Raw genomic sequence first — 57671 nt, forward strand, 5'->3', positions numbered from 1 at the left:
AAAACTTCTTTTATGCTCATCTCATCTAAATTCATCGTCTTCTCATTGCGATGTTCTGTCGATAAATTTTCTAACATATTCCCACCTACTTTGAAATTTAATTTCATACTTTCATTATAACTTTAAGAAATTTAAAATCAATATCACTTTATTATTTTATGAAATTTAATTTCTTTTCATGACGAATTTATGTCCGTCCGTATGCAAAAAAGATGGGTTTCCCCATCTTTTCATTTCAGCTTCCGTAATCGCAAAGCTTCTTCTCTTGTATCCATAAATTGATCTAGCACTTTATTACCAATGCGATTAAAGGTAATCACATATAGAGCATCTATCATGTTCAATTGCGTCATTCTTGAAGCAATACTTGCAATGCGATGATCTTGTTCTACATCTGGCATACAAAGACGAATATCCGCCTCTTTATATAACGGTGATGATTGATCAAGCTTTGTAATCGCAATAACTGTTGCACCCTGTCTCTTCGCATATTGCGCCATTTCAAGTACATCTTTCGTACGACCAGATGTTGAAATCGCCACAAATATATCGCCTTCTTTTAAATTCGTCACAAGCGGCAACATCATATGAAAATCAGATAGCATCATTGCAGTAAATCCGAGTCTTGTAAATTTATAAGCCCCGTCCATTGCTGGAGTTGCTGATCCACCTACTCCGTAAAATATAATTTTATCCGCATTTACAATACGATCCGCTGCTTTCTCAAGCTCCTTCTTATCAATAGCCGTCACGCTCGCCTCAATTGCAGCTTTATTCACATACGTAACTTTATTAAACAAGTCGTACGGGCCATCTTCCGTATTCATCACTGAAAAATCATTAATATTATAATCAGCAATCGTTAATTCACGAACGAGCGCGATTTTAAATGCTTTAAAGCTCCCAATCCCAATCGACTTACAAAAACGAACAACACTCGCTTCACTTGCACCTGCATTCGTTGACACTTCTTTCGTCGTTAAGTTCGGAACAATCTCTGCATTCTCCATTATGTACATGGCAACCTTTTTTTCAGCTGGTGAAAATTGATCCATATTACTTTCAATTTTAAATAGTAATGTTGAAGCTTTCACTATTTAACCTCCACTTCTTACGGTTGCGTTCACTTATTTTCTCTTGCTTCAAGAAGGTAAAAACCATCATCGCCAGGAGGATGAAACACATTTACAATGCGATTCCCTTTTTGATAAACAGTTCTTTCCCCTTCTGTCCACTTCTTTTCCCAACCGTTCATCCAAATCGCAACATCAGGTAAAAAAGCAGTATATTTCAGCTTCTGATCGTACTCACCATCTGCTTCTTCCGAGAAAATAGAAACCGGAAAATCTTTCACTTTTGATTCTTTCCATGCAGTAAATGGTATGCACAATAAAAGAAGTATAATTACACCTATAATCTTTTCCTTCGTAATCCTCAAACACATCCCTCTCCTTGTCATATCACATACATAGATTTTACCATAATTACAAACCTTTCATGCCACATGACTATTGCTTGTTCCAATAAAAAAGAGCTTACCTACATCAGGTAAGCTCTTCCTCTCTATACAAAATACTTCTTCAAAAGCGGCGGGGTAATAATCGTTGTCAATATAACAACAATAACAATCGCTGTGAAATTTTCTTTCGCTAATAAATTCGCCGTAAGTCCATTCGCTGCGATGATAAGTGCTACTTCACCACGCGATACCATTCCCGCACCGATACTAATAGAAGATTGAAGATTGAATCCTGTTAGTCTTGCTCCTAAACCGGATCCAATTAACTTTGTGAAAATCGCAATAAGCGTCATGATGATAATGAACCAAAGTTGGCTTCCGATACCTTGAAATGTAATTTCCATTCCGATACTTACGAAGAACACCGGTACAAATATTGCATACGCAATCGGTTCAATTTTATGTTCTACTTCGTGCTTATACTCTGTTTGAGAAATGGCAATTCCGGCTGCAAATGCTCCAATAATGCCTGCAATTCCCATCATTTCACTGTAATAAGAAAAAGAGAAGCAAATAATAAGAGCCGCGCTAATTAACGCTTCTGTTACACGAAGCGGCACGAGCATTTTCATAATCCAGGGAACAACTTTCCATGCAATAAAAACAATGCTAACAAAGAAGATAATTTTCTTTACGATAACAAGTGTTATATTCACATCTTGCGTTCCTAAAAAGCTCATAACAAACGCTAATAAAATAACGACGATGACGTCATCAAATACGGCAGCACCTAAAATCGTTGTACTTTCTCTCGTATTCATTTTCCCTAAATCTCTTAGCGTTTGCACTGTAATACTAACTGACGTTGCGCAAAGTAATAATCCTAAAAAAATGGCATGAGATTGTATTAATCCAAACAGCAATCCTGTTACATAACCACCGATGAAAGGAAAAATAATTCCACCAGCTGCTACTGCAAATGACGATTTCAAATTCCGATTTAACTCTTCTAAATCTGTTTCAAGTCCAGCCATAAACATAAGTAGTAAAACACCAATCTCACTCAATTCATCGATTAATTCAGAACTATTTATAATACCAAGTACAGCTGGACCGATAATAATACCGATAATTAATTTACCAAGTACAGAAGGCTGGCCAAGCCTCACGCTAATATCACCAGCTAATTTCGTACAAAGTAAAATGACGACAAGTTCAAAATAAAATAACATAACATCTTCTCCTACTTTAACTTTGATCAGTGGGTTTTCTCCATCCAAAGTAAATTTATAACCCTCGTCCATTCCTGCAAGTAGTTTCTCCTATTCATCTGCATTTTATTTGTCATATTTTTATTTGACAAAATATTCTGAATTATATTAAGATTAATCCAGCAATTTTAAAAAACTATGCACCATAACTGTACCTCCATTTACTTACATACTCTTTTCTAGTGGGCTCATACTACATTCACAGTTATGGAAATGAAAAAACGGGGGGAGAGTCCAAAGTGAAGTCATTATTACGAAAAAAAGCGCTTAGTACTGAATCACCACGGCAGTTAGAGAGAACATTAACCGCACTTGATTTAACGTTTTTAGGAATTGGCGCCGTAATTGGGACAGGTATATTTGTATTAACAGGTATTGTTGCAGCGAAACATTCTGGTCCTGGTATTATGCTATCATTTCTTATTGCTGCATTTACTTGTGCTTGTGTAGCCTTTTGTTATGCTGAATTTGCTTCTTCTATTCCTGTCTCAGGAAGTGTGTATACTTACGCATACATGACAGTCGGTGAAGTCGTCGCCTTCATCGTCGGATGGTGTTTAATGCTCGAATATTTACTTGCAGTCGCAGCAGTAGCTGTCGGTTGGTCTGGTTATTTACAATCTTTACTACAAGGATTTAACGTCCATCTGCCCGCCATAGTCGCCTCAGCACCTGGCGTAGGAAAAGGTGGTCTCATCGATTTACCAGCTGTTTGTATTTTACTCATCATTACGGGGCTTTTAAGTTTTGGTATACGCGAAAGCGCACGCATTAATAATATTATGGTTCTTATCAAGCTAGCTGTTATTATCGCCTTTATCGTAGCAGGTGCAAAATATGTAAAGCCTGAAAATTGGACGCCGTTCATTCCATTCGGATACGACGGTATTATTACTGGAGCTGCCACTGTATTCTTCGCCTTCTTAGGCTTTGATGCAATCGCAACTGCTGCGGAAGAAACGAAAAAACCACAGCGCGATTTACCAATTGGCATTATCGGTTCCCTTCTTATTTGTACTGTTTTATATATGATTGTATCTTTCGTTTTAACAGGTATGGTTCCTTATACACAATTAGATGTTTCTGATCCAGTTGCATTTGCCTTACATTTCGTTGGCGAGGATACAATTGCAGGACTACTCGCTGTTGGAGCGATGACTGGAATGACGACCGTTCTCTTAGTCGTTATGTATGGACAAGTTCGCGTTTCGTATGCGATGAGCCGTGACGGTTTACTTCCAAAAGCGTTAGCACGTGTAAATAAAAGAGTGAAAATCCCTTTATTAAATACGTGGATTACTGGTGTTGTTGCCGCTTTATTAGCAGGACTTTTAGACCTGCATGTATTAGCGAACTTAGTAAACATCGGGACATTAACAGCCTTTACATTCGTTTGCTGCGCAGTACTTATTTTACGAAAAACACACCCTGACTTAAAACGCGGATTCCGCACACCTTTCGTACCTGTACTACCAGTTGTCGCAATTCTTTGTTGCTTATATTTAATGATCAATTTGTCTAAAACAACATGGATTAGCTTTGCCGTTTGGCTTATAGTCGGCTTATGCTTCTATTTCTTCTACTCTAGAAAGCATAGTCACTTAGCTACCGAAAAAACGAATGATGAAAAGAAAAAAGCATAACAAAATAGCTCGCCGTTTTAGCGGCGAGCTATCTTTCTATACTATTATATTTTTTCGTTAACGATTGTAAAATGAAAAATATGCCGATGCAAGCTGTAAACGATGCCCAATTTCCTATTGGTGTTGCGTATTTAAAAACGCCAATACCTACAAGCAATAGAAAAATAATCACCTGATATATAAGCTTCCACTTTTGCATATATTCCCTCCTTTACTTCGTTCCCTTCTTTTTCTTCTTCCATGCATTTAAACTATCAAAAAAGAAGTTAATAAATAACGTGCCTAAACCTGCTAATAAAAACGTCATTAAAAATAGAACCCATATACTTTTTTCTTTTAAGAAATAATATCCTACAAGGAGCACAACCGCGATCCATACATATTCAAGAATTCTTTTTAGCTTTTTCTCTTCCAAATTATTCGCTCCTTTTTTCTATGCTATTTTTAGTATAACAAAAAAGAAGCCTATCATGATAAGCTTCTTTTCTTCTCTCTTATTTGTTTATGCTTTTTTCAACAAGTGAAATCGTATACTCTAATGTACGATTCATCGTTTCTACCTGTGCATCTTTTACTTTTACATCTTTCACTACAGCTTCGGCCACTGTAATTTTTTGACTCAGTGCTTTCACTGAACCGTCCGTTACATTTGCATCTTGCGCTTTTTTCACTACTGCTTTTGCAGATTCAATATTGATTTGTAATTTTTCTTTCGGTGTTTTCGGTTGTTCTACTACTTTAGATTGTACAAATGTTACATTAGCTGTTTTTAATTCGTTATACGTTTGAACGATTTGCTCTCCCGTACTCCCTACATTTTCAAATGCTTGCTTTGCATTATTATAGCTTTTCTCTAATTCTTGAAATGCTTCCTTTGAATATTGACCTGGCTTATCACCAAATTCATACGTACCAGCTAACACTTCTTTCACTTTTCCAAGCTCTTCATATAACGCGTTCACTTGCTCTAACTTTGTGCGGTTAGAAAACTCATTGTACGCCGCTAATACTTCTGAAGAACTTAACGCTTTACTATATAATCTCGCAAGCGCAATTTGTCCGTTCAACGGAATACCACCATTTCCTTTGCTATCAGGGTCAGCTCCAAATGCAAATGGTACGTTCGGATGAGACACTTTCCCTGTAGCTGGTTGGCTATTTACTTTTTTACCATCGACATAAATAGCTACTTCGCTTCCGTTATACGTTCCTGTTAAGTGATATGTTTTGTTTGCTTCTAATTGAACGCCAACGCGTTTATAACTGCCGCCAATGTGAGCCCATAATTCAACATATCCACTTCCTGTAGATTCAAAACCAATTCCGCCACTCTCTGTATTTTGCAAAATACCTTGTCCGCGAATTTCATTCATTGAAAATACAGTTTCTAGCGTGAACGTATTTGCTACTTTCTCTTTTTGTGCTGCTGAAAATGGAAGGTATCCAAATGTGTTTGCTTTTCCGTTTAATTTCATAACATTCTTTTTCAATGCTTTATCATATTCAATAGTCACATTGCCCTTCACATCACCTTTTGTAGCAAATGGTGAATTGTCTTTAAATGTACCATCTGCAAAGTTCACATCGAAAACATCAGCCTTTGGCACTTTTACATTCGGATCAATATTATCTTTTTTCGTAGTAACTTCTGCCGTTAACGGCTGCGCACTTTCATTACCGAACGAATCGATTGCAACTACTTCAAGCATATATGTTTTTCCACCATCTAACCCTGCAAGCGTAAACGTAAGATCTTTCGGCACTGGATCACGATAAAACTCTGAGAATGCTAACAATTTATTCTTTATTTCTCCCGTTTGCTTATCTCTAGCTTGTACACGATAAGAATGTACAAGAAGGTTGTCCAATGCTTGTGGAAATGTTACTGTTGCCGCATTTTCTGTTACATTTGATACCGCAAGCTTTGCATCCTTAGCAAAGTATGGCTTTTCTTTATCACGATCTTCTATATGTGTAAATGTGTCTTTCTTTGCTGGTAATTTAATTTTCCAAGGCTCGCCTGTCCAAGAATTTGTATGGAAATCACGGCGATTGATCGTTACTTCTTTATCGTCTACTTCTACTAATAAGCCTTGGCTTAATGTGCTAGCTCCTGGCGGGATATTCCCTTGTACTTTACCACCTTCAACTTCCATGTAACTTATAGAAGATGTACCAACTGATGTAAAGTCTTTTTGATGAATCGATCTTGGATCATCTAACGGATAATGTGAATGACCTGAAAACGTAATAGCCTGCGGATATTCTTTTAATACCGTATTAATTTTTGCGCTATCTTTTGTTCCCCATTCATGACTACCGTAAACTGTCTCTTTAATGTGTTGGTGTAAAAATACGAAAATTGGTTTTTCTGGATCATCTTTTTGTGCCTTTGCCATTTCTTCTTTTAACCAATTAATTTGCTTGTCCGAATAATATCCATGAGTTGTCCCGTCCTCTGGAGACATAACAAGGAAGTGATACCCTTTTACCACTTTATGATAATAAATTGATTCCATTCCTGTCTTTTCTAAGAAACGCTTCTGTGCGCCCTCTACAGATAAACCGTTCCAATAATCATGATTTCCTAGAGAATTCATTCGCACTGCATCTTTATTTGCATTTTCATTATACACTTGCATGAAACGATCATATTGTTGCAGTGATCCTGAATCAGTAAAATCTCCCACAATTACAAACGCATCTTGTTTAGGTGCAAGTGTATTCAGTTGCTCGATTGCTCGTTTCCAGCGAAACGTATCATCTGTTCCACTATTCTTAATATGTACATCACTTACAACCGGAAAAACGATCTTCTTCTCACTCGGTGCCTTTTCTTGCTTCTTCTCTTCCGCTTTAATTGATGTACCCCACGGAAATGATACAAATGCTAATACAAAAACCATTAATAATCCAATAAGACCTTTTACTTTTCGCAAAACCATTCTGTCCACGTGAATCCTCCTCATAATAATCGATTCATTACAAGGGATATTTTATCTAAAGCTTATTAATGTCGTTTAAATAACAAATGAATTTTATTAGATTTTTGTAAATATACAGTTAATTAAAGGTTAAGTTCAACTTTCTTCTTACTATTGTATACAACCACTTTTTGTCTAAAAGAGTCTGAGCATTCTTTTCCCATGTCTATTCACATATAATCTTTTCTATAACATGAATAATAATTTAAGGTTTCAGCCTATTAGACAATCTTAATTTTTAACAATTTCTTCTTTTTTTAACACATCGGCCATGCTTCCACATTTAATAGTAGTAAAAGACTACTTAAAAAGGAGGGGGGTGTATTGAAGAATAAAAAAAACATTGGCTGTTTTGCTCCTTTGTCTATCATTTGCCCAGATCCTTGTCCACCTCCCCCTCCTCCAGATCCAGATTGCGAGCGAGTAACAAATGAATTTGCAGGAAATTTCCTTATAACGAATAACAACATTCCCTCCGCCAAAGATGAATCACAATCGATGATACTGTGGCAAAGTGATGGAATGCTGCCTATATCAGGCACTGTCTCGGTTTACAATAGTACTAGCAGCACAGAAGCAATTACCATTGAAATCGTTGGAGCAGTAACCAATATTTTCACTGTGTTTCCTGGTAATACAATATCGTACACAGGAAAAGACTTACAGTCAGTTAATATTGCTAATATCCAACATAACCCTTCACTATATTTAGAAGGCAAGTACTGTTGCCAATTTACATGTTGTTTATAAAATACCAATCTTATTACTTCCTCAATTAAAAAAGCATACCATTTGCGGTATGCTTTTTTATGAAATCGGATAACGTACTGTAATACAAAACTCACCTTGATTAACAGTTGTTCCTGTTGTAGTAATTCGAACAGTCGTAAAATATCGTACAGTGAAAGTACCACTACTTTGTGGTTGTACGGTAATTGTATCAATTACTGTAGCACCTACTAAAAAATCAACTGTAATTGGAGCCGCACCTACATCATATTTCACGTAACCTGAACCATATACTTCTTGCGTAATATTATTTGTATATACAATTTGAGTACCAGCACCTGTAATAGACCAGTCTGTACATACTTGATCTTGTACAAGCGTTTTATTAGAACAACAAGACAAACTGGAACTTCTTATTCCCATTTTGATCCTCTCCTATTCTGCTATGAAAGTGGATAACGTGTTGTAATACAAAATTCTCCCTGATACGTTCCAGCAGGTGTTGCAGGTAACACAACTTGTATAATGTCAAAACGCCGATACGTAAACCCGATACTCGTTCCTGGGTTTAATGTTTGTGTATCTATTACAGTACCAGCAGAATCAAGCGCCTCTACAGTAATTGGTCCTGGTCCAACATCATATTTAACAAAACCAGTCCCCACTACGTTTTGGTTAATATTATTTGTATAGAGAACATTATCAATTGCTGTTGCAACTACAGTAGCAGACCACGGACTACACACTTTATCTTGTACATAATTTTTATCTGGACAACAAGTTAATGCTGCCCCTGAGCACTCACAAGACATAGTTGTTTCCCCTCTCTCTTTTATATTCCCTATATGTGTATGTCCTTCAGAGTCTTTTGCCTGTACTATTCATTTATTTTCAAAAAATATTCAAATGACTAAATAGATTCCGTTCTGTTCCTTTTCTTCATAAATTTATAGATTAAAATACCACCGACAACGATAACGACGACTAGTAATATCGGTAGCATATATTGCCCCACAACATCCGCCGCTTTTTCCCAATGCGGACCTAATTTCATTCCAAAATAGACATATAAAGTTGTTAACGGGAACATTGCTACAAATGTATATATACTAAATTTCCATATGTTCATTTTCGCCATACCACATGGAACAGAAATAAGCGTTCGAACGCCAGGTACAAAGCGTCCAACAAATGCTACAACTGGTCCATATTTCTCAAAGAAATCATCTGCTTTTTGGATTTGTTCTTCTTTAATAAAGAAGTATTTCCCGTACTTTATTAATAGAGGACGACCACCGTAATAACCGAGTGCGTATAACGTTAACGGTCCTGTCGTTCCACCAAGCGTTCCAGCTAATACAGCTAGCCAAAAATTCATATCACCCTCGTACACCCAATATCCAACCATAGGCAAAACAACTTCTGCGGGAATAAATTCAAACGTTAAAGCCAATACAACTCCAAAATAAGAAAACTGCTTTAAAAACTCAATTATATCTAAAATAATTTGCTCCATATTTTAACTCCTATCCTACATTTACGTTATGCTTTTCTTGTAATTGAACTGGCGCCATTTTTACAATTCGGTTCAAAATAAATAACACAATCCCAATATCATCTAAAATACCGATGAACGGTAAGAAGTCTGGAATTAAATCGAGAGGCATCGCTACATAACCAACTAAAAAAGCAATGGATAAGATTTTCTTCTTTATTGAAACCTCTTTTGAAGTAAAAAAGTCAAATAGGAATGGAACAAATCGGCGAACATGAAATACAACTCTTAATCTACTAATAAGTTTTTTCATTTTTATTTCTCCTCTCTTTGTATACAAAAAGGCCCCTACCAAATATGGTAAGGGTCCTAAAAAAGACAATAAGGGGCCTTTACCATTGCTGGTAAAGGTCTCACTAACAACGAAACGTTGCCAATAAAGCCGAGGGTTTCTCCCTGTAATGACGACTTTACTGTAATAAGTTACTCCCCTTTATATACACAATTTTATACAATCACATTAAAATATTTTAGAGGGCTTGTCAATATATTTTATATTCCAATCCCTTCTGTAAAAAACAAAAAACGTATAGGAAATTTCTTACTATCTCATAATATACATAATCATTTTTGAATGAAAGGAGAGATTTCATTTGCATACCGTATGGAAAGGTGCACTTTCACTTGGACTATTAAATATAGGAATTAAACTATATAGCGCCGTAGAAGAAAACGATATAAAATTTTTAAGTCTCCATAAAGAATGCTTAACACCTATTAAATATAAAAAATTCGCTCCCGATTGTGCGGATGAAGAAGTCGATGATAAAGATATTGTAAAAGCCTATGAATACGCCCCCCATAAATACATTATTATGGATGAAAAAGAATTAGCTGCGTTGCAAAAAGCTCACGAACCACGATCTATTCGTATTATATCTTTTGTTCAAAATAACGAAATTGATTCTATTCTCTATGACCGCTCTTATTTTATAGGCCCTACCCCGGGACATGAAAAATCGTATTTATTATTAAAAGAAGCCCTTGAGCGTACAAATAAACTTGGTCTTATCCATATTTCCATTAGAAAAAAACAACATTTAGCTATTATCCGTAACTTTGAAGATGGACTTATGTTGCAAACTATTCACTACCCTAATGAAATTCGCGATATAACAAATACACCTAACTTACCAAGTAATGAAAATTATCCTATCCAAAAACAAGAACTCACCGCAGCAATCAACTTAATTCACCACCTTACAAATCCTTTTGAACAAGAAATGTATACAGATGAGTATAAAGAAGCCCTTACCGAATTAATCGAAGAGAAAATTGAACAACAGGAAAAAACGGAAACAATCTCTCCTGCTCCAAACATCATCAATATTATGGAGACATTACAAGCAAGTATTGAACAAGCAAAAATAAAAAGAGACAATAAAACAGAAAAAGAGGCCAAATAAAATTGACCTCTTTTTCTTTAAAGCGGATTACATTTCGGCATTTCGAGTCCAGATGATTGAGCTAATTTTAATAAATAATAACATTCTTCCCTTGCCATATGATCTGCCATTCTCGCTGATAATACACTTAATACTTCATTTGATAACTCGAGTTCTTCCACTTCATGTAAAAAATGTGAAAATAATTTTAGTTCAAGTGAAACATCTTTTGTAAACTTCTTTAATGCAGGAAAATGATGAAGCTCTGTTCGTAAATATCCAGTCATCTCAACCGCCTTTAAGTAAAATTGTTCAAAATGCTTCGTAAATTCTTCGCTTTTCTCTTTTAATCTTTTTTCAACAAGATCTAACCCACCAGAAATAGAGCCTGCATGACCAGCTGCATCTGTTAACCAAACGAGATGATAATGAAGTTCATGAAAAACAGGTGGAATTTCCCCCTTCTTCAAAAACTCTAAAACCGTTATATACTCTTCCACTTCGTTTACCATATGATTAATAAAAGTCGGCGTAAAATGAATTGTAATTTTCCCTTCCAACTGTTTCTGTATAATATTTAATTTAAACGTCCGGATCTCCTTAGCTGCTTGTTCTGCCTCTTTGGAAAATGTCACGAGATTCACATTACGAACTTTATTTAACAGATTCGTAAATGTTTCAACAAAATAAGTAGCTTTCTTTATATCTTCTTTTTCCTTTGGAGCTAACGCATCAAGTAAAAACTGCGCATGATCAGTAAGTACCTTTAGCCAAAATTGATGCTCAAACAACGCACTTTCTTCATAACTTCTCTCCACCAAATCCCCTCCGTCTATTCATCCTTCTCTACCACTTGAAGTTTATATCCATCTGGGTCTTGTACTACAATACTCCTCGCGCATTCATTTTCTGTATATAAAATTTCATAAAACGCTAGCTTCTTTTTCAATTTCTCTATGTCAGAAATCGTAAATGTTAAATCCTTACATGAATCTGTAACACTTTTTTCCTGCCCACCTAACATGCGATTCATAACAAAACTAATTCTCGTTGAATCGGCATCATACCAAACCCCCGTTACATCTAATTGTGGTCTTTCTAAACTAGGTTTAATTCCTAAAATCCCTTCGTAAAAATATAACGTTTCCTTTAAGTTTTTCACTTTCAATACAATGAATTGTTTCACAGTCTCCACATTCATTCCCCCCGTACCTATTACTTTTTTATATGTGTCATAAATGCTCATTATGTCTGAATACAATACGTAGTAATGAACATGTAAGGAGGTTTATTCGTGAATAAATATATGAGATCATTCGTGCCCTATCATAGTCCTCAAGATCCTTGCCCTCCTATCGGAAAAAAATTTTACTCTACTCCTCCTAATTTATTTTTAGGCTTTCAACCGCCAAACTTACCACAATTTACGCCAAAAGAAGCGCTACAAAAAGGGACTTTATGGCCTGTTTTTTATGACTATTATGAAAATTCTTATAAAAAAGGGCGGTGACTACTGACGTGACTCAATCGCTACCAGAAGAATATTATAAGCTGTTACTGGAGCTTCAAGAACTAGACTTTGTACTAGTCGAACTCACTCTTTATTTAGATACACATCCAGATGACACTGCCGCGATTAATCAATTTAATGACTTTTCCTATAAACGAAGAGTATTAAAACAAAAGATGGAAGAAAAATACGGGCCACTCCAACAGTTTGGAAACAGCTATTCTAATGCCCCTTGGGAATGGAGCAAAGGTCCTTGGCCATGGCAAATATAAAGGAGAGAAACTATGTGGATTTATGAAAAAAAATTACAATACCCTGTTAAAGTAGGAACTTGCAATCCAGCACTTGCAAAATTATTAATTGAACAATACGGCGGTGCAGATGGAGAATTAGCTGCTGCACTCCGTTACTTAAATCAACGTTATACAATTCCTGACAAAGTCATTGGCCTACTTACTGATATTGGTACAGAAGAATTTGCTCATCTTGAAATGATTGCTACAATGGTTTATAAGCTGACGAAAGATGCGACTCCTGAACAAATGAAAGCTGCTGGTCTTGACCCTCATTACGCTGATCATGATAGTGCACTCCACTACCATAACGCTGCCGGTGTTCCATTTACTGCAACCTATATACAGGCTAAAGGTGATCCAATTGCCGACCTATACGAGGATATTGCGGCTGAAGAAAAAGCACGCGCAACATATCAATGGCTTATTAACTTATCAGATGATCCAGATATAAATGACAGCCTACGCTTCTTACGTGAACGAGAAATCGTCCATTCACAACGTTTCCGAGAAGCGGTTGAAATTTTAAAAGAAGAACGTGATAAAAAAATATTTTTTTAAAACACGTATCCTAGTGATATGTGTTTTTTTACGCTATAAGTTAAATCCTTCCTATTAAACATATAAATAGTATATTTATTCGATTTAATGCATTATTTTTTAATTTTTTCAAAATTCCCTATTGCTTTCTAGTCATCAGACCTTTAAAATAATAACAGTTACTCGACAAATTATTTGAATTTTCGACAAAAACACTCATTAGGAGGATTTTCTTTATATGCGTACAACTTTAAAACCAGCGCAAATACTTTCGATTAGTTTACTACTATTCGCAGTTTTCTTCGGTGCTGGTAATATGATTTTCCCGCCCCTTCTCGGTCTTTCTTCCGGAGAAAATATGTGGATTTCCATTACAGGATTTATTATTACAGACGTCGGTTTATCTTTACTAGCTATCGTCGCTGTTGCCCTTGCCGGTGGTAGTTTTAACACTTTAGCAAGCCGTGTTCACCCAAAATTCGCAGCAATATTTGCTATCATTATTTATCTTTCAATCGGCCCACTATTTGTTATTCCACGAACTGGATCTGTATCTTACGAAATTGGGATTGCACCACTTTTCCCAGACCAATGGTACTCTATGTTAATCTTTAGTGCGATTTTCTTTACAGTCGTCTACTTCTTATCATTAAATCCATCAAAATTAGTAGATCATATCGGAAAAATATTAACACCAATTTTACTTGGAATTATTGCGATTATGGCAACAAAAGCAATTCTTTCACCAGGAACGTTTGCAGAACCTGTTGGTGACTATAAAGAAATTCCGTTTTTCAAAGGATTTCTTGAAGGATTTTTAACGTTAGATGCAATCGGTGCACTCGTACTATCAACAATTGTTGTAAATGCAATTCGCCAAAACGGTATACAAGAGAAGAAATCAATTGCGAAATATACAATTATTTGCGGAAGCATTGCCGCTCTATTTTTAACAATTGTGTACTTCTTACTTGGTTATATCGGTGCTTCAAACGGCAACTTAGGACAATTCGAGAACGGTGGTCAACTATTAGCGACTGTTATGTACCACTTCTTTGGGACAAGCGGTAATGTTTTATTAAGCATCGCCATTATCTTCGCTTGTTTAACGACAGCAATTGGTGTTGTAAGTGCATTTGCAAACTATTTCGCAACAGTACTAACAAATGTTTCTTACAAAAAGCTCGTACTATACGTTTGTATTTTTAGCTTCGTGATTTCAAACTTAGGATTAAGTTTACTAATTAAAATTACTTTGCCTGTATTAATTATTCTATATCCAATTACGATTATTTTAATTTTCGTATCATTTATTGATAAATATACGAAACGTAAACCTTCTGTCTACATCGGGGCAATGATTGCAGCATTCCTTATTAGTTGTATTCATGCACTTGATAATGTGGAAATGATACCAAGTTTTATCGCGAATATTGTACACACCATTCCTTTTTATAATTTAGGAATTGGCTGGATTATCCCAGCAATCATCGGTGGTATAATCGGATACTTTATTCCGCAAACAGAAGCTGAAGGCGAAGTTTCTACAAAATAAAGAAAAGCAGCAAGCAGGAAATACATGCTTGCTACTTTTTATTTTCACATCGTATGCTTAAAAGTAAATAACTCTTCTTTTGACTGCACAGCAGATTGTTCCTCTTTTACAACGTCCTTCTTCATCTCTCCTCCTAACCTTACTTTCATCATCGCCTCTTCGATACTTTTTACAATCATATTTCCTGAAAAAATAGTAAGTCCAAAAAATGTAATCGGAACGAGAGGGATCCACGGATTCACTGTCAATGATCTAAAATAGACTCCAATTAACCCTGACCATTCATGTGTATAAGATTCTATTTCTTCTATCGGTCCTAAAAACTTAACCGTTCCGCCAAAGAATATTTCTAGTAACCCTAAGTGCATTAAAATAGTAAGAGTCTGCGTAAACTGCTGAAAAAATACAAGTATAAACGTCATATAAAGATGCGGGAAAAGATGCTTTATAACAATATGTCTTCTCGATCCACCTAATATGCGCGCGGCATCAACAAATTCTTCCGTTCGCAATTTTCGAACTTCCTTCGCAACATACAGTGCAATAACTGGCATTACAAGCATTACAAGTAAGACAACTTGAAACGAAGCCCTTTCAAAAAAGGTTGTTGTTTCCTCCCCACTTCCAAATGTACTTGCAAATTGAAGAAAAAAATACGCAATCATAACTGTCGGAATAACTGTAAAACTATCAAAGAACGCCTCAATTTTTGAAAACCCTCTTTTTATGTACGTTCCGAGCACGACACCGAAAAATACACCTATTACCATTCTAAGTGCCGCAATTAAAATAGATATACCAACCGTCCATTTCGCGCCCTCAATGACTAAATGTAACAGGTCATACCCTTTCCGATCTGTCCCGAGTAAAAATTGTAATGAAGGTGGAAACGGTGGCACTTGTGGATTTTCATCCGCATCATATTGCAATGTAACTTGTCTAATATGTCCATCATTCCATAACGTATTTCCGATGCTCAAAAGAACTAATAGAAGAAGAAACCCAATACTTATCCAAAATCTTTTATCACGTTTTATATACGTCCACATATTATAATCTCTCCTTCATCGCAGCCGGAATGAGATAATGAAACAATTTAAATAAAATAAAAATCGGAATATAAATAAGCAGTACACTCACGATAAAAACTTCAACTCTAATACCCTCATACGATTTCAAAAACATAAAAATACCACCCGTATTAAAAATCCATTCTATAATATATAAATTAGATAACATAAAAAAGATATTCGTTTTCGCAAAGAATAATGTACTAAGCAACACATTTCGTAAAATATGACGATTTAAAATATGAAAGCGCCCCAGCCCTTTCGCCTTAGCAAATAGTACATAATCTTTTTCTAGTTCATTTTCAAAACGAAGCACGACCATTTTTACAAACATAATCGTAGTCGGGATGCTCAAACACAATATTGGCAACCCTCTAATCGACTCGCCTCCAATTGACGCAATTTGAAAAGGTAAAAAACCTGTTTGTTTAAAAAACCATACAACTAAAATTTGTGATACTAAAATAAGAAGGATATCTGGAATGGATTCTAGGAAGATAAGAAATGATTTAATTCGATGTTGTATACGCGGTGAACTACTCATAATCACATAAACAATACAAAATGCTACAAATAATGAAATGAAAAAAGTAGCTAAAAAAATAATAATCGTTTCTTTATAATGGACAAACAACTGTGGAAATAAAAATTTATCTCCCACATATTTAAAATTGGAGATGTCCATTAAATTCACAAACACTTCTTGTAAACTCTGTATGTACTGTGATGCATGCAGCTCAAATCCATAAAATAGTTTCGGCAATGTCCCTAAACAAATAATACCCAAAATCGAAATAAGAAATTGAATCGTCACTTCCATCCCATTCAGAAAAACTTTTTTGACCACGTTTTCCCTTCTCTCTTTATATAATTTACTCTCTAATTTTATTCTTAATTTTCTGAATTGTAAATATTTAATATATAAAAAATCGCTAGGTTATGACCCTAACGATTCTTTGTGTAACTGTTTTTCTCTTTTCGCAAACGGCATATACAAAATAAAACATCCAATAAGCGCTGCGAGTTCTAATGAAATAATATAGTAAGGATGTGGTCCTAACATATCAAGTAATGAAGCTGTTTCTGGCTTATGGGCTAAAAACATATAATTACCACCTGTTTTGTAATTTACAAACGAAACAATCGGAATCAATATGTTTAAAAATATCATTGTGCGTTTAATAGACTGTACTGTCGGACGATATCCTTCCACCCAAGTCATAAAGAGTGGCGCCCAAATGAGCAATATATGCGCGATAAAATATTCAATGAACCGAAAATGCGGAAAAGCATATTGCAAGTTTGGCGTTAAAATGGCTTGTGATGCACCAATAATTCCTGTAAAAAATACAATCTCATATATACGGTAACTTTTCGTTATGATCATAATTGACGCTAACAACAAACTAATCGTACATAACTCAAACGGTAATGAAGTGGCTAGCTCAAAAATCCCTGCTTTCCACTCCCACATATGAAGTCCAATTTCACTCCCTATAAATAGAAATGCAATCGCATATCGAACCGTTATATTCCACTCATTTTGACGTAATACATCTTGGTATTGATATAAAAAAACGATTCCCACCAACAGAATAAATAATATAATGGCATGTTGCCTTGAGTAGGGAATAAACGGTTTTAATGGATGCGCACTAAAATAAGCTTCCATCTTCCTTCCTCCTCTCCTTCATACAATATTATTGTAAGAAAAAAACACGCGTCAATTCATTTGCTTACACTGGGACAAGCTCTACCTTACATTTGCATATTCATACCTTACAAAACTGTAAGGTTATTGTAAGCTAAAACGATTTGTCAGATTCTTTCCCTCTTCTATACTTAATGTAGATACTAAAACGAACGAAAAGGTGATAAATAGATGAAGAAGAAAAATAAAGTGTTAATTACTAGTGTAGTAGCAATCGGAATTGCAGCTGGATCATACTTTGCATTTGCTGGCGGCGGTTCAGAAGTAGCAATGGCATATAGCGGATATAAAGTAACAGAAAAACAGATTGAAAACGCGCAAAAATTTGGCGGTGAAGTCATTCCAAACGGAATTGAAACAATTTCATTTGATCCAACAAAAGGTACGTATGAATTAGCTGTAAAAAAAGGTGATGAAGTAAAAAAAGGGCAACTCCTTTTTAAATACAATGACCCTACTGCGAAACAAGGTGTAACTGAAGCAGAAATGCAAAAGAAAATCGCCCAAAAAGAAGTAACATTATTCCAAAAACAAATTGATGCAGCGAAACAAAAATTACAAAAAGATAAAAATGCAGGTCTTCCTGCTGAAGCATTAAAAGCATCAGAAATCGAGGTACAACAATTAGAATCACAGCTTGAAATGAAAAAGTTTGAAGTTGAAAAAGCTGATGAAATGATTAAAGCAGCAAAAGAGAAAGTAAACACACTTTCTGTAACGAGTCCTGCTGATGGCGTAATTGATGATATCGTAAAAGTCGCTGACGAAAAAACAGGTATGAGCGGTATTACACTTCGTCATGCTGGTCCATTTAAAGTAAAAGGTCAACTTTCTGAATATGAGCTTGCTAGTATGAAAGTTGGGCAAGAAGTTACTGTTTCATCAAAAACCGTTGCTGGTAAGACTTGGACAGGAAAAGTAACAGAAATCGGTTCTACTCCATTAAAGAGTATGGACGAAAACAAAACAGTTTCTAACTATCAATTCACTGTCACTTTAGATAATAGTGAAGAATTACAAAACGGCTTCCACGTTTACGTAACAAGTAAATCTGGCGAAGCAACTGGTACAATTGTTCCGAAAAGCAGCATCGTGAAAAAAGGTGATAAAAATGTTGTGTTTGTTGTAAAAGACGGTAAAGCGAAAGAACAAACAGTTACTGTTGAATTCGAGACTGATAGCGAAGCAAAAGTTTCTGGAGTGAAAAAAGGAGAGGAAATTATTTCTAAACCTGAAAAAGACTTAAAAGATGGTATGGAGGTTGTCGCCCAGTGATTAACTTAAAAGGCATCACGAAATCCTTCCAAAATGGTGCAGAGTCCGTTCAAATATTACACGGAATTGACGTAACACTGAACCAAGGAGAATTCACTTCGATTATGGGACCTTCTGGTTCTGGTAAATCAACATTAATGAACATTATTGGTTGTTTAGATAAACCGACGACAGGTACGTACGAACTAGCTGGTCAAAACATTTCAAACATGTCTGAAACAGAACTTGCACACGTACGTAATAAAGAAATCGGATTCGTATTCCAAAACTTTATGTTATTACCGAGACTTTCAGCACTTCAAAATGTAGAGCTCCCTCTTATTTACGCTGGAGTCGATAAAAAAGAAAGGCGCGAGCGCTCATTAGCTGCTTTAACAAAAGTAGGTTTAGCTGATCGTGCTACTCACCTGCCGAACGAATTATCAGGTGGACAAAAACAGCGTGTCGCTGTTGCACGCGCAATCGTAAATAACCCGAAGTTTATCTTAGCCGATGAACCAACGGGGGCACTTGATACGAAAACAAGTACACAAATTATGGACCTCTTTTACGAATTAAATAAACAAGGCTCAACAATCATTATGATTACCCATGATCGTGAAATTGGGGAAGCAGCAGCACGTCAAATTGTAATTCGTGACGGAAATATCGTCCAAGATTGGAGAGGTTAATTTTGAACACGAGTGAAAATATACGCATGGCCCTTTCCTCTATCTTTGCTCATAAAATGCGTTCTATTTTAACGATGTTAGGTATTATTATCGGTATTAGTGCCATTATTACTATCATTTCAATGGGTGATGGTACAAACGCAAAGTTTAAAAAAGAGTTAGGCCAAGGGAAAGATAACGAAGTAACGATTTACTACAACAATCCTGACTATGGAACAGATAATGCCAAAATTACAGCTGATATGCTAAACCGACTGCAAACTGTACCAGGCGTTAAAGATGTATATCCAGATGTAAGTATGAAAGTAAAAGCATCTGCTGGTTCAAAAGATGTAAATCTTGATTTAAAAGGCGGAACAGGCGCCTTTATGACAGATTCGAAGATAAAATTAGTTCACGGTCGTGAATTAAACGACAGTGAGCTAAACCAAGCAATCCCTGCTGTTATATTAAATGAAGAAGCTTTCAACAAATTATTTAGTGGTTGGGAATCAAATCAATACGCAGATATAAAAGGAAAGCCGTATAAAATAGTCGGTGTATACGAAACGAAAAATGACTTTGGAATGCCTATGCCTGAGGGTTATACATCACTTGAAAACGCGCCTGTCATTTCAGGAGTAACTGAGTATGACTCTGTAAGATTAACAATGACCTCTCCGGCCGAACGTAAAAGTGTAGAAAAACAAGCCGTTTCTGTTTTAAACGAAATGAAAGCTCCTAAATTTGAGCACAAATTCGAAGCACAAGACTTAGGTGAATTTACGAAGCAATTAGATGAATCAATCGGTATGATGAAAATGGTATTCGGTGGTATTGCCGCTATCTCCTTACTTGTTGGTGGTATCGGTGTAATGAACATTATGCTTGTATCTGTAACAGAGCGTACACGTGAGATCGGTATTCGTAAAGCTCTTGGTGCAACGCGTGGTAAAGTATTAACACAATTCTTAATTGAATCTTGTATTTTAACAGGACTCGGTGGTTTCATCGGTTTCATGCTCGGTATCTTCTTCGCTTGGATCGTCTCCATCTTTGCTGGATGGCCACTCGTTGTCTCAAAAGAACTTGGACTTCTTGCAGTAGGTATCTCCATGTTAATCGGTATTATATTCGGTCTACTACCAGCTAACAAAGCTGCAAAACTGGATCCAATTGAATGTTTACGATATGAATAAATAAAAAACGTAGGGTTTACACTCCTACGTTTTTTATTTATCTATTAAATCATGTTTCTTCTATTATATATGTTTCACGTTATAAACATCTTTCATTATTTTAATCTACTAAACCTATTATAGAATCCTATTATTGCAAAAATACTATGTGAAAGTCGAAAATCAAGGCGTAATTTTTTCCATACCTCGACTTATTTTGTAACAATTATAGCGATATTTTATTAAATTTCACCTCATTTTTATTTCTCCACAACTAAAATAGTTATTTTTACATAACTAATTTTCTGTTCCGACAGCAAAATACGCCATTTTTGTAATGATTACGAAATAATTACGTAATACTATAGAAATACTATTAACCTATCAGAAATTGAAATACTACCTTTTTTATGCATCATGTGCTCTAACCTCCCCTAAAAACTATAAGAAAGCGCTTTTAGGATATTACTGGAATTATTACAAAATATTAATGACCCGTTACGAAAGCTTTGTAATTTTATGTTTTTCGCAAATAAGAAAATAATGGTTGCTATAATGAGGTCAACGAAAACAAATGCAATGGAGGCTATTATGAAAAAATTTATGGGTATAGCAACAGCAGCGGTTTTTGGTCTTGGGATTTTCACAACATCTGCTAAAGCAGAAACAATCGTAACGACTGATGTACTAAATGTACGAGAAAACCCAACTACTGAATCAAAAGTTGTAGGAAAATTATTAGATGGATATAAAGTTAACGTTTTACATACAGAAAACGGATGGTCAAAAGTGAAATTGAATAGCGGTAAGGAGGCTTTCATTAGCGCTGACTACACAAAAGACACTTACTACGTAACAGCTAACGTATTAAACGTACGTGCTGGTGCAAACACAGACTCAGAGATTCTTGGGAAATTGAAACAAGATGACGTAATCGAAACAACACACCAAGTTGAAAATGGTTGGATCCAATTTGAATATAACGGAAAAACAGCTTACGTTCACGTTCCTTACTTAACAGGTAAAGCTCCAGTTAAAGTTCAACCAGTAGTTAAAGCTGAAAAAACAACTACAGTTCAAGATACAGCTAAATCCGTGGCAACAACTAAAGCTCGTGAAGTAGCTGAAACGCAAGCAAAAGCTAAAGCGGAGGAAGCAACTAAAGCTCGCGAAGCAGCTGAAGCTCAAGCAGCGGCTAAAGCTCGTGAAGCAGCTAAGGCTCAAGAGGCAGCTAAAGCTCAGGCAGAAGCTAAAGCTCGCGAAGCAGCTGAAGTTCAAGCAGAAGCTAAGGCTCAAGAAGCAGCTAAAGCTCGTGAAGCAGCTAAGGCTCAAGAAGCAGCTGAAGCTCAAGCAGCGGCTAAAGCTCAAGAGGCAGCTAAAGCTCGTGAAGCAGCTAAAGCTCAAGAAGCAGCTGAGGCTCAAGAAGCAGCTAAAGCTCGTGAAGCAGCTAAAGCTCAAAAACCAGCTACACAACAACCTGTTGCAAAAGAAACTGAAACAAGTGCACCATCATCTTCTCGTGAGTTACGCGTTGTAGCAACAGCTTACACAGCAGATCCACTTGAAAATGGTTATAAAGCAGGCGACCAAGTAAAATCAGCTTTAGGTCACAACTTAACAGCTAATCCAAACATGAAACTAATCGCAGTTGATCCAAGTGTCATTCCATTAGGTTCAAAAGTATGGGTTGAAGGTTACGGAGTAGCAATCGCTGGTGATACTGGTGGAGCTATTAAAGGAAACAAAATCGATGTTTTAATGCCAGACAAAGGTACATCAAGTAACTGGGGACGTAAAACAGTTACAGTTAAAGTATTAAACTAGTTTGAAAAAAAAGAGTCAGTCTCATTTGAAGTGCACCCCAATTGTTAGACACAGTCTAACAATTGGAGGTGCATTTTTTATGGCTAAATTTTCTTCAAAAGAAAAAATCCAAGCGGTGAAACGATATTTAGATGGTACAGAAAGTGGAAAAATAATTGCTAAATCTGTAGGAGTTAACCCTAGCGTACTTCGTGAGTGGATTAGACGATATGAGTCTTCAGGTGAAAAGGCCTTTGAAAAGTGCTATACATTCTACCCAGCGCAGTATAAACTAGATGTACTTTATTATATGAATGAACACGGGACATCTATCAGAGAAACAGCGGCACTTTTCAATATACCGTCTTATGAAACACTTCGGAAATGGAAAATAGCTTATGAAACAGGAGGATTGGATGCCCTACAATTAAAGAAAAAGGGGCGTCCAACCATGAAAGATAAAAAAATAAAACCAGTAGATGAAGGATCAATCAAAGCCTTACAAGCGGAAAATGAGCGTTTACGTATGGAAAATGCATATTTAAAAAAGTTGAATGCCTTAGTTCAAAACAAAGAAAAATCACCAAACAAGACAAAGCGCAAGTAATCTACGAGTTAAGGCATGAATTTCCTATCAAGGAGTTACTTCAACTCGCAAACATTCCACGTAGTACGTACTATTACTGGATGAAACGTTTTAATCGTCCTGATCCAAATGCGGAGGTAAAAGAACTGATTCAAGCTATTTATAATGAACACGATGGGTGTTATGGCTATCGTCGTATTCGTGATGAACTTATGAATCGTGGACACAAAGTAAATCATAAAAAAGTGTATCGCCTTATGAAAGAATTAGGATTAAAATGTCTGGTTCGTATGAAAAAATATCGCTCTTACAAAGGGACAGTTGGGAAAATTGCGCCAAATATTTTAAATCGCAACTTCCAAGCTGAAAAACCAAATGAAAAGTGGGTTACAGATATTACGGAGTTTAAATTATTTGGGGAGAAGTTATACCTATCACCAATGTTGGATTTATTTAATGGTGAAATTATCACGTATACAATTGGTCCCAGACCGACCTATTCCCTTGTTTCAACGATGTTGGACCAAGCACTTTATTGTGTAACCGATCCGGATAAACTCCTCATTCACTCTGATCAAGGTTGGCACTATCAAATGAAACAATACCGTCATTCTCTTAAGAATTGTGGCATAACTCAAAGTATGTCTCGCAAAGGAAACTGTTATGACAATGCCGTTATTGAAAATTTCTTCGGTATCATGAAATCGGAATTTCTGTATCGAAAAGAATTTGAAAATATAACACATTTCAAACAAGAATTAGCAAAGTATATAGAATACTATAACCATAAAAGAATTAAGGCAAAATTAAAGGGTATGAGCCCAGTACAATACCGGGCTCATACCCTAGAGGCTGCCTAATGAAACGACCTGTCTAACTTTCGGGGGTCACTTCAATTGAGGCTGACTCTTTTTTATAATTCTTACATTCTCTCTTTCTCTTGAAAGTAAGTAATATTATCTCGAAGCCACTCCCTCTCCGACATAAACAAGTTTCCACGTTTTTTGTACACTTTATCAAATGTCTTTAAAACTTCTTCCTGATCAACAAACTTATGTAAGAAACGAAGAGCAATGATAATCTCTGATTCATCCGTAGGCTCTACTTCATTTTTACGTCTTCTAGCGACAATTTTATTCACACGTTCGCAAATTGGTCTCATTGCCATTTCGTCGCCATACATATAACTAGCTCGAACAGCTTCATATTTCACCATCGCATTTCTATCCTGTAAAGCTTCAATATAGACTATTTACAAGTCTGCTCCCCCTATTTTTGCTAACACCCTAATAACGGTTGAACGAATATAAGAACTATCTCTGTATAAAATCCTTGTTAATGGAAGAATCAATAGACTACCATTTCAACAGAAAAAAGAGGATGCCACAGCATCCTCTCCTTCTCTCCCCTATTCCACACAAGTAAACTGCGTCCAAGCTCCTACATAATCTAGTAAGAATAACTCTTCTTCTGCAATTGTACCGACAATATTTTTCCGTTCATCTATCGGCATTTCTTTTAGAATGATTTGTAGTTCGCCTTTGTACTTACCAAATGAGTTGTTACCAATTACAACTTGCCCTCTTTCCTGCAGTACGCTTTCACGCACTGGAAAGTCATAGTCTTTGTACTTTTTACGTACTTCTGTAGAACGTACCATATATTCTGTTATGTCACCGCGTCTTACGTGTAATTCTTGCAGCGTAGCTCTCTTCTCTACTTCAGTCGCCTCGTCTACAAAGTTTACTTTCAGCTGTAACATGTAACGATTTAAGTTTCCTAGTTTCTCTAACTCTTCTTCACTCGCATAAGCATTTCCTATAATCACATCATCAATTAACCCTGTTGCCCATAAATGTTTTGCTTGTACTTCAATTGGTAAATTACGATGCTGTTCTAACGTACATAATCCGTCATTAATATCCCATGGACCGATGTCACCTGCATGTGACGTAATAAATGCTGCTGTGCGAATACCATACTTTTTAAAGCGTTCACTACAGCGAATGAAATAGTCATACGGAAGTCCAGTAAATTTTTGCGGATAGAAGTTATGACAACCGATTAAAGCTGACTTATTCGCTTGATGCGAAAGAATATTTTCTAAGTACGCAATATCGTTACTTACGTTCAGCTCAATTTTTAAGCCGTACGGATTATTCGTCATTTTCGCTTCAGTTAATCCGTCAAACCCTAAATCTAATCGAATACCGTCTGCACCTAACTCTGCGAAAAATGATAGATCACTATAACTAATACCGAGCTGATCAAAAACAGCCGGAGCTACATCTAAAATCACTTCCATATTGTTATCTTTTGCGTGATGAATAATTTCTTTAAATTCAGCTACAATCTCTTCTTTCGGACGATTCACAGACAATAAACAAGTGAATATTCTTGAAAAACCGTGGCGTGCCGCTGCCGAAATGTATGCCATATCTTTTTCTTTCGTTGAATGCTCTGGATAAAGTGAAATTCCTAATTTACGCTCCATGCTTTTGCATCTCCTTCACACGTTGTATTAATGCCATGCTCGTAAATCTATATTTTGCAGATAAACATGTTGCACATAAAATCGTTGGTACAATAATTACGTACGGTGATTGTAAGCTTAGCATTACATAGGCACCCATTGAACTACCGATAAATACAATTGATACTAGTAGTAAAACTAATAAAGATTTACTTTGTACCCATTTTGAATAATGTGCAATACACTGCCCCGCTACAAATGTAATTAAGATGATAATTGCTCCGAGCATTCTGTTTTCTCCTCTCCTGCTAATTGTTGTTTCTCATACATTTTGAAGAACGGATAGTAAATAACGAATGAGATAACAAAGTTAACAAGTACAAGTACACCAGCCATAATTGTCCAGTCCGTACTAATAATCGCTGCAATTGGTGCTAACATCGTAAATGGCAGTTTCGCCATCATCATCGGAATCATACCTGAAACAACTGCGAAATATGATACTGTCGTTGTCACTAACGGTGTAATAACGAACGGAATAATTAAGATTGGGTTCATTACAATTGGTGCCCCGAAAATAATTGGTTCGTTAATATTGAATAAGCCTGGCACGAATGATAATCTACCTAACTCTTTTAAGAACTTAGATTTAGAGAACATAAACATAATTACTAAAGCTAACGTTGAGCCTGATCCACCAATCCATACGAACCATTGAATAAATTGCTCTGTAAATAAGTTTGGTAATTGATGTGCATTTCCTGTAGCTGTGAATACTTCCATATTTTCAAGAATTGCAGAATCCCACATTGGACGAATGATCGGTCCTAAAATCGCAGGGCCATGTATACCGAATGACCAGAAGAATACGATTAAGAATACTGTTAATAAACCGCCGAATAAATTATTTCCTACTAATACTGATTTTAGTGGTGCGATTAAATATGTGATTGTTGTATTTACATCAAATTTCAAACCGTAGCGAATGCCCCAGAATAAAAGAATAACTGCTAGCGTTGGAATTAATGCTGCAAACGAATTTGAAACTGCTGGTGGTACACTATCTGGTAATTTAATTGAGATATTATGCTTAATCATAAAGTGATAAATTTCTACTGCAATTAAAGCTGTAACAATTGCGCCGAATAAAGATGTTGCACTTAATGTTCCTACTGAAATGTATCTACCTGCATCAATAACACCTGGTACGGCTTTCGTAATTTGAATGGGTTCAACTGATGCTAGTAAAAAGGCGAGTACAGATAATAACCCTGCACTTAACTGATTGAGCTGATAAAAATTCGCGAGCGAAGCCCCTACCCCAAATGCTGCGTATAACGCCATTAGTCCTACTGTAAATCGGAATGGAATATCTAAAATATGGCGAAACGGTGCAATCCACTCCATATATGCATCAATTGGTAAGTTTAAAAAGATAACGAAAAATGATCCGACAATCGTTAACGGTAATGTAGAAATAACCCCGTTTCGAATTGCTAATAAATGTCGCTGTCCGGCAATCTTTTGTGTTGTTGGCATAATCTTTTGTTCCATAAAACTCATAAAGCCATTCATCAAAACCCCTCCTCTTTCTCTTTTCTATGAAAAAATGAAATAAAGTTATAACATTATAATGTTTATATTTAAAAAAATATAATTATGCTAAAACTAATTGTTCTGCTTGTTTCAGTACTTTCAAACCATCACACATGCCATAATCTCGTTGGTCTATAATCGCAACTGGTATATTGTATGAATTTGCAAGAAACTCTACGGCTGGAAATAAATATTTCACTTGCGGACCAATTAAAACAACATCAGCATTTTTTATTTCCAGTTTCACAAGTTCTGAATCAACTGCTTTAATTTTATAATCCTTCCCTTGTTTCATTGCCTCTTCTTGCATTTTTCTTACAACCATACTCGTTGACATGCCTGCTGCACAACATAATAAAATGTACATCTTATACTGTCACTTTCTCTTCTATTCGTTTATGAAGAGTGATAAATTCTTCAGCAAGTTCTTTCACTGTAATTGCATTCATTAAATGATCTTGTGCATGCACTAACAGTAAACTGATTTCTGCATGATTTCCTCCTGCTTCTTCTTGAATTAAGTCTGTTTGAATACGATGAGCTGCTGAAATTTCTTCCCTAGCAAGTTTCATCTTTTCACTCGCATTCTCAAAATCTCCTTGTCTTGCAAAAGCAATTGCTTCAAGTGACGCGCTTCTCGCGTTGCCACCATGTAAAATTAACGCAAATGGAGTTTGCATATCAGTCATTTTAAATTCCCCCAAGCCATCTTTTTTCTATATTGTTATCTTATTATGAAAACGCATACAATTAAACATAAAAAACTTCCGTTGTGTAACGGAAGTTTTTATATACTTCTCTTATAACGATAATAATATCTCTTGAAAATCTTCAACCACTTCAGCCTGAGCTAATTTCTCTATCGTATTTTGATTAGACATAATATCATATAAAAAATCATAAAGCTTTTGTAAATCTTCATTATTATTGCGCTTTACACTAAATAAAATAATAACTTGTACTTTCTTATCTCCCCAGTCAACCGCTTTATTAAGTGTACAAAACATCAAAAATGTTTTCTCACTTAATAACTGCATCGGATGTGGAATCGCAACTAAATTCCCAACCGCTGTAGGGGATGTATTCTCTCTTTCCATAACAGAGTCATAAAAGTGTTCTGGTACATAGTTTTTCTCAGCAGCTTTCTCACATAAAAATCGGATAACCTCTTCCTTCGTAGAAGCATTGTGATTTAAAAAGATTAAATCTTCCTTCATATATTGCTGTACACTAGTATTCACATGCGTAAATAACTGCTGACCAATTGACTTAATCTCTTTATCATCAAATATTGAGTTTACTTTTATAACAGGCACAGGTAAACCACTTGGTATATGAATCGTACTAATAATACAATCTATTTTATCTTTATAAAGGTCTTCTACTTTCAATTGATAATAACCGGTAATTCCCACAATCTCTAATTTATCTCGGAACTGTGATAGAATTTTATATTTCAATAGTTGGGCACTTCCTTGACCAGTTGCACAAACTAATAAACATCTTTTCTTTTGATTCTGTTCCTGTAAACGGCTCATCGCTCCGCCAAAGTGAATCGCAATATAACCAATTTCACTTTCCGGAATCGATTCTCCCGTATATTCACCAATTATATCTCCAACGAGAACCGCAATTTCAAAAGCATACGGATAATTCTTTTTCACTTCTGCCAAAAGAGGATTTCTCGTATTTAACTTATACTTCAAACGATTTAATAACGTTTTTAAATGAACACCAAACCCAAATAATAATTCTTCATCATAATAAAAAATAAGATTCCGTTCTTCCGCTACTTTAAAAAGAATATGTTGCATGAATGCATATAGATCTTTTCCTAATAGTTCTTCCACATTTTCATAACGATCTTTCGCTGTAACAGCAGTACTTAATAAATGCATCGTCACATATAAAACTTCTTCTTCTGGAAATGAAAGATGCAACTCTTTCTCTAAATCCCCTAAAATCTCTTTCGCAATTGTATATTCTTTCTTTATTATAAGTTCAGCTTGCTCTACATGTAGTCCTTTCATATAATGTTGATCTTCACAACGCTTTAATGCAATTGCAATATGAATGACTAAATTATCAATTTCTATATCTGATAAGTATATCGTTCCTCCTTCGATATACTTTAATATAATCGAACGGATAAGCGGTATATGAGGTAGCGATAAGTATGTATCATTCTGCTCAAATTGCTCATGAAACGGAGTATGGTCATAACGCGGTAAACCATATTGTGATAAACAAGAACGAATATGAAACTCCTCTCCGACAATACGTATACCATAATACGGTCTCTTTTCAATTTGTAATTGATAGCGACCACATATATCTGTCACATCTTTCATAATTAAATTTACAGTCGATTTACTTACATAAATCTCCTCTGCTAACTGTGAAAGCTTCACATACCCATCTGTCGTTAAAATACGTTGTAGAATGTAAGCTATCCTTTCTTCGTAAGAAGTTGGGATCTTTTCCGTCTGTTTTTGAAATAGACTCACGCAAAACTCTTCAAACTTCTTCGCTTGTATAATTTCTAGTTCGTATCCAGTCCCTCTTTGCGATTCAATTTTTGCTCCATTTTCTTCCAATATATCATTTAATAATTTTATATCTTTTTGAATCGTCTTCGTTGATACATGTAAACGGCTCGCTAAAAAAGCTCGATTTAACATCGATTTCTCTTCTAAAAACTCCTCTAAAATAGAAACTAATCGCTGATGCACCTTTGTCATAGCTCTTCCTCTCGCAATTTATATATAAAAAGGAAAAAGCTGCTGAAATCAGTAGTTTTTCCCTTTTATTTTATCTATTTCTTTAATGTAAATCCGAATTTATCCCATGCTTGCAAATAATCTAATAAGAAAATCTCTTCTTCTACAATTCGACCAACTACATTTGTTTTTCCTGTATTCACCATATCTTTTAATGCAATTTGCAATTCACCTTTATATTGGCCATATTGCTCATTATCAATTAGAAGATCGCCGCGCTTAATTTCACGTGTATGATGAGGTTTAAACTCTTCTTTTTTATATTTCACACGGCTTTGTGTAGAGCGAATCATATATTCAGATACATCCCCGCGATAAAAATGAGGTTCGTCTAATACGATAATTTTTTCTAGTTCTGTCGTTGTATCATATAACTCTATATCAAATGTTTGTTTCTCTTTATTTAATGCACCTAGTGCTTGTAATTCTACTTCTGATGCATAAGCATTCGCAATAATAACATCATCAATTAATTCTGTTGCAAATAAATGCTTCGCTTGTGTTGTCATTGGTAATTCACGATGCTGCTCTAACGTACATAATCCTTCTGTTACTGGCCAAGGTCCATATGTTGCATCAAATGATGAAATAAAAGCAGCCGTTCTCATACCGTAATCTTTAAATTGTTTCGAGCATTTCATAAAATGATCATATGATAATCCAGAATAACGATGCGGATAAAAATTATGGCAACCAATTAAATTTTCGCGATTTGGTCTATGACTCATAATGTTATCTACATACTTCGTACCGTTACTCATATTGATCTCAATTTTTAAGCCATACGGATTGTACGTCATAATTGATTCTTCTAATCCTGAGAAACCAACATCTAAACGAATACCGTACGCACCTAGTTCATGGAAAAACGATAAATCGTTATATGAAATACCTAATTGCTCAAAAACAGCTGGACTAATATCAACTAACACTTGGAATCCTAATGCATTTGCATGAGAAATCGTTTCTTTAAACTCTTCTATAATTTTCTCTTTTTCACCATCTACAGATAATAAACATGTAAATACACGAGTAAATCCGTATTTACTTGCTAATGTTAAATACTCTTTATCTTTCTCTACTGTTGAATGTTCTGGATAAATAGAAATACCTAATCGTCTCATATGTACACGCCTCTTTCTTCATCATATTGTAAACCTTTTCAAATATATGTAGCGAAAAAGTATATATCCCCTTCTCATTCACTACTTTTTGAATCCGCTTTCTTTAAAGGAAAAACAATTTCTATCATTCATAACAACTACCAGTCTATACATCTATACTTTACATCTTTTTTTCATAGTTGTGTAGTCTTTCCACAAATTTGTCAGTTTTTTACCTCGAAAATTGTTGTACGTTTTCAAGGCACCTTCCTTGACTGTTACATTGGCCAATACATATACTCGAAAGAAAAGAGAAATTTTTTATATAGGGGATGAATATATGGGAGAAGCAATACTCGTAAAACGAGAACCGTTATGGACGAAAGAATTTGTCGCGCTAATTCTAGCAAACTTATGTATGTTTTTAGGATTTCAAATGTTAATTCCGACTTTACCTGTTTATGTGAAAGAAATTGGAGGTACAAGTTCCAATATTGGATTTGTTGTCGGTATGTTTACTGTTGCGGCACTTTTTGTTAGACCGCTAACTGGAAATGCCTTGCAAAAATTCAGCAAAAAAATCATTTTAATGATCGGTACTGCTATTTGTTTACTCGCTATGGGTAGTTATCTTTTCGCTTCAACTGTTTTCCTATTGCTTGCCGTTCGAATTTTACACGGAGCTGGTTTTGGTATTACAACGACTACATATGGAACTGTCGTTTCCGATTTAATTCCGCAAGCTCGCCGCGGTGAAGGCATGGGATATTTCGGTCTTTCTGGAACGATTGCAATGGCGCTCGGTCCACTTATCGGACTTTGGCTTATGCAAACATATAACTTCACGATTCTTTTTTTATGTGCACTTTCCTGTACAATTGTTTCATTAATATTAACGAAACTACTTCAAATCAAAAAATCGCCGCAATCACCACAGCAAACATCTGGTACCTTTCTCGATGGATTTATTGAGCGCAAAGCTTTACTTCCTTCATTATTAATATTATGTATTACATTAATGTACGGGGGAATCGGAAGCTTTATTACGTTATTTGCTACGGAAGTCGGCATTGCTGATATAAGCCTCTTCTTCTTATTTAATGCACTTGCAATCGCTGTTACTCGTCCATTTTCCGGAAAGTTATATGATGCGAAAGGTCATTCCTTCGTAATTATTCCAGGAGTTATTATTACGTTTACAGGGATTATTTTATTGTCGTATACAACTACCATTCCAAGCTTAATTATTGCAGCAGCATGCTACGGAAGTGGTTTCGGAGCGATTCAACCTGCACTACAAGCGTGGATGATTGACCGAGTAGCACCGCACCGACGAGGAGTCGCAACAGCTACATTCTTCTCAGCATTTGACCTTGGAATTGGTGCTGGCGCGATTATTTTTGGATTCATTGCACATTTTACAAACTACGCAACTGTATATCGTTATTCCTCTCTATTACTTATTGCTTTCCTATTCATTTACATCACAAGTGTAAGAAGACAAAAGCATGGAAATAAAAACACAGAAAAAGCTGCTGGATAATTCCAGTGGCTTTTTTACGTATTTTTGAGTTTATAAAACTACATGCATTTTCCTACATATTTTTTTACCTTTCATCAAAAAATATACGATGAACTCACAGACGCTTTCCTTCATATACAAATGAAAAACACTATTCTAAAGAGTGTGATTTCTTTACAAAAATACGATTTACAAAAGATAAAAACCAATAAAATACAGCTGTTTCTTTAAAGAATTGTAAACTTTTTATCCCTTTGTAAATTTAGTGTAAATTTTACTGATAAATCGTTTACAGTGGCTCACGGTTCAGTTAATAATTACATCGTACATGAAATTTAAGGAGTGGAATGCGTGGAATACAATGTTCAAGATATGATCTTCCAGTTCATTGGTGGATTAGGTATTTTCTTATTCGGAATTAAATACATGGGCGATGGACTGCAACAAGCTGCTGGAGATCGTCTTCGTGATATTCTAGATCGCTTTACAACAAACCCACTGATGGGTGTACTAGCAGGTATGTTAGTTACCGTATTAATCCAATCAAGTTCAGGAACAACCGCTTTAACAGTCGGACTTGTAAGTGCTGGGTTTATGACATTAAGACAAGCAATCGGTGTTATTATGGGTGCGAACATCGGTACGACAGTTACTGCATTTATTATTGGAATTAAAATCGGAGAATATGCTCTTCCAATTATGGCAGTTGGAGCTATCTTACTATTCTTCTTTAAAAATAAAAAAGTACATTCTTTAGGTCAAGTTATATTCGGTTTTGGTATGTTATTCTTCGGTTTAGAACTAATGAGCACAGGTATGAAGCCTCTTCGCTCTTTAGAATCATTCCAAGAATTAACGGTTAGCATGAGTGATAATCCAATTTTAGGTATTGTTGTTGGTACAGTCTTCACTTTAATTGTACAAAGCTCAAGTGCAACAATCGGTATTTTACAAGAACTATTCGGTCAAGGTGCAATCGATTTACAAGCTGCCCTTCCTGTATTGTTTGGTGATAACATCGGTACAACAATTACAGCTGTATTAGCAGCAATCGGTACTTCAATTGCTGCAAGACGCGCAGCATTAGTTCACGTTATCTTTAATATTGTCGGTACAATCATCTTTACAATTTTATTAATACCTTTTACAAATTTAATTCAATACTTCCAAACGTCATTAAACTTAAATCCAGAGATGACAATTGCATTTGCACACGGAACATTTAACGTAACGAATACAATTATTCAGTTCCCATTCATCGCTGTATTAGCATGGATTGTAACGAAAATTATTCGCGGGGAAGATGCTGCTATTGATTTCAAACCGCAACATTTAAATCCAATCTTTATTGAACAATCTCCAGCTATTGCTTTAACTGAAGCACAAAAAGAGATTATTCGTATGGCTGAGTTTTCATTACATGGATTAAAAGAAGCAAACCAATTTTTAAACACACAAGATAAAAAACACGCTGACATGGCTACTCAATTAGAAGGAGCTATTAACAACTTAGATAAAAAAATTACCGAGTATTTAGTTTTACTATCAGAAAAGCCGCTTTCACCTACAGATTCTGAAAAACATTCCGTTTTAGCAGGTGTCGTTGGCGATATTGAACGTGTCGGTGATCATGTAGAAAACCTTGTAGAACTTGTTGATTTCCAAATTTCAAACCGTGTTTCCCTATCAAACGAAGCACTAGCTGAATTAAATGAAATGCTTGAGTTAACGATTTCAACATTACAAGACGCAGTTGAAGCTTTAACAAACTTCGATACTGAACTAGCTCAAACAGTTATTGCAAAAGAACGTAAAATCGATCAAATGGAACGTGTTCTTCGTAAACGTCACGTATTACGTCTGAATGAACGTAGCTGTTCAGGTGATGCAAGTATCATCTTCGTTGATATGGTAAGTAACTTAGAGCGCATTGGCGATCACGCTGTAAATATCGCTGATGGTGTTTTAGGTGAACAAGGTAAAGTCCATTTAAAACAATCATTATAATAGGAAAGAGACGCTAACATGAGCGTCTCTTTTTTCATTTCATATTTACAACCGTTCTACCTTTTAACTTTCCTTGCAATATAAGTGTAAACTTCTCATCTAATTCTTCTAATGTACATTCTTCTGTATAAGATAGTAACTCTTTGTTTTCCCATTCATTTGCTAGGAGCGTCCATACATCTCTTCTCACATCTACTGGGCACTGTACAGAATCTACTCCTAACAGGCTTATGCCTCGCAAAATAAACGGATATACCGTTGTTTGTAATTCATGGCCTGCCACATTACCGCATGTCGTTACGCACCCGCCATACTTTACCGTTTTTAAAGCTGTTTCTAACATATGTCCACCTACAGTATCGATAACCCCGGCGTATATTCCTTTAAGCATTGGTCTTCCTGGTTCATCATTCAATTCTGCGCGATGAATCACCTTTTTCGCTCCTAGACGTAGTAGCATCTGTTCCTCTTCCATTTTTCCTGTCGCTCCTACTACGCTAAACCCTAACTTACTTAAAATACTAACAGCTACACTTCCTACGCCACCTGTAGCACCTGTTACTAGTACATCTCCCATACTTGGCGTTATACCTGCTCTAATAAGCTTATATACTGATAAAGCAGCTGTAAAACCTGCTGTCCCGTACATCATACTTTCCTTTAATGACATTCCCTCTGGTAAAGGGACAATCCAAGATGCTGGCACGCGAATATATTCTCCGAAACCACCAGAAGTATTCATCCCTAAATCATATCCCGTTACAATGACTTGATCTCCCGCCTTAATGGTAGCATCTTTACTACTCACAACCACTCCTGCTGCATCAATTCCTGGCGTATGAGGATATGTTCTCGTAACACCTTTATTACCAGTGGCTGAAAGAGCATCTTTATAATTTAGTGAAGAATAATGAACCTGTATGAATACGTCCCCTTCAGGTAAACTACTTACTTCTCTCTCGACAACGTTTCTTACAAACTGCTTATTTTCTGTTTCGTTCACAACGATTGCTCGGAATGATGTATGATTCATTATGTTCTCTCCTTTATCCGTCAAATTCTTCTTTATTATATAGAAGAAACAAGTAGACCTATTCATTTCTTCTTGGCTATATTTCAACAAATCTTACTTCTCTATTACTTTCTCACAATACATATTTTCATTTCTACTAAAAAACCTTATACTTATTCTACATCTGAAAAATAAAATATAGAATATCTGACTTTTTATAAATAAATTGAATTTTTACGAAATGTAAATGATTTGTAATGTTTTTTTTCGCTAAATTTCATTATAATAAGTGGATATGAGTGTCGTATTTCAATCCAAATGAAGGAGTACAGGAAATGGAGCAAAACCCATCTTTGCAAGAAAATACACGCAGTAACCCGAAAAAAAATAAGAAAAAAATAAAAGTTATTATAAGCGCTATACTATTCGTTTTATTAATAGGCGGCGGTTATACTTGGTTTTTAGTAAATAAAGCATCTTCTGCTGTTCGAAATGCCGCACATGATTTAGCGCGCGGTGATAAATCTGATTTACGTGATAGAGCTGTAAAACCTATTACAAACAATGTCTCTGTCTTAGTAATGGGTGTTGATGAAAGCGATGTCCGAGGAAAAGAATATGGTGAAGCTATTAGAACAGATGCGCTGTTGCTTGCAACGTTTAATAAAGATAGCAAAACTGTAAAACTATTAAGTATCCCACGTGACACATATACTTATATTCCAATAGAAAAGAAAAAAGATAAAATTACACACGCTCATGCATTCGGTTCTGCTAAAAATGGAAAAAATGGTGGACCACAAGCAAGCATTGATGCAGTTGAAAAATTAATGAATGTTCCTGTCGATTATTTTGTGAAATTTAACTTTAAATCATTTATAAAAATCGTCGATGACTTGGGCGGTATTGAAGTTGATGTACCAGTTGAATTTACTGAGCAAGATAGCAATGATAATGCAGAGGCAATTCACCTAGAAAAAGGTGTTCAAAAGTTAAATGGCGAAGAAGCTCTTGCTCTTGCTAGGACAAGACACATCGATAGTGATGCAATGCGTGGACAACGTCAACAACTCGTTATCGAGGCTATTTTAAAGAAACTAACAAGTGTTGGTTCTGTAACAAAAGTTGGCAACATCATTGATGATATTAACGGACAATTCGTTACAAACTTAACATTTGATGATATGCTTTCATTCTATAAGTACGGATCGGATTCAGAAATCGAGAAATTACAAATTCAAGGTGACGACTGCTATATGGAAAAAGGGGACGATACATGTAGCAAATCCGCTGGTGGCGGCCGAACGTATTACTACAATCCAGATAAAAAAGAATTAGCAAAGGTTACAAACGATCTTCGTACTCATCTTGGATTACCTGCATATACAAAAACAGACTCTGATTCGAAAAAAACAAGTACAGAGAAAACAAAAGAATCTAAGTCTGAAAATACAAGTGAACGCGAATCAAGTAACAATGAAATGAAAAATAAAAATAGCAATGAAGATACAGAAACATCGTCTAACGACAATGAATAATAAAGAAGCAGTTCTCTATGGAGGTAGAGTACTGCTTCTTTTTATTCCGTCACAATTAAAAATCAGAACTTTCTAACTATCTTTTTTAATATTTTTAAATTATAATAAATAGTAGCAATCTATTCCAATTATCAGGGGGCTCATACATATGAAAGCTGCAGTAAAACATAACATCTCAGATTTTAAAGACTACTTAAAGTCAAACGATATATACATGGAAGAAAATATAGATGAAAATGATGGTTCTGTTCATTTTTCAGTAGGATTAGAGACAGAAGCTGGCGCAAAAATTCAACTTATCGCTGCTTTCCAAAACGAACATCCTACTGTAGATATATACTGCTTCAATGTTGCTCACGTACCTAATGAAGCAGCAACAAATGATGTTTTACATACCATTAATGAATTAAATACATCTTATCGATTTGCAAAATTCACATTAAACAAGCAAAATGCAATTGATATTTCAACATCTCTTGCATTCTCAGAGCCAAACTTTAATCCAGCACTTGTCTTTGAACATACGAGAATGCTATATAAATTAGCAAATGACGAATATAAAAACTTAATGAAAGTGATTTGGGCATAAATAAAAGGATGGGCTGCAAGCAGCGCCATCCTTTTATTTCAATATCATATCAATCCACATCTTAATAGCTGTACCTACAATCAAAATCGATAACATATATTGCAGTGCTTTTTGATTGATCTTTTTCCCTACTCGCGCTCCAAGCGGCGCTGCAAAGATACTTGCAATCGCAATAATAAGAGCTGGAATTACAACTACTTGTCCAGTTATTACTTTTCCAGTTGTAATCCCTACTGAAGAAATAAACGTAATAGCGATAGATGTTGCTATCGTTGTACGTATCGGCAATTTTAAAATAACTAGCATAATCGGAACTAAAAGGAACGAGCCTCCAGCACCTATAATGCCTGATGCTCCGCCTACAATAAAGGCCAACAAGCTTGCTAACCATTTATTATATTTCACTTCATCACCATTATTTCGTTTCGGTACGAACATCATAATAGCAGCAATTGTTGCTAACGCTGCATAAACAACATTGACCGTATGTTCCTCCAATGCATTAGCACCAAAACTACCTATGAAACTTCCTATTAATATACTAGCTCCCATATACACAACGAGCGTTTTATCCATATCATTACTTTTCCGATAAGCCCATGCCCCTGCAAAAGTTGCAAAGAATACTTGCACCGCTGTAATACCACTCACTTCATGTGCAGTATAGCCAGTAAATCCTAGCAATACCGGAATGTATAAGATCATCGGATAATTAATAATCGCACCGCCAATTCCAACCATTCCTGATATAAACGATCCTATAAACCCAATTATAAAAAGTAATACGACTAAACTCACCTTATATCCCCCGCCTTCTAAAAAGAAGGTGATTTAAATGAATAAGTTTACATTCCCATCCGAAGCATCTGCTAAATAAGCTCCTACTCCTGCAAACTCTACCCCTTCCATAATCTCTTCCTCTTTTAACCCTAATAAATCTACTGTCATTTGACAAGCTACAAGTTTAATCCCCTGTTCTTTCGCCAAATCAATTAAATCTGGTAACGGCATCGCATTATGTTTTTTCATAATACCTTTAATCATCTTTGGTCCCATACCAGCAAAATTCATTTTAGATAATCCCATCTTATCAGCGCCGCGTGGCATCATCTTTCCAAACATTTTTTCTATGAAAGTTTTCTTTACCTCTACATGTTCATCTTTCCTTAAAGCATTTAATCCCCAGAAAGTATGAAAAATAGTTACCTCTTGATCATACGCCGCTGCACCATTTGCAATAATATAAGCAGCCATCGCTTTATCATAATCTCCGCTAAATAAAACGATTGTTGTTTTCTTCTGTTGTTCCATGTTGTTTTCCCTCCAATTACCTATAGGTGTATTTTTATTTTTATAAAAAATTGTTTCGCCCTATTCTACTTTACCTTCCCACGCTAACATACCACCTACCATATTGATTGCTTGAAAACCGTAGCTCTCTAAAAATTGAACAGCTCGTGCACTTCTTCCGCCAGAACGACAAACGATAATATACTCTTTCTTTTTATCCAACTCATGCATACGAAACTCCAATAATCCTAGTGGAATGTTACACGCTTCTGGAATTTTCCCTTCAGCTACTTCTTCTACTTCACGTACATCTACGATATTTACTGCTTCTTTACGTACCAATTTTTCTTCTAATTCTTTTGCTGTCATTTCTTTCATTTTACATTTCCTCCTCACAAACCATTCATACCGCCTGAAACATTGATAACGTGCTGAAATCCTAATTTTTTTAATACTTTTGCAGCCTGCTTACTTCTCATTCCACTTTGACAAAGAACAATAACTTCTTTCTGTTTATCTAATTGTTGCGCCTTATTAGCTAGTTCATTTAATGGGATATTCCGAAACCCTTTAATATTGTTCCCTCTATACTCACCAGCTGTTCGCACATCAATAAATTGTTTATTATTTTGTCCCATCATACGTTTTAATTCTTTTCCTGAAATGTTTTTTACTCCTCTAGCTGGTAAGAATCGAGAAATAATAAACCACGATACAAGTACAATTAAGATTATATTCAATATTGTCTTCACATCCATAAAGCTATTCAAACTCCTTCTATACTTTTTTCCTATCCAAATACATACTATAGCTTTGAATATGGAACCCCTTCTTTCTTAAAAAGCGTATACTTAAATTCCGATCCACTTTATTATGAACAATAAGATGCAAAGGCTTATTTGGTATTTCATGATAATACCGTTTTAAATACGCATATGGTATACACATAATTCTAGAATTGTTATCACTGTCGCTCTCTGTATAATTTCGTACATCTACAATAACACTTTCAATTTTCCTTACTTGTTCTAACGAAATATATGCAACATTTAAAACGGGAATGTAACGTTTTACTAAACTTCCCAGCACCAATACTATTAGGGGTATAACTATATAGAACATATATGATTATCCTCTTTACTTTCAATAATAAGCAGATGATTTGCTCCTCCGCCTATTATTGAAATGCTATGCTTTCTTGATCCAGAACTTTAATTCACCATCTTCTTCCGTGTGTTTTAACACTTCATGACCGCCTGTTTGTGACCATGCTGGAATATCTTTAATCGCACCTTTATCTGTTACGTGTACTTCTAACACTTCTCCTGATTGTAATGCTTCCATTGCCTTCTTTGTTTTTACAATTGGCATTGGACACGCTAATCCTTTTACATCTAATACTTGCTTGGCATTCATTTCATATACCTCCTGTTTTTATCATTAAGCCTTCTTAATCCAGAACTTTAATTCGCCGTCTTCTTCTGTATGCTTTAACACTTCATGACCACTTGTTTGTGACCATGCTGGAATATCTTTAATCGCACCTTTATCTGTTACGTGTACTTCTAACACTTCTCCTGATTGTAATGCTTCCATTGCCTTCTTTGTTTTTACAATTGGCATTGGACATGCTAATCCTTTTACATCTAATACTTGCTTGGCATTCATTTCATATACCTCCTGTTTTTATTTCATTTGAAACCGAATTAATTATGAACAGCACAACGGTTTGGGCCAATCTCCATTTCACGCTCTTCGTCTTCATTTGGATTTAATTGTCCCATATTTGTTTGACGAATTTCTTGATATGCATTCGGTTGAGGTGGTAAATTCTCTGTTACAACTTTACGGAACTCTCCCTCATCCTCAATATTTAAACCTGCATTATGCTCAAATAAATCTTTTAATTTTGCACTAACAATACCACTTTCGTCCATTTCACTTATTTTTGAATAATGAGCCGGTAACACAATTAAACTTTGAGATAGTTCTTTATATCGGCTATACAAAGTATTACGTAAATCACTTACCCAATCTTCAGCTTTCCCAGCAAGATCTGGACGCCCGATTGAATCTACAAATAAAATATCGCCTGATAATAAATAGGAATCATCTACAATAAATGACGTACTTCCAATCGTATGCCCTGGTGAGTATAATGCGTCAATTTCAATTTTAGTACCCCCCACCGTAATAACAGATCCTTCAACAAGCGGTTCGTATGAGAAAACAACTTCCTCCGCATCTTTTGGCGGTAACCAATACGTACCACCTACTTTTTCCGCTAACTTACGTCCTCCAGAAATATGGTCTGCATGTAAATGTGTATCCATTACATTCGTAATCGTAACAGCATGCTCTTTCGCAAATTCTTCATACGCTTCAACTGTTCTTACTGCATCAATAACTGCTGCTTCACCGTTTGAAACGACCATATAAGATAAACAGCCTTTTCCAAGACGGTTAAACTGATACATACTTCCGCCATTTTTTAAATCTCCAACTTTTACAGGCTTTACATATTCACTCCATGCCTTCATACCACCAGCTAAATAATAAATATTTTCTAATCCAGCCTCTGTTAACTGCTCTGCCACAAATATAGAAGACCCTTCTTTTGCACATACTACTAAAACATCTTTATCTTTAGGTAATTCACTTACAATATGATCTACACCATCTAACAAATCAAAATAAGGTTTATTAATAGAAGAAACTTGTTTTCCTTCAATTTTCCAATCTTCATAATCCTTCTCATTACGAACATCTAAAATAAACAACTCTCCGAATAAAACTTTCTCTGCAACATCTTTTGCTTGTAATGATTTAACACTCATCTTTTTACCCCCTATGGTATATTTACATTTAAAAAAATTTTAATTCTTTATATTCCCTTGCCACTCTAACATACCTGGAATGACATTTTTCACATTTTCATAACCTTTCTCTTTCAACATATGGCAAGCTACATCACTACGGTTACCAGTTCGGCAAACAACATAAATTTGTTTCGTCTGATCTAAAACTGCACTGTCTAACTCTCCTAACGGCACCGAAATGGCCGATGGAATATGACCAAAAGCGAATTCCGCTGCTTCTCGAACATCTAATACAATACACTCTTCATCGCTTAATAATATCTCTTCCAACTCCGTATTCGTAATTGTATGAGGATACTTTGCTACTTCGTTCACTTCATGCTCATGTGCTTTCCTAATGTAATGCATCAAAACATCGCCCTCTTGTTTCGTCCCGATATATTGATGCCCTACTTTATTTGCCCAGCTTTGTATATCTACTGTAGATCCTTTATCTGTTGCCTTAATTTCAATCACTTGTCCTGATGCCAATCCTTCTATCGCCTTCTTCGTTTTCACAATCGGCATCGGACAAGCTAACCCTTTACAATCTAAACTCATATCCACTTTTATACTCATAGTGATTCCTCCATAACTTATATACATATACCTGTAGGGGTATATTAAAATGTTTTTGAAAATCTGTCAACACTTACGTTTGACAGATTATCGGCTTTTTACAAGTAATTGAACAGCTTCTTTAATTAACTCTTCATTTGAACCATTACCACTTTCAAACTGTTCACGCAAGCATTGCTCTAAATTCGTTCCAACAACAAGTCCAATTGTACGATCAAGTGCAGAACGAGATGCCGTTAACTGTGTAATAACCTCTCGGCAATCTTTTCCTTCTTCCATCATACGAAGCACACCACGAACTTGCCCTTCAATACGTTTTAATCTATTTTTCATGTCTTGATTATATTCCATTGTATAATCACCTCATTACCATTATGTCACCATTTATAGCTTATGACAATATATTATACCCTGTAGGGTATTTTGTAAACCCCTATTTTAAACTTTTACCTTATACATTCACAAAATACAAAGCGAAACCTTCATCTATAGGCTTTCATCTTCCACCAAATTTTGAAGTGGAAGATGAAAAAATATCAATATACAATACGTTCTGGTAATACTGTTCCATACAATTTAAAACCACCATCTACATTCTTTACCTTATATCCTTTTTCCATTAACATGCGCGCTGCAACATATCCTCTCATACCGAGTTGACACGTAATATATATATCTTTATCCACTGGCACTTCATTCAAACGATCACGTAATTCATCTAACGGAATATTAACAGCGCCTTTAATCATTCCTTGTTTTAATTCATTAGGCTCTCGAACATCAATAAGATATCCACCATTTTCAACAATACGATCTATTTCATGCCATTGTACTGTGTCCACAAAACCATCTACTATATTACTTGCTGCATACCCTACCATGTTTACAGGGTCTTTTGCAGAAGAATATGGCGGGGCATATGATAATTCTAAATCTGGCAAATCAAGTACAGTTAAATTTGCTTTTATTGCCGTTGCGATAACATCCATACGCTTATCTACACCGTCACGTCCTAGAGCCTGTGCTCCGTAAATTTTCCCACTATCTTTATTAAAAATTAATTTTATTAGCACTGGCGTAGCATTCGGGTAGTATCCCGCATGCGAATTTGCCTGTACATGCACTACCTCATAGGGTATATTTAATCGTTTTAATATTTTCTCATTTACTCCCGTCGAAGCAACTGTTAAATCAAAAACTTTAGCTACAGAAGTTCCGAGTGTACCTTTATATACAGAATCTGTATGACCATGAATAATATCTGCTAACATACGACCTTGACGATTAGCCGGCCACGCTAACGGAATCATCGTTTCTGTTTCAGTAACAAAATCTTTCACTTCAATCGCATCACCAATTGCATATATATGTGGGTCAGACGTTTGAAATTTCTCATTTACTTTTATCGTCCCTCTAACTCCTAATGCTAATCCTGCATCCTTCGCTAAACTACTCTCTGGTTGTACACCAATTGCTAAAATAATCATATCTGTCTCTATAATTGAGCCACTTTTTAAACGTACAACAGTCCCATTCTCTTCTAACGCATCTACACCATCTTCAAAAACGAGCTCAACATCGTGTTTTTGAAGATGCTCATGCACATATGCCGCCATTTCATAATCGATTGGTGGCATCACTTGATTTGCCATCTCTACAAGAGTAACCTCAATCCCACGTTCTCTTAAATTCTCAACCATTTCCACTCCAATAAATCCGCCACCAATCACCGTCGCATGACGTGGTTTCTGCTCATCAACGTATGCTTTAATACGATCTGTATCAGGTACATTCCGTAACGTAAACAACGCCTTCGCTTCTTCAATACCCGGGATAGATGGAACAATTGGTTTCGCCCCTGGTGAAAGAATTAACACATCATATTCCTCGCTATATGTTTCATTTGTCGTTACATTCTTTATCGTAATTGTTTTCTCTTCTTTATTAATCTTTACTACTTCACTCAATACACGTATATCTAAATTAAAACGCTTCGACATTCTTTCAACAGTTTGTACTAATAATTTTTGTCTTTCTGTAATGACACTGCCAATATAATATGGCAATCCACAGTTTGCGAATGAAATGTATTCACCGCGTTCAACCATAATAATTTCATCTTCCTCACTTAAACGACGAAGCCTTGCAGCTACTGAGGCCCCACCGGCAACTCCGCCTACTACAACTATTTTTCTGGACATATTTTAAACCTCCATAGTATTTAATTTTCTCAAACCCCACACAAAACCTATACCTGTATGGGTATATAATAAATTATAAAAAAGTTAATTTCAATCAATATGTCTTTCTTTCACAAATTTGAAACAAATAAAAAAGAACTTAGATATCTCCAAGTTCTTTTACGTATAGTTCTATAACTTTCTGTACGATTACATCTGCTGTATTTTCCTCCGGTGGCATCAATAAATTTGTAACCGGCCCATACACAACAGGGCTTAATTCCACTTCATAACCACCATATGAAATTTCTTCCTTTGTCGGCAAGTAACCAATATATCCGTTCATATATCCACCAAAGAAAGCCAATTCATTTTGAAGATTCTCTTTCACTTCTAATGCCGTTTCCGAAAAAGGTTCCATCGGTATACCTGAAAACATACCATCATTCACTTGAAACAGTTGCACTTCTAAATCAATAGTTAAATGCCGAATACCTTGCTTATATTTCTCTAAAACGATAGTAAGCCATTCATCCGTATTCACGCCCCACTGCTTCTCAGCTAACCAAGCCATGCTTCGTATCTCATCAATTTCAGGGATATTCTTCAACTTCATTTGCACCATACTCGAAATCGTTCTTACATTTACAATTGGGCTATATGTAACTGTCGGTAACATCGTTAATACATGTCCACTAAGCGTGTAAGCCATTTGTGTTAATGCTTCCTTAGAACCTCGATACTTCGCATTCACATTACCAGCAGCACCTTGAACAATCATAACAGGACAGTTTACGATCTTCTCAAGAATCTCTCTTGTCATCCCCGGATAGTCTGCTGATAATGCATCACTATCACCTTTTAAAACATTCGGATGGGCCGTACAAAATACTATAATCCCTGTTAATTCCTTCGTTTCAGCATCTTTTATTGCTAACATACCAATTCGTTTATCTACAACACCCTCTATATTTGTTCCCATCTTCGCTCTTCCATCAGATGTTCTCTCTCTTCGGTTTACTCCAATATCACCTGTCGTAACACCCCAGCCAACTTCACATCGCTTCAAGTTGTTATTCGCAGTAACAGCACCTTGCACCACATTATTTACTAAAATCGTTTTATACGACCTTACTAAAGGTTGCTCACCAACAGTTTCTGGACCAGAATGTGTATGTGTATAAACAACTGTTATTCGCTCAAATGGAACATGAAGCCTACTTGCTACTCGCTCACGAATCATATTCGTATCTTCTACTAACATTCCAATATTATCAATACTTATAAACACAGTTTTCATTTCATCTTTTTCAAATACAAAAACCGTCCCATAAATACGCTCTTCAACATTATTTATTCCTGTCTCTCTATGGTATCCAACAAAATCAATGCCAACAGGCGGCGTAATATCCACCTTGCATACCCCTATTTTGCTCATTTGAATCACTCCATTTCTCTATGTAACTCCCTTTTTTCAAGAATAGCATATTTGACCTTGTTCCAAATAAAAAAAGAACGAACATAGCATCCTATGTCCGTTCTTCCCCTCACACATACTTCCGATGCACCATCTTCCCATCATAAGAAAACACAACACCCTTACTCTCCACAATCGACTCCATATGCACCGTTCTTCCCCACAGCTGATGAAGATATGGTAATACCTTTTCTAAGTATTTTAAATCGAGCTCGATTCCTTCGTAACTATGCTTAATATACAATTCTCCGTTCTTTAAGTAGTCCCCGTCTTCTACTACTAAGTACGGGAAGCCGCCATTTGTTCGCATATTTACGAGTTGATCACGTACATGTTCCCACTCTTTATCTATTACTTTATATTCTTTTCCTTGGCGCTGAAATAAGTACATATCTTCTCTCATTACGAGATCTTTATTTAAGTAGTTTCTTAAAAACGATACGTCCCATTCGATTTCGCGTACTTCAAAGATTTTGTCTCGACCAGATCCTGGTTTTACATCGCGTCGTTTCATTTCTTCTGTCGGGTTATTGTAGCGCTCCTCTATATCTTCAAACATTTTAATACCGAGGTAGTATGGGTTAATACTCGTTTTTGATGGCTGAACGACACCTGCATTTAATTTTGCAAATTCGATTGCTTCATCAGATGTTAAGTCCATTTCGCGAAGTATGCGTTGATGCCAGAAGGATGCCCAGCCTTCATTCATAATTTTCGTTTCAAGCTGCGGCCAGAAATATAACATTTCCTCACGCATCATCGTTAATATGTCCCGCTGCCAATCTTCTAGCTCACGGCTATATTCTTCAATAAAGAGGAGTAAGTCTTTCTCTGGTTGTGGTGGGATTTTCTTCTTTTTACGAACATTGGAGCGTTCCCTCTTTTTATTGCGATCATCTAAATTCCATAAATCATCGTATTGCGATACCTTTTTCTTTTCTACTTCTTCCTCTTCTAAATCATCAATACTCCACGCAAGTTTTGGACGCATAAGCGACGGATCAATATGCTCTTGAATGGCAAGTACGGCATCTAAAAATGTTTCTACCTCTTCTTTTCCGTACTTATGCTCATATGCTTTCACCCGTTCAGCTGTCGCTGACATACTTTCTACCATATCTCGCTTCGTATTTGAAAAACGAATATTATTTTTAAAGAAGTCACAGTGCGCTAACACGTGCGCTACGATTAATTTATTTTGAATTAACGAGTTCGTATCTAATAAAAAGGCATAACATGGATCAGAGTTAATAACGAGTTCGTATATTTTACTAAGACCTAAATCGTATTGTAATTTCATTCTGAAAAACTGTTTTCCAAAACTCCAATGTGAAAACCGTGTTGGCATCCCATATGCACCAAATGTATAAATAATTTCCGCTGGACATATTTCATAACGCATCGGATAAAAATCAAGCCCAAATCCAGTCGCAATTTCCGTAATTTCCGCAATTGCATATTGCAGTGCTTTATCGTCACTTGCTCTCATTATTTTCCCTCCTTACACTTTCCCTTAAGAAAGTGTATGATTGAGAACAAGCTTTCATGAGGATTGATTGCATAATAAAAAGACACCCTCATAAAAACGAGAATGTCTCATCTATTAACCTTCAATAATCTCCATCTTCTCCGTAATCGGCGCTCGCGCTTTTCCTTCTGGTGCTTTATCGAAATAGCCAAGGTGAAGAATTCCAACGATGCGTTGACCTCTAGTTAAACCAAGTCCTTCTATAAATAATGGATTGTAGTTTAATCCACCTGATTTCCAAACACAACCTAAACCGCGTTCCCAAGCAAGAAGTTGGAAGTTTTGCATAAATGCACATGTTGCAGCGTAATCTTCGTCACGTTGAATTTGACGTGGATCTTCATTTATGTAAACAACAATTTGTGCTGGCGTGCTTAAGAAACGATCCGATAAAATTTTACCGCGTTTCGCTCTTTCTTCTTCTGTGAAAGAGTTTAATACTGCGTCTACTAATTTCTGACGACCTTCTCCAATGTATAATTTACAATTCCATGGTTCACGATGTTTATGATTCGGTGCCCACGTTGCGTCGTTTAATAGTTCAATTAATAACTCTTTGTCTACTGCTTTATCTGTAAATGTACGAACAGAACGTCTTTCTTTAATCACATTTGCGATGGAAGTATATGTAGTCATATTTTTCTCTCCCTTATTTTTATCTATATGTATACGTTTATTGTTGATATTGATTTTCAATTTCGATTATACCTTAGTTTTTTACTATTAATCAATGTTTTATGTTGGAAAACTTCCAAAAACTTCAGTTCATACTGTGAATAAAAAAACTTGATTTGTTCACAAGTATTTCACATTTTATGGAAATGATATGTGTACAGTTTTTCACATTATCCATCTAGGAGGAGTTTACATGTACAAAAAAATCGCAGTAAGTATGACTATGGCAGCATTATTATTCGGTGCAACCGTCTTCCCCACTTTCGCTGCTACGCCAAAAGAAGTCACATTGCATCATCATAAACCAATTTCAGAAGAAGAAATGCAGTCGCTCGAAAAACTCGGCTATAACAAACATGAAATTTGGAAAGCTGCCCACATTGCAAAAATGAGTAAAAAAGAAATTAAAGACGTTTTAGCTTACTATAAGCAAAATAATTCTTGGGAGAAAACAGCAGAGCATTTCGGGGTAGACCCAAGTAAGTTAAAAAAGCATCATATGAATAAAGAAACGAAAAAGGCACTACTGCAAGAATTAGCAAATATGCAAAAATCTACACCAGACGGGCTAAAACAAAAAATGAAAGAATATAATATCGGATTACGTCAGCTCACGGTATTAACAATCATCTCTCAAAAAAGTAATACTCCCCTTGATGATGTACTAAAAATGAAAAAAGACGGAATGGATATGAAACAAATTGCAGAAAAATTAAATGTAAAAAAAGAAGATATACGAGCAGAAATGATTAAATTAGTGAAGTCTATTAAGGAAAAGAAAACAAATTAATATGCCAAAAAGGAAGAGTTTTTCAATACTCTTCCTTTTCTTTATGAACTTTCAATTTTTAAGTATAAATTCCCGCCTTTCCCAAAAACTAACACAAGTAAATGATATATGTTAGGGGGTGGGAAAATGTTTCGTTTATCATCTAAAAAGAAAAAACAAACCTTCTGTTCTATTCCAGATTTTATCCATACGATGAAAAAATCAAGCGACTTTTCTTCTTATAACATTATAGAAGATGGGACATTATGTTTGTTTTATTATAAATCTACAGTAGAATCACTTATTATTAAGCGATTCATTTTAGCACCTATAAAAAATAAATTAGAGGAGATTCAACATATTGATGACATCTTAAATGTCGTATCTATTGAAGACATCCTCATCAATCCGTCCATTGATGATATTCGTGAGAAATTATTAGGTGGATACGTATTATTACAACTAAAAAAAGGTTCAGGGCAAGCAGCGTATGCACTTCTACGCGCCGAGAGTACCGTTTTAGGAACTCGTTTAGTAAATGACACGGAAAATGAATATAGTGTTATTGGCCCTAAAGTTGGTTTTGTTGAAAATGTTGATATAAATATACATTTATTACGCCGAAATATCGTAACCGAGCAATTAATCTTCAAAGAAGTTAGCGTTGGTTCTATGTCAAAAACCAAAATCGTAGTTGCTTACATCGAAGGCATTACAAATGAACAGCATATTAACACCGCAACGCAACGTCTACAAGATATTGATTTTGATTACCCTTTTGATGCAACTATGATTGAACAATTCATTAGTGATAATAGTAACTCTCCATTCCCTGTTTTACTACCTACAGAGCGTTTAGATCGTTCTGTTTATGCATTACTAAACGGAGGAATTGTCATTTTAACAGACGGTTCACCATATGCATTAGCTGGACCAGCAACATTACTCGATTTTTTCGTCTCTCCAGAAGACTATTATTTACCATGGATGGCAGGGTCATTTCTTAGATTAGTTCGCTTTTTTGGAGCGGCATTCTCTCTATTTTCATCAGCTATTTATACAGCTGTATTAACGTATCACTATCAAATGATTCCAGCAGATTTACTCGGCCCTATTATTTATTCCAGAGCCAACGTACCATTTCCACCTGTTTTGGAGGCACTTTTTTTAGAAATCACAATCGAATTACTGCGCGAAGCTGGGGCGCGTTTACCGACTAAAGTTGGTCAAACGATTGGTATTGTTGGTGGTATTGTAATTGGGCAAGCATCAGTTGAGGCTGCTTTAACGAGCACCATCTTACTAATTGCTGTTGCGCTGTCTGCACTAGCTTCTTTTACAACACCGACAGTAAAAATGTCTTCTACTATCCGGATATTACGCTTCCCTCTTATTATTTTAGCCGGAGCATTTGGAGGTGTAGGTCTTATCGTCGGATTTGTATTCATATTGGCTCATTTAATTCGCTTAAAATCACTTGGATCACCTTATTTATTACCTTTATACCCATTTCGCGGTTTAGGTACAGCTGAAGGACTCCTTCGTCTTCCATTTAGTCAAACTGCGGGACGAGCTTCTTTTTTAAAGCCCAAAAAGAAATGGCGCTATGATCCAAACAAAGCGAAAGAAAAACGTGACGGTGAGGAAAAATGAAAAATATTTTTTTATGCTTTTTCATTATCATTTTAATTTTCCAATCTGGTTGTACAGAAGCTCATATAGTTGATACACAGCGAATGATTCACGTAGGTGGATTCGATATAACAAAAAACAAAAAATTTCGCGGAACAATTTTATATCCGGATTACACAAAAGGCGTACAATCTAAACCAGAAACTCAATCCACTCATGCAGGTACAATTGAAACAATCTCTTCCCTTTTAAACGCAAAATCACCACATACAATCGCTGTGGGGCAAATGCGTGTTGTCCTATTCGGAAAAGCATTTGGTGAACATGGACTTGGAGATGTTATTAACAACTTACAACGTGATCCTAACATTGGCCGTGATGTACAACTAGCACTTGTGGATGGTTCAACAGAAGAATTACTTAAACATGTGAAAACAAATGGATCGCTATATCTATCTGAATTACTGGAACAAAATATAAAAAACGAGACAATCCCTCGGACAGCTTTAAATATTTTTTTATATAACTTCTATTCATCTGGATGCGATGCATTTCTTCCTTACATTCAAGTATCAGAAGACAAATCTGCTTCCATTAAAGGGCTCGCTTTTTTAAAAAAGGATAAAGTGGCTATGTATACAGACAGGAAAAGGTCTTTTTTATTTAAATTACTCATTAATCCAACGAAAAATGGGCGTTACGAAGTTCCAATACGTCAAGGTAAACATAAAGGAGTAATTGCTACTCAAAACTTATCTGGAAATAGTGAGTGCTCTCTTTCGCCAAACGGTGATATTCCGAAAGTTAACATACACTTAAAGTTAAATGGACTCGTAAAAAATGCTCCCAGATGGCTGGATTTATCAAAGAGTAAAAATGTAACTTACGTAAAAAGACATATAGAAAAAATGCTTGAAAAGGATTTAAACGAATTAATAAAACAATTCCAAGAAAATAAAATCGATCCAATAGGAATACGTGAAGAAATTCGTAGTCATTCAAGAAAATGGAGCATGAAACAAATTCAAGATATGTATCCTAACGTAGACATTGCTGTTCATGTGAAAATTAATGTCGTACAATCTGGTATCGGAGAATAGTGAGGTGCTATCATGGCCTGGACAAGATAAAACACATACTGTTTCCCCTTATTTCACATTCCTTCTATTACACTCCCTTCAAATTGGAGTAGGAGTGTTAGGATACCAAAGGATTATTGCGCAATTTGCCGGTTATGATGCTTGGATTTCTCTTATTATCGCTGGTATTGCAACTCATATCGTTTTATTTTGTATGCTTAAAATGTTAGAAAAAGATAATGATTTAATGAATATTCATACGACATGTTTCGGAAAATGGATTGGGAAAATTTTTTCCGTATGCTTTGCCGCATACCTTTTATTATTTTGTCTTACTGTTCTTCGTACGTATATTGAAGTTATTCAAGTTTGGGTCTTTCCTACAATTAAACCGTGGAAATTAACTTTCCTATTTTTACTTGTAGCCTATTACATAATTAGAGGCGGCTTTCGTTCTGTAACTGGAATTTGTTTTTGGGGCGTTATTATACCGATTTTCGTCCTGTTATTCTTAGTTTTTCCAATGAAATATGCGCATGTCCGTAACATTTTCCCAATTCTAAATCATTCACCTTTAGAAATTCTAACTGCAACCAAAGCATCTGCATTAGAATTTCTTGGATTTGAAGCAATCCTTGTTTTTTATCCATTTATTAAAAAAGGAAAATCGTTAAACAAATGGGCACATGGTGGTATTATTTTTACAACAATTCTATACGTAATACTAGCCATCGTTTCCCTTATGTACTATAGCCCAGGGCAACTACATCATACCATTTGGCCAACATTAACGATGCTAAAAATCATTAAAGTTCCTTTTATCCAAAGGTTTGAGTACATTATTATTTTCCTATGGTATCTTATTATTTTACCTAATCTTTGTTTAACCATTTGGTCTTCTTGTTGCATTAGTAAAAAATCTTTTCACATACCATTTAAAATTACATTGCCACTTTTTATCTCAGTCATATTTATTTCATCCTTATTTTTCACAAACCGTGAAAGTATCAACACATTAAATACAGTACTATCTCAAGCTGGCTTATATATTGTATACGCTTATATCCCAATTTTATTTCTATTCCATTCAGTGCGATGGCATTTCAAAAATCGGTCAAAAAAATCTTCACCCGACACACCGTAATCTCTGATACAATTTGATTAATACATTTGTAAAGGGGACAAGCGTATGAAGAAATATGTATTTTCTTTACTTGCAGTACTGAGTTTAATTCTTGCTGGATGCGGAGCTACTAGTACAAATGAAAAAAAATCATCTGAATCAAAAGAAGAGCACGACCACGCATCGCACACTCAGCAAGCTGACATTCAAGAGAAAACAAAAGGAGTCGACACACTTCCTACCTTCCTAGACAAGCTTGATCCACAAATGAAAGATATCTACACTGTCGCTGGACAAAATGCAGAACTATTAGATTGGATTCCATGTTACTGCGGTTGCGGTGAAAGTGTAGGACATAAAAATAATAAAAATTGTTTTATTCGTGAAATTAAAAAGAATGGTGAAGTTGTTTGGGATTCTCATGCAACGACTTGCGTCAATTGCCTAGAAATCGCAGTTGAATCTGCTTCGATGAAACAAAAAGGAAAATCAACGCTTGAAATTCGTAACTATATCGATAATAAATACAAAGAAGGCTATGGCAAACCAACACCTACGCCAATGCCAAAAGCTTAAAAAACGAGGACATACCTCGTTTTTTTCATTCACTTTTTTTCTTAACAAATTCTTTCAAGTGTATTTCTCCTTACTTATCACACACTATATATAACTCTCGGTAAGGAGGGTACACAGTGCAAACATATAACGACTATGATAAAGCTCTCTATTACACGTATTGCTGTAATTGGGATAAATTACTCGTTCTCATGGTTCAAACGAACGATCAATTATTTTCTAAGCGTATTGAGCATTTTTTACACGCTTATCAATACAGTAAAGAACTGCCAGAAGTTGATAAACAGTTGCAGCTCCTATTTCAATATATTGACCACGCATCCCAAAAGTCACATATAGAAGAAGTAGAGCAAATTCAAATGTAAACTATAGCGCTATTCTCTTCTGGAGAATAGCGCTTTTTTAAAATGTTCATATCAATAAAAGTTTCCCCGTATAAAACTTTTATTGATAAACATATTTTTTCTTTCTTTTCTGTACCACTTCATACTATAATTTAGTATGTAACTATTATAAGAGAGGTATAAAATATGGGACGAGAAAAAAAGCAAGAATATGCTTTATTTACCGCGTGGGGAGCTTCGTTTATTGCTACACTAGGAAGTCTATACTTTTCCGAAATCATGAAATTTGAGCCTTGTGTCCTTTGTTGGTATCAACGCATTTTCATGTATCCATTCGTTTTATGGCTCGGTATCGCTGTAGTAAAAAAAGATTATCGCATCGCAAGTTATTCTTTACCGATTGCAAGTATTGGTGCTTGTATTTCTTTATATCACTATGCAATTCAAAAAGTCGCAGCATTTTCGGCTGCAGGGGCAGCTTGCGGCCGTGTACCATGTACGGGAGAATACATAAACTGGTTCGGCTTTGTGACAATCCCGTTTTTAGCACTTATCGGCTTTATTACAATCGCTGTTTGTAGCTTTATTGTCATCAAAAACAAATAAGGAGATGAAAGAATGAAAAAAATGCTTATATTTGGCGGTATTATTATCGTCTTATTTGCGGCAATCTTTGCTGTAACTCAAATGGAAAAGAAAAACGCATCGACAGATGAAAAAGGTTACTACTCAAATAAAATTTCTCTTGAAGATCTCAATAAAAATATAGAAGATAAAAAAGAACAAACGATTTACTTTTATCAAACCTCTTGCGTTCATTGTCAAAAGGTCTCTCCTATTGTTGTACCTTTAGCGAAAGATTTAAATGTTGATATGAAAGTAATTGATATTGAAAATTTAAACGAGCCTTGGGATAAGTACGATATTAAAGGAACGCCAACGATTATTCATTTTAAAGATGGTAAAGAAGTAAGCCGTATTAGCGGAGAACAATCAAAAGAAAAGTTTAAAGAATGGTTTGAACAAACGAAAAAATAACGAGAAAAGGAAACTCCTTCTACACATGAAATGGACGTAAAATTCCAAACTAATGTATAAGGAGGGGGTTTTATGCCAGAAGTAAGATGCTCTGTTTCCAATTGTTCATTTTGGGGACAAGGTAACTTTTGTCAAGCAAGTGCGATTATCGTTCAGCCAGATGCGGATGAAACTGGTCAAACTGAAAATGAATCGTATACAAGTGCTGTTTTAACGAACGAGACGCTAGAAAGTTCTGTAGCAACAAGTGTAGAGACTTGTTGTCATACATTTAAGCCAAAATATTAAACATAAAAAGCATACGACTAATCGTATGCTTTTTTACATTCCCCTCCAAAAATCATGCATAATAAAAAAGTACAAAATAACGAGAACGGCTGTCCCGCATAACGTAATACGCCGATATATACTTTTCTCCCCTTCCCTTGCCTTAACAAACGCCCAAATAAATCCGAAGAACAATATTAAATCAACGTATGGAACATAAAACGAAAAGACGAGAAAAGCATACAAATACACGATAAATAAACAGGTCGTTACTAAGAAAACTTTAAACGCAAATTCACTTTTCATAATGTAACCGCCCCCTATCTGTACTGTATTATATTCAGCAAAGTACAATAGTTGCAGTTAAACTGGAAGTAGAAATAAGCTACCGTCTATAATACGGTAGCCTATTACGGAACATTATATTTTCGTTTATATATATTACTTAAAATCGAAGAAGGAATTTGCTCATAACGAATTTTTTCTCCTGTTTCATCCACAATATACAAATTGTTTCCTATATAATATATTCCATCTTTTCGTTTTGAGTACACTGCATATCTTTCGTTTGGCAATATCATTTTCACTTTCGTTAGCTGTCCATTCGGTTCTTGCCAATATATATCGGCGCGATCTACTAACGTAAGCATACCAATTTGCTCTTCTTCTACTTTACGACCATTCCAGCTCACAACACGATAACCAAGCTTATTCGCTTCATATTCCGGGCTCGTATGAAACCGAGAAATGATTACTTTCGTCTGTAATTGAACTCGGTCATATAACCACTGTATATCCCTGTCATGCATACGAATACAGCCATTTGATTCCCTACTTCCAATTGTCCATTCCCGATTTGTCCCATGAATCGCATATTCATTTTTATCTAGTCCAAGCCATCTCGTACCAAGAGGGTTATTTGGTGCACCACCAGCTATTTTTTTTCGATGGTATTCTTTATTTTTATATTTAGTTATAATACAAAAATTACCTTCAGGCGTAGGTGTACGATCTCTTCCAGTTGTTACGGGGAATGTTTTTGTATAATTTCCATTTTCAAAAAAAGATAATTGGTTTGTCGTAAGGTTCACTAATATTAGATGATCTGTATTAGCAAAAGCACTAACCGGTAGGATGAAAAATAATAGTATGACGAAACATAGCTTTTTCATTTATATCCCCCTAGCGCTCACTATAATAAGTGGAATTAACTTTACTTTGCTCTTATAAATGAAAACTATCCATTTACAATAACGCCCCCATTGACGTGTATCATTTGCCCGGTAACATAGGATGAATCATCAGACGCTAAATATACGTATGCTGGTGCTAATTCATATGGTTGGCCCGGTCTTTGCATCGGAACATTGCTTCCAAACTGTGATACTTTTTTCTCATCAAAGCTCGATGGAATAAGTGGTGTCCAAATCGGTCCTGGCGCAACACCATTTACACGAATCCCTTTTTGCACTAATGACTGAGAAAGTGATCTTGTGAAAGCAACGATTGCCCCTTTCGTTGCGGAATAATCAATTAACGTTTCATTTCCTTCGTATGCAACGATAGACGCGGTATTTATAATGACATCCCCTTGCTTTAAATGAGAAAGTGCGGCTTTCGCAACGTGAAAATAAGAAAAAATATTAATACGAAAAGTCTTTTCTAGCTGTTCTGCTGTAATATACTCTAGTCCTTGCTGCGGATATTGCTGCGCAACATTATTTACTAAAACCTGTAAACTTCCTAGCTGCTGAACGGTCTCTTGAACAACATCTTTACAATGCTGTTCATCACTTAAATCACCCGGCAACAATACACACTTTACACCTTCTTTCTCAACATACTGCTTCGTCTCATTAGCATCTTCTTCCTCATCTAAATAAGCAATCGCAATATTTGCTCCCTCTTTCGCAAAAGCGATAGAAACAGCTCGTCCAATTCCACTATCTCCCCCTGTAATTAATACATTCTTTCCTTTTAACTTTTCGCTACCTTTATAATTTGGATCTTCAAACTGCGGAAGTGGATTCATTAATGATTCAATACCAGGTTGTTTATTTTGATGTTGCGCTGGCATTGTTACAAAGTTTTTTTGCTGTGGCATAGCTTCTTTCAACTCCTTTTCCTTATCATGTGCATAATAAAAACTGAAATTCGCACATCATATTACGATTAATATTCGAATTTAAGACACAAAATATGAATTGTTGTAAACTTTTTATGCAAAACTATTGCAAAATAGATAAAAAACGAATATTATATATAACTGTTGTGAAAATTATTCGTAAACAGAAAGGATGTTTATATGTTTAACCTTTCAAAACATAAAACTTCTATTAAAACTGAAATTATGGCAGGTATTATTACCTTCTTAACAATGGCATATATCATTGTCGTAAACCCAGTTATCCTTGGGGATGCAGGTGTTCCATTTGAACA

At 35.6% G+C, this 57671-nt stretch carries 67 protein-coding genes and 1 pseudogene (2 of these 68 running past the window's edge); 26 read left to right on the top strand and 42 right to left on the bottom strand.

Annotation, left to right across the window (positions count from 1 at the left end):
* The 4 genes from murQ to QCI47_RS23870 form a co-directional block, all read right to left on the bottom strand.
* Positions 1-77, bottom strand: the 5' portion of a protein-coding gene (gene murQ, locus QCI47_RS23855; RefSeq protein ID WP_000892362.1) for an N-acetylmuramic acid 6-phosphate etherase. The gene continues 808 nt to the left of window position 1, outside the view; the window shows 77 of its 885 coding nt (coding positions 1-77); the start codon lies at positions 75-77; its stop codon lies off the left edge, out of view.
* Between the two features lie 153 nt (positions 78-230).
* Positions 231-1094, bottom strand: coding sequence for a MurR/RpiR family transcriptional regulator (locus QCI47_RS23860; protein ID WP_000648162.1), 864 nt, complete (start codon positions 1092-1094; stop codon positions 231-233).
* Between the two features lie 29 nt (positions 1095-1123).
* Entirely contained in the window at positions 1124-1438 is a 315-nt protein-coding gene (locus tag QCI47_RS23865) for a hypothetical protein (protein ID WP_001223240.1), read from the bottom strand.
* Positions 1439-1563: 125 nt separating this feature from the next.
* Entirely contained in the window at positions 1564-2691 is a 1128-nt protein-coding gene (locus QCI47_RS23870) for a cation:proton antiporter (RefSeq protein WP_000899800.1), read from the bottom strand.
* A 278-nt stretch (positions 2692-2969) separates the two neighbouring features.
* On the opposite strand from QCI47_RS23870, the gene bcaP reads away from it, so the two are divergent.
* Complete coding sequence (gene bcaP / locus QCI47_RS23875) at positions 2970-4373, top strand: branched-chain amino acid transporter BcaP (protein ID WP_000838731.1); 1404 nt, start codon at positions 2970-2972, stop codon at positions 4371-4373.
* 28 nt (positions 4374-4401) lie between these two features.
* On the opposite strand, the gene QCI47_RS23880 is transcribed toward bcaP, so the two are convergent.
* The 3 genes from QCI47_RS23880 to QCI47_RS23890 all read right to left on the bottom strand — a co-directional run bounded on the left by QCI47_RS23880 (position 4402) and on the right by QCI47_RS23890 (position 7327).
* A complete protein-coding gene (locus tag QCI47_RS23880; protein WP_061131370.1) occupies positions 4402-4572 on the bottom strand; it encodes a hypothetical protein in 171 nt (56 codons plus the stop codon).
* Positions 4573-4584: 12 nt separating this feature from the next.
* A complete protein-coding gene (locus tag QCI47_RS23885; RefSeq protein WP_000391504.1) occupies positions 4585-4788 on the bottom strand; it encodes a hypothetical protein in 204 nt (67 codons plus the stop codon).
* A gap of 79 nt (positions 4789-4867) precedes the next feature.
* Positions 4868-7327: a LamG-like jellyroll fold domain-containing protein gene (locus tag QCI47_RS23890; RefSeq protein WP_071741524.1), complete on the bottom strand. Its 2460-nt coding sequence runs from the start codon at positions 7325-7327 to the stop codon at positions 4868-4870.
* 354 nt (positions 7328-7681) lie between these two features.
* Here QCI47_RS23890 and QCI47_RS23895 point away from each other — a divergent pair, with 354 nt between their 5' ends.
* Positions 7682-8107, top strand: a complete 426-nt coding sequence (locus QCI47_RS23895) for an S-Ena type endospore appendage (RefSeq protein WP_000791313.1) — start codon at positions 7682-7684, stop codon at positions 8105-8107.
* A 57-nt stretch (positions 8108-8164) separates the two neighbouring features.
* Here QCI47_RS23895 and QCI47_RS23900 read toward each other — a convergent pair whose 3' ends face one another.
* From QCI47_RS23900 to QCI47_RS23915, 4 genes are all read right to left on the bottom strand, one after another.
* Complete coding sequence (locus QCI47_RS23900) at positions 8165-8509, bottom strand: DUF3992 domain-containing protein (protein WP_061131367.1); 345 nt, start codon at positions 8507-8509, stop codon at positions 8165-8167.
* A gap of 20 nt (positions 8510-8529) precedes the next feature.
* A complete protein-coding gene (locus tag QCI47_RS23905) occupies positions 8530-8898 on the bottom strand; it encodes a DUF3992 domain-containing protein (RefSeq protein ID WP_001277529.1) in 369 nt (122 codons plus the stop codon).
* A gap of 98 nt (positions 8899-8996) precedes the next feature.
* Positions 8997-9602, bottom strand: a complete 606-nt coding sequence (locus QCI47_RS23910) for a DedA family protein (protein WP_000435019.1) — start codon at positions 9600-9602, stop codon at positions 8997-8999.
* Positions 9603-9612: 10 nt separating this feature from the next.
* Complete coding sequence (locus tag QCI47_RS23915; protein ID WP_000733844.1) at positions 9613-9894, bottom strand: YkvA family protein; 282 nt, start codon at positions 9892-9894, stop codon at positions 9613-9615.
* 340 nt (positions 9895-10234) lie between these two features.
* On the opposite strand from QCI47_RS23915, the gene ku reads away from it, so the two are divergent.
* Entirely contained in the window at positions 10235-11047 is an 813-nt protein-coding gene (ku, locus tag QCI47_RS23920; RefSeq protein WP_163072640.1) for a non-homologous end joining protein Ku, read from the top strand.
* Positions 11048-11064: 17 nt separating this feature from the next.
* Here the strand turns inward: ku and QCI47_RS23925 are convergent, their stop codons facing one another.
* Positions 11065-11844, bottom strand: a complete 780-nt coding sequence (locus QCI47_RS23925) for a DUF2935 domain-containing protein (RefSeq protein ID WP_309422408.1) — start codon at positions 11842-11844, stop codon at positions 11065-11067.
* Between the two features lie 14 nt (positions 11845-11858).
* Positions 11859-12272 (bottom strand): VOC family protein, encoded by a 414-nt coding sequence (locus tag QCI47_RS23930; protein WP_139303523.1) that lies wholly within the window; start codon positions 12270-12272, stop codon positions 11859-11861.
* 48 nt (positions 12273-12320) lie between these two features.
* Here QCI47_RS23930 and QCI47_RS23935 point away from each other — a divergent pair, with 48 nt between their 5' ends.
* From QCI47_RS23935 to brnQ2, 4 genes are all read left to right on the top strand, one after another.
* Positions 12321-12536 (top strand): spore coat associated protein CotJA, encoded by a 216-nt coding sequence (locus QCI47_RS23935; RefSeq protein ID WP_353811966.1) that lies wholly within the window; start codon positions 12321-12323, stop codon positions 12534-12536.
* Between the two features lie 8 nt (positions 12537-12544).
* Positions 12545-12808 (top strand): spore coat protein CotJB, encoded by a 264-nt coding sequence (locus QCI47_RS23940; RefSeq protein WP_000194491.1) that lies wholly within the window; start codon positions 12545-12547, stop codon positions 12806-12808.
* Positions 12809-12820: 12 nt separating this feature from the next.
* Positions 12821-13390, top strand: coding sequence for a spore coat protein CotJC (cotJC, locus tag QCI47_RS23945; protein WP_000265273.1), 570 nt, complete (start codon positions 12821-12823; stop codon positions 13388-13390).
* A gap of 217 nt (positions 13391-13607) precedes the next feature.
* Positions 13608-14924 (top strand): branched-chain amino acid transport system II carrier protein BrnQ2, encoded by a 1317-nt coding sequence (brnQ2, locus tag QCI47_RS23950; protein WP_061131363.1) that lies wholly within the window; start codon positions 13608-13610, stop codon positions 14922-14924.
* 44 nt (positions 14925-14968) lie between these two features.
* On the opposite strand, the gene QCI47_RS23955 is transcribed toward brnQ2, so the two are convergent.
* The 3 genes from QCI47_RS23955 to QCI47_RS23965 form a co-directional block, all read right to left on the bottom strand.
* A complete protein-coding gene (locus tag QCI47_RS23955; RefSeq protein ID WP_061131362.1) occupies positions 14969-15973 on the bottom strand; it encodes an ABC transporter permease in 1005 nt (334 codons plus the stop codon).
* 1 nt (position 15974) lies between these two features.
* Positions 15975-16841 (bottom strand): ABC transporter permease subunit, encoded by an 867-nt coding sequence (locus QCI47_RS23960; RefSeq protein ID WP_309422410.1) that lies wholly within the window; start codon positions 16839-16841, stop codon positions 15975-15977.
* Between the two features lie 90 nt (positions 16842-16931).
* Positions 16932-17666 (bottom strand): YwaF family protein, encoded by a 735-nt coding sequence (locus QCI47_RS23965; protein ID WP_061131360.1) that lies wholly within the window; start codon positions 17664-17666, stop codon positions 16932-16934.
* A 210-nt stretch (positions 17667-17876) separates the two neighbouring features.
* Between QCI47_RS23965 and QCI47_RS23970 the strand changes: the two genes are divergently transcribed.
* From QCI47_RS23970 to QCI47_RS23990, 5 genes are all read left to right on the top strand, one after another.
* The gene (locus tag QCI47_RS23970; RefSeq protein ID WP_000728818.1) at positions 17877-18980 is read left to right on the top strand and encodes an efflux RND transporter periplasmic adaptor subunit; all 1104 of its coding nucleotides are present in this window, start codon (positions 17877-17879) and stop codon (positions 18978-18980) included.
* Positions 18977-19651 (top strand): ABC transporter ATP-binding protein, encoded by a 675-nt coding sequence (locus QCI47_RS23975; RefSeq protein ID WP_000609099.1) that lies wholly within the window; start codon positions 18977-18979, stop codon positions 19649-19651. Before QCI47_RS23970 ends, QCI47_RS23975 begins: the two co-directional genes overlap by 4 nt.
* Before the next feature lie 26 nt (positions 19652-19677).
* A complete protein-coding gene (locus QCI47_RS23980; RefSeq protein WP_001996759.1) occupies positions 19678-20829 on the top strand; it encodes an ABC transporter permease in 1152 nt (383 codons plus the stop codon).
* Between the two features lie 447 nt (positions 20830-21276).
* On the top strand, positions 21277-22632 hold the full coding sequence (gene entC, locus QCI47_RS23985) for a cell wall-binding protein EntC (RefSeq protein ID WP_309422414.1): 1356 nt from the start codon (positions 21277-21279) through the stop codon (positions 22630-22632).
* Between the two features lie 79 nt (positions 22633-22711).
* A protein-coding gene (locus QCI47_RS23990) for an IS3-like element ISBth10 family transposase (RefSeq protein WP_152692390.1) occupies positions 22712-24057 on the top strand; the annotation gives its coding sequence in 2 pieces (ribosomal slippage) (positions 22712-23153 and positions 23153-24057; 1347 coding nt in all).
* 62 nt (positions 24058-24119) lie between these two features.
* Here the strand turns inward: QCI47_RS23990 and QCI47_RS23995 are convergent.
* From QCI47_RS23995 to QCI47_RS24030, 8 genes and pseudogenes are all read right to left on the bottom strand, one after another.
* Positions 24120-24545: pseudogene (locus QCI47_RS23995) on the bottom strand (HEAT repeat domain-containing protein); the annotation flags it as partial.
* A 60-nt stretch (positions 24546-24605) separates the two neighbouring features.
* The gene (locus QCI47_RS24000) at positions 24606-25691 is read right to left on the bottom strand and encodes a DUF871 domain-containing protein (protein WP_074544234.1); all 1086 of its coding nucleotides are present in this window, start codon (positions 25689-25691) and stop codon (positions 24606-24608) included.
* On the bottom strand, positions 25681-25959 hold the full coding sequence (locus QCI47_RS24005) for a hypothetical protein (RefSeq protein ID WP_000900037.1): 279 nt from the start codon (positions 25957-25959) through the stop codon (positions 25681-25683). Before QCI47_RS24005 ends, QCI47_RS24000 begins: the two co-directional genes overlap by 11 nt.
* A complete protein-coding gene (locus QCI47_RS24010; RefSeq protein WP_001013054.1) occupies positions 25935-27245 on the bottom strand; it encodes a PTS sugar transporter subunit IIC in 1311 nt (436 codons plus the stop codon). The genes QCI47_RS24005 and QCI47_RS24010 overlap by 25 nt, the downstream gene beginning before the upstream one ends.
* Before the next feature lie 82 nt (positions 27246-27327).
* Positions 27328-27633: a PTS sugar transporter subunit IIB gene (locus QCI47_RS24015; RefSeq protein ID WP_000275647.1), complete on the bottom strand. Its 306-nt coding sequence runs from the start codon at positions 27631-27633 to the stop codon at positions 27328-27330.
* Position 27634: 1 nt separating this feature from the next.
* Positions 27635-27955 (bottom strand): PTS lactose/cellobiose transporter subunit IIA, encoded by a 321-nt coding sequence (locus QCI47_RS24020; protein WP_000131334.1) that lies wholly within the window; start codon positions 27953-27955, stop codon positions 27635-27637.
* Positions 27956-28066: 111 nt separating this feature from the next.
* Entirely contained in the window at positions 28067-30007 is a 1941-nt protein-coding gene (locus tag QCI47_RS24025) for a BglG family transcription antiterminator (protein ID WP_000169840.1), read from the bottom strand.
* Positions 30008-30081: 74 nt separating this feature from the next.
* Complete coding sequence (locus QCI47_RS24030) at positions 30082-31170, bottom strand: DUF871 domain-containing protein (RefSeq protein ID WP_001253343.1); 1089 nt, start codon at positions 31168-31170, stop codon at positions 30082-30084.
* A 319-nt stretch (positions 31171-31489) separates the two neighbouring features.
* Here QCI47_RS24030 and QCI47_RS24035 point away from each other — a divergent pair, with 319 nt between their 5' ends.
* Both QCI47_RS24035 and QCI47_RS24040 read left to right on the top strand, forming a co-directional pair.
* On the top strand, positions 31490-32692 hold the full coding sequence (locus QCI47_RS24035) for an MFS transporter (RefSeq protein WP_000503266.1): 1203 nt from the start codon (positions 31490-31492) through the stop codon (positions 32690-32692).
* 330 nt (positions 32693-33022) lie between these two features.
* A complete protein-coding gene (locus QCI47_RS24040; RefSeq protein ID WP_000456257.1) occupies positions 33023-34678 on the top strand; it encodes a Na/Pi cotransporter family protein in 1656 nt (551 codons plus the stop codon).
* A 34-nt stretch (positions 34679-34712) separates the two neighbouring features.
* Here the strand turns inward: QCI47_RS24040 and QCI47_RS24045 are convergent, their stop codons facing one another.
* Positions 34713-35711, bottom strand: a complete 999-nt coding sequence (locus QCI47_RS24045) for a YhdH/YhfP family quinone oxidoreductase (RefSeq protein WP_309422835.1) — start codon at positions 35709-35711, stop codon at positions 34713-34715.
* 314 nt (positions 35712-36025) lie between these two features.
* On the opposite strand from QCI47_RS24045, the gene QCI47_RS24050 reads away from it, so the two are divergent.
* Positions 36026-37228 (top strand): LCP family protein, encoded by a 1203-nt coding sequence (locus QCI47_RS24050; protein WP_000437431.1) that lies wholly within the window; start codon positions 36026-36028, stop codon positions 37226-37228.
* Positions 37229-37376: 148 nt separating this feature from the next.
* A complete protein-coding gene (locus QCI47_RS24055; protein WP_000642365.1) occupies positions 37377-37817 on the top strand; it encodes a YbjN domain-containing protein in 441 nt (146 codons plus the stop codon).
* Positions 37818-37850: 33 nt separating this feature from the next.
* Here the strand turns inward: QCI47_RS24055 and QCI47_RS24060 are convergent, their stop codons facing one another.
* The 14 genes from QCI47_RS24060 to QCI47_RS24125 all read right to left on the bottom strand — a co-directional run bounded on the left by QCI47_RS24060 (position 37851) and on the right by QCI47_RS24125 (position 48365).
* Positions 37851-38615 carry a sulfite exporter TauE/SafE family protein gene (locus QCI47_RS24060; RefSeq protein WP_000060727.1) on the bottom strand — a complete coding sequence of 255 codons (765 nt, stop codon included), beginning with the start codon at positions 38613-38615 and terminating at the stop codon, positions 37851-37853.
* Between the two features lie 33 nt (positions 38616-38648).
* Positions 38649-39128, bottom strand: a complete 480-nt coding sequence (locus tag QCI47_RS24065) for a DsrE/DsrF/DrsH-like family protein (RefSeq protein WP_000437719.1) — start codon at positions 39126-39128, stop codon at positions 38649-38651.
* A 60-nt stretch (positions 39129-39188) separates the two neighbouring features.
* Positions 39189-39485 carry a rhodanese-like domain-containing protein gene (locus QCI47_RS24070; protein WP_000661803.1) on the bottom strand — a complete coding sequence of 99 codons (297 nt, stop codon included), beginning with the start codon at positions 39483-39485 and terminating at the stop codon, positions 39189-39191.
* Positions 39486-39499: 14 nt separating this feature from the next.
* A complete protein-coding gene (locus QCI47_RS24075; RefSeq protein WP_000382692.1) occupies positions 39500-39865 on the bottom strand; it encodes a rhodanese-like domain-containing protein in 366 nt (121 codons plus the stop codon).
* A 19-nt stretch (positions 39866-39884) separates the two neighbouring features.
* Positions 39885-40229: a hypothetical protein gene (locus tag QCI47_RS24080; RefSeq protein ID WP_000499413.1), complete on the bottom strand. Its 345-nt coding sequence runs from the start codon at positions 40227-40229 to the stop codon at positions 39885-39887.
* 66 nt (positions 40230-40295) lie between these two features.
* Positions 40296-40523, bottom strand: a complete 228-nt coding sequence (locus tag QCI47_RS24085) for a sulfurtransferase TusA family protein (RefSeq protein WP_000992269.1) — start codon at positions 40521-40523, stop codon at positions 40296-40298.
* Positions 40524-40547: 24 nt separating this feature from the next.
* Positions 40548-40775: a sulfurtransferase TusA family protein gene (locus tag QCI47_RS24090; protein WP_071741529.1), complete on the bottom strand. Its 228-nt coding sequence runs from the start codon at positions 40773-40775 to the stop codon at positions 40548-40550.
* A gap of 38 nt (positions 40776-40813) precedes the next feature.
* Positions 40814-41944, bottom strand: coding sequence for an MBL fold metallo-hydrolase (locus QCI47_RS24095; protein ID WP_074540841.1), 1131 nt, complete (start codon positions 41942-41944; stop codon positions 40814-40816).
* Between the two features lie 39 nt (positions 41945-41983).
* Positions 41984-42544: a sulfurtransferase TusA family protein gene (locus QCI47_RS24100; protein ID WP_000023963.1), complete on the bottom strand. Its 561-nt coding sequence runs from the start codon at positions 42542-42544 to the stop codon at positions 41984-41986.
* Between the two features lie 87 nt (positions 42545-42631).
* A complete protein-coding gene (locus QCI47_RS24105) occupies positions 42632-42895 on the bottom strand; it encodes a metal-sensitive transcriptional regulator (RefSeq protein ID WP_000456206.1) in 264 nt (87 codons plus the stop codon).
* A gap of 185 nt (positions 42896-43080) precedes the next feature.
* Complete coding sequence (gene cdr / locus QCI47_RS24110; RefSeq protein WP_353811967.1) at positions 43081-44745, bottom strand: CoA-disulfide reductase; 1665 nt, start codon at positions 44743-44745, stop codon at positions 43081-43083.
* Between the two features lie 139 nt (positions 44746-44884).
* Positions 44885-46162 (bottom strand): neutral/alkaline non-lysosomal ceramidase N-terminal domain-containing protein, encoded by a 1278-nt coding sequence (locus QCI47_RS24115; RefSeq protein ID WP_309422836.1) that lies wholly within the window; start codon positions 46160-46162, stop codon positions 44885-44887.
* 109 nt (positions 46163-46271) lie between these two features.
* The gene (gene spoVR / locus QCI47_RS24120; RefSeq protein ID WP_309422837.1) at positions 46272-47690 is read right to left on the bottom strand and encodes a stage V sporulation protein SpoVR; all 1419 of its coding nucleotides are present in this window, start codon (positions 47688-47690) and stop codon (positions 46272-46274) included.
* Positions 47691-47804: 114 nt separating this feature from the next.
* On the bottom strand, positions 47805-48365 hold the full coding sequence (locus QCI47_RS24125) for a nitroreductase family protein (RefSeq protein WP_000214809.1): 561 nt from the start codon (positions 48363-48365) through the stop codon (positions 47805-47807).
* Between the two features lie 232 nt (positions 48366-48597).
* On the opposite strand from QCI47_RS24125, the gene QCI47_RS24130 reads away from it, so the two are divergent.
* The 9 genes from QCI47_RS24130 (at position 48598) to QCI47_RS24170 (ending at position 55253) form a co-directional block, all read left to right on the top strand.
* Entirely contained in the window at positions 48598-49194 is a 597-nt protein-coding gene (locus QCI47_RS24130; protein WP_048558018.1) for a hypothetical protein, read from the top strand.
* 126 nt (positions 49195-49320) lie between these two features.
* On the top strand, positions 49321-50826 hold the full coding sequence (gene gerYA, locus QCI47_RS24135) for a spore germination protein GerYA (RefSeq protein ID WP_353811968.1): 1506 nt from the start codon (positions 49321-49323) through the stop codon (positions 50824-50826).
* A complete protein-coding gene (gerYC, locus tag QCI47_RS24140) occupies positions 50823-51905 on the top strand; it encodes a spore germination protein GerYC (RefSeq protein ID WP_071741532.1) in 1083 nt (360 codons plus the stop codon). Before gerYA ends, gerYC begins: the two co-directional genes overlap by 4 nt.
* 4 nt (positions 51906-51909) lie before the next feature.
* Positions 51910-53028 carry a GerAB/ArcD/ProY family transporter gene (locus QCI47_RS24145; protein WP_353811970.1) on the top strand — a complete coding sequence of 373 codons (1119 nt, stop codon included), beginning with the start codon at positions 51910-51912 and terminating at the stop codon, positions 53026-53028.
* A gap of 45 nt (positions 53029-53073) precedes the next feature.
* Positions 53074-53583, top strand: coding sequence for a PCYCGC domain-containing protein (locus tag QCI47_RS24150; RefSeq protein ID WP_000761019.1), 510 nt, complete (start codon positions 53074-53076; stop codon positions 53581-53583).
* A gap of 116 nt (positions 53584-53699) precedes the next feature.
* On the top strand, positions 53700-53948 hold the full coding sequence (locus tag QCI47_RS24155; protein WP_001195458.1) for a YhdB family protein: 249 nt from the start codon (positions 53700-53702) through the stop codon (positions 53946-53948).
* A gap of 165 nt (positions 53949-54113) precedes the next feature.
* Entirely contained in the window at positions 54114-54533 is a 420-nt protein-coding gene (locus QCI47_RS24160) for a disulfide formation protein C (RefSeq protein ID WP_000532258.1), read from the top strand.
* A 12-nt stretch (positions 54534-54545) separates the two neighbouring features.
* A complete protein-coding gene (locus QCI47_RS24165; protein ID WP_000738457.1) occupies positions 54546-54965 on the top strand; it encodes a thioredoxin family protein in 420 nt (139 codons plus the stop codon).
* Positions 54966-55037: 72 nt separating this feature from the next.
* A complete protein-coding gene (locus tag QCI47_RS24170) occupies positions 55038-55253 on the top strand; it encodes a DUF1540 domain-containing protein (protein WP_001115486.1) in 216 nt (71 codons plus the stop codon).
* Between the two features lie 33 nt (positions 55254-55286).
* On the opposite strand, the gene QCI47_RS24175 is transcribed toward QCI47_RS24170, so the two are convergent.
* The 3 genes from QCI47_RS24175 to QCI47_RS24185 form a co-directional block, all read right to left on the bottom strand.
* Positions 55287-55538, bottom strand: coding sequence for a hypothetical protein (locus tag QCI47_RS24175; protein WP_000834195.1), 252 nt, complete (start codon positions 55536-55538; stop codon positions 55287-55289).
* Positions 55539-55642: 104 nt separating this feature from the next.
* A complete protein-coding gene (locus QCI47_RS24180) occupies positions 55643-56404 on the bottom strand; it encodes a L,D-transpeptidase (RefSeq protein WP_309422838.1) in 762 nt (253 codons plus the stop codon).
* A gap of 65 nt (positions 56405-56469) precedes the next feature.
* A complete protein-coding gene (locus tag QCI47_RS24185; protein WP_046198878.1) occupies positions 56470-57336 on the bottom strand; it encodes an SDR family oxidoreductase in 867 nt (288 codons plus the stop codon).
* 201 nt (positions 57337-57537) lie between these two features.
* Here QCI47_RS24185 and QCI47_RS24190 point away from each other — a divergent pair, with 201 nt between their 5' ends.
* Positions 57538-57671: the beginning of an NCS2 family permease gene (locus tag QCI47_RS24190; RefSeq protein WP_000482726.1), read on the top strand. The gene runs 1168 nt beyond the window's last position; only the first 134 of its 1302 coding nucleotides appear in the window; the start codon lies at positions 57538-57540; its stop codon lies beyond the right edge, outside the window.

The organism is Bacillus cereus group sp. RP29 (assembly GCF_040459765.1).
GTDB classification, from domain to species: Bacteria; Bacillota; Bacilli; order Bacillales; family Bacillaceae_G; genus Bacillus_A; species Bacillus_A paranthracis.

Coding starts and splice junctions, on each gene's coding strand:
- QCI47_RS23870 (WP_000899800.1), bottom strand. CDS start 2,691: ATGTTATTTTATTTTGAACTTGTCGTCATTTTACTTTGTACGAAATTA.
- QCI47_RS23880 (WP_061131370.1), bottom strand. CDS start 4,572: ATGCAAAAGTGGAAGCTTATATATCAGGTGATTATTTTTCTATTGCTT.
- QCI47_RS23900 (WP_061131367.1), bottom strand. CDS start 8,509: ATGGGAATAAGAAGTTCCAGTTTGTCTTGTTGTTCTAATAAAACGCTT.
- QCI47_RS23905 (WP_001277529.1), bottom strand. CDS start 8,898: ATGTCTTGTGAGTGCTCAGGGGCAGCATTAACTTGTTGTCCAGATAAA.
- QCI47_RS23910 (WP_000435019.1), bottom strand. CDS start 9,602: ATGGAGCAAATTATTTTAGATATAATTGAGTTTTTAAAGCAGTTTTCT.
- QCI47_RS23915 (WP_000733844.1), bottom strand. CDS start 9,894: ATGAAAAAACTTATTAGTAGATTAAGAGTTGTATTTCATGTTCGCCGA.
- QCI47_RS23930 (WP_139303523.1), bottom strand. CDS start 12,272: ATGAGCATTTATGACACATATAAAAAAGTAATAGGTACGGGGGGAATG.
- cotJC (WP_000265273.1), top strand. CDS start 12,821: ATGTGGATTTATGAAAAAAAATTACAATACCCTGTTAAAGTAGGAACT.
- brnQ2 (WP_061131363.1), top strand. CDS start 13,608: ATGCGTACAACTTTAAAACCAGCGCAAATACTTTCGATTAGTTTACTA.
- QCI47_RS23955 (WP_061131362.1), bottom strand. CDS start 15,973: ATGTGGACGTATATAAAACGTGATAAAAGATTTTGGATAAGTATTGGG.
- QCI47_RS23965 (WP_061131360.1), bottom strand. CDS start 17,666: ATGGAAGCTTATTTTAGTGCGCATCCATTAAAACCGTTTATTCCCTAC.
- QCI47_RS23970 (WP_000728818.1), top strand. CDS start 17,877: ATGAAGAAGAAAAATAAAGTGTTAATTACTAGTGTAGTAGCAATCGGA.
- QCI47_RS23980 (WP_001996759.1), top strand. CDS start 19,678: ATGGCCCTTTCCTCTATCTTTGCTCATAAAATGCGTTCTATTTTAACG.
- QCI47_RS24000 (WP_074544234.1), bottom strand. CDS start 25,691: ATGGAGCGTAAATTAGGAATTTCACTTTATCCAGAGCATTCAACGAAA.
- QCI47_RS24005 (WP_000900037.1), bottom strand. CDS start 25,959: ATGCTCGGAGCAATTATCATCTTAATTACATTTGTAGCGGGGCAGTGT.
- QCI47_RS24010 (WP_001013054.1), bottom strand. CDS start 27,245: ATGAATGGCTTTATGAGTTTTATGGAACAAAAGATTATGCCAACAACA.
- QCI47_RS24015 (WP_000275647.1), bottom strand. CDS start 27,633: ATGTACATTTTATTATGTTGTGCAGCAGGCATGTCAACGAGTATGGTT.
- QCI47_RS24020 (WP_000131334.1), bottom strand. CDS start 27,955: ATGACTGATATGCAAACTCCATTTGCGTTAATTTTACATGGTGGCAAC.
- QCI47_RS24025 (WP_000169840.1), bottom strand. CDS start 30,007: ATGACAAAGGTGCATCAGCGATTAGTTTCTATTTTAGAGGAGTTTTTA.
- QCI47_RS24030 (WP_001253343.1), bottom strand. CDS start 31,170: ATGAGACGATTAGGTATTTCTATTTATCCAGAACATTCAACAGTAGAG.
- QCI47_RS24035 (WP_000503266.1), top strand. CDS start 31,490: ATGGGAGAAGCAATACTCGTAAAACGAGAACCGTTATGGACGAAAGAA.
- QCI47_RS24045 (WP_309422835.1), bottom strand. CDS start 35,711: ATGAATCATACATCATTCCGAGCAATCGTTGTGAACGAAACAGAAAAT.
- QCI47_RS24050 (WP_000437431.1), top strand. CDS start 36,026: ATGGAGCAAAACCCATCTTTGCAAGAAAATACACGCAGTAACCCGAAA.
- QCI47_RS24055 (WP_000642365.1), top strand. CDS start 37,377: ATGAAAGCTGCAGTAAAACATAACATCTCAGATTTTAAAGACTACTTA.
- QCI47_RS24065 (WP_000437719.1), bottom strand. CDS start 39,128: ATGGAACAACAGAAGAAAACAACAATCGTTTTATTTAGCGGAGATTAT.
- QCI47_RS24070 (WP_000661803.1), bottom strand. CDS start 39,485: ATGAAAGAAATGACAGCAAAAGAATTAGAAGAAAAATTGGTACGTAAA.
- QCI47_RS24075 (WP_000382692.1), bottom strand. CDS start 39,865: ATGGATGTGAAGACAATATTGAATATAATCTTAATTGTACTTGTATCG.
- QCI47_RS24080 (WP_000499413.1), bottom strand. CDS start 40,229: ATGTTCTATATAGTTATACCCCTAATAGTATTGGTGCTGGGAAGTTTA.
- QCI47_RS24085 (WP_000992269.1), bottom strand. CDS start 40,523: ATGAATGCCAAGCAAGTATTAGATGTAAAAGGATTAGCGTGTCCAATG.
- QCI47_RS24090 (WP_071741529.1), bottom strand. CDS start 40,775: ATGAATGCCAAGCAAGTATTAGATGTAAAAGGATTAGCATGTCCAATG.
- QCI47_RS24095 (WP_074540841.1), bottom strand. CDS start 41,944: ATGAGTGTTAAATCATTACAAGCAAAAGATGTTGCAGAGAAAGTTTTA.
- QCI47_RS24100 (WP_000023963.1), bottom strand. CDS start 42,544: ATGAGTATAAAAGTGGATATGAGTTTAGATTGTAAAGGGTTAGCTTGT.
- QCI47_RS24105 (WP_000456206.1), bottom strand. CDS start 42,895: ATGGAATATAATCAAGACATGAAAAATAGATTAAAACGTATTGAAGGG.
- cdr (WP_353811967.1), bottom strand. CDS start 44,745: ATGTCCAGAAAAATAGTTGTAGTAGGCGGAGTTGCCGGTGGGGCCTCA.
- QCI47_RS24115 (WP_309422836.1), bottom strand. CDS start 46,162: ATGAGCAAAATAGGGGTATGCAAGGTGGATATTACGCCGCCTGTTGGC.
- spoVR (WP_309422837.1), bottom strand. CDS start 47,690: ATGAGAGCAAGTGACGATAAAGCACTGCAATATGCAATTGCGGAAATT.
- QCI47_RS24125 (WP_000214809.1), bottom strand. CDS start 48,365: ATGACTACATATACTTCCATCGCAAATGTGATTAAAGAAAGACGTTCT.
- QCI47_RS24130 (WP_048558018.1), top strand. CDS start 48,598: ATGTACAAAAAAATCGCAGTAAGTATGACTATGGCAGCATTATTATTC.
- gerYA (WP_353811968.1), top strand. CDS start 49,321: ATGTTTCGTTTATCATCTAAAAAGAAAAAACAAACCTTCTGTTCTATT.
- gerYC (WP_071741532.1), top strand. CDS start 50,823: ATGAAAAATATTTTTTTATGCTTTTTCATTATCATTTTAATTTTCCAA.
- QCI47_RS24150 (WP_000761019.1), top strand. CDS start 53,074: ATGAAGAAATATGTATTTTCTTTACTTGCAGTACTGAGTTTAATTCTT.
- QCI47_RS24160 (WP_000532258.1), top strand. CDS start 54,114: ATGGGACGAGAAAAAAAGCAAGAATATGCTTTATTTACCGCGTGGGGA.
- QCI47_RS24165 (WP_000738457.1), top strand. CDS start 54,546: ATGAAAAAAATGCTTATATTTGGCGGTATTATTATCGTCTTATTTGCG.
- QCI47_RS24170 (WP_001115486.1), top strand. CDS start 55,038: ATGCCAGAAGTAAGATGCTCTGTTTCCAATTGTTCATTTTGGGGACAA.
- QCI47_RS24175 (WP_000834195.1), bottom strand. CDS start 55,538: ATGAAAAGTGAATTTGCGTTTAAAGTTTTCTTAGTAACGACCTGTTTA.
- QCI47_RS24180 (WP_309422838.1), bottom strand. CDS start 56,404: ATGAAAAAGCTATGTTTCGTCATACTATTATTTTTCATCCTACCGGTT.
- QCI47_RS24185 (WP_046198878.1), bottom strand. CDS start 57,336: ATGCCACAGCAAAAAAACTTTGTAACAATGCCAGCGCAACATCAAAAT.